The sequence below is a fragment of the Gemmatimonadaceae bacterium genome, assembly GCA_036273715.1.
Classification (GTDB): domain Bacteria; phylum Gemmatimonadota; class Gemmatimonadetes; order Gemmatimonadales; family Gemmatimonadaceae; genus JADGGM01.
This window is the reverse complement of record DASUHB010000034.1, coordinates 56,928-114,598: the sequence shown is the minus strand read 5'-3', so window position 1 is coordinate 114,598 and position 57,671 is coordinate 56,928. Positions and strand designations below refer to the sequence as shown.

The 57,671-nt window shown below is 67.8% G+C and carries 48 protein-coding genes (2 of these 48 cut by a window edge); 29 read left to right on the top strand and 19 right to left on the bottom strand.

The annotated features are described in order from the left end of the window. On the top strand, window positions 1–33 hold the final stretch of the coding sequence (locus VFW04_08165; protein HEX5179287.1) for a hypothetical protein. The gene continues 1,146 nt to the left of window position 1, outside the view; only the last 33 of its 1,179 coding nucleotides appear in the window; its start codon lies beyond the left edge, outside the window; the stop codon is at window positions 31–33. 271 nt (window positions 34–304) lie between these two features. On the opposite strand, the gene VFW04_08160 is transcribed toward VFW04_08165, so the two are convergent. After that, entirely contained in the window at window positions 305–2,413 is a 2,109-nt protein-coding gene (locus VFW04_08160) for a dehydrogenase E1 component subunit alpha/beta (protein HEX5179286.1), read from the bottom strand. A gap of 226 nt (window positions 2,414–2,639) precedes the next feature. On the opposite strand from VFW04_08160, the gene VFW04_08155 reads away from it, so the two are divergent. Together VFW04_08155 and VFW04_08150 are read left to right on the top strand one after the other, a co-directional pair. Then, window positions 2,640–3,236 carry a sigma-70 family RNA polymerase sigma factor gene (locus VFW04_08155; protein ID HEX5179285.1) on the top strand — a complete coding sequence of 199 codons (597 nt, stop codon included), beginning with the start codon at window positions 2,640–2,642 and terminating at the stop codon, window positions 3,234–3,236. Continuing rightward, window positions 3,233–3,838 (top strand): hypothetical protein, encoded by a 606-nt coding sequence (locus VFW04_08150; protein HEX5179284.1) that lies wholly within the window; start codon window positions 3,233–3,235, stop codon window positions 3,836–3,838. The genes VFW04_08155 and VFW04_08150 overlap by 4 nt, the downstream gene beginning before the upstream one ends. A 78-nt stretch (window positions 3,839–3,916) precedes the next feature. Here VFW04_08150 and VFW04_08145 read toward each other — a convergent pair whose 3' ends face one another. Next, complete coding sequence (locus VFW04_08145) at window positions 3,917–6,757, bottom strand: CHAT domain-containing protein (GenBank protein ID HEX5179283.1); 2,841 nt, start codon at window positions 6,755–6,757, stop codon at window positions 3,917–3,919. Window positions 6,758–6,871: 114 nt separating this feature from the next. On the opposite strand from VFW04_08145, the gene VFW04_08140 reads away from it, so the two are divergent. Continuing rightward, the gene (locus VFW04_08140) at window positions 6,872–7,354 is read left to right on the top strand and encodes an HIT family protein (GenBank protein HEX5179282.1); all 483 of its coding nucleotides are present in this window, start codon (window positions 6,872–6,874) and stop codon (window positions 7,352–7,354) included. Between the two features lie 29 nt (window positions 7,355–7,383). Here VFW04_08140 and VFW04_08135 read toward each other — a convergent pair whose 3' ends face one another. Beyond that, on the bottom strand, window positions 7,384–9,507 hold the full coding sequence (locus VFW04_08135; GenBank protein HEX5179281.1) for a methyl-accepting chemotaxis protein: 2,124 nt from the start codon (window positions 9,505–9,507) through the stop codon (window positions 7,384–7,386). Between the two features lie 149 nt (window positions 9,508–9,656). On the opposite strand from VFW04_08135, the gene VFW04_08130 reads away from it, so the two are divergent. Then, on the top strand, window positions 9,657–10,220 hold the full coding sequence (locus tag VFW04_08130) for an HNH endonuclease (GenBank protein HEX5179280.1): 564 nt from the start codon (window positions 9,657–9,659) through the stop codon (window positions 10,218–10,220). A gap of 34 nt (window positions 10,221–10,254) precedes the next feature. On the opposite strand, the gene VFW04_08125 is transcribed toward VFW04_08130, so the two are convergent. Next, on the bottom strand, window positions 10,255–10,632 hold the full coding sequence (locus VFW04_08125) for a response regulator (GenBank protein HEX5179279.1): 378 nt from the start codon (window positions 10,630–10,632) through the stop codon (window positions 10,255–10,257). 302 nt (window positions 10,633–10,934) lie between these two features. On the opposite strand from VFW04_08125, the gene VFW04_08120 reads away from it, so the two are divergent. The 7 genes from VFW04_08120 to VFW04_08090 are packed head-to-tail and all read left to right on the top strand — an operon-like array spanning window position 10,935 to window position 17,791. Continuing rightward, window positions 10,935–12,941 carry a chemotaxis protein CheA gene (locus VFW04_08120; protein HEX5179278.1) on the top strand — a complete coding sequence of 669 codons (2,007 nt, stop codon included), beginning with the start codon at window positions 10,935–10,937 and terminating at the stop codon, window positions 12,939–12,941. Beyond that, window positions 12,938–13,414, top strand: a complete 477-nt coding sequence (locus tag VFW04_08115; GenBank protein ID HEX5179277.1) for a chemotaxis protein CheW — start codon at window positions 12,938–12,940, stop codon at window positions 13,412–13,414. The genes VFW04_08120 and VFW04_08115 overlap by 4 nt, the downstream gene beginning before the upstream one ends. Window positions 13,415–13,439: 25 nt before the next feature. After that, window positions 13,440–15,584: a methyl-accepting chemotaxis protein gene (locus tag VFW04_08110; protein ID HEX5179276.1), complete on the top strand. Its 2,145-nt coding sequence runs from the start codon at window positions 13,440–13,442 to the stop codon at window positions 15,582–15,584. Beyond that, complete coding sequence (locus tag VFW04_08105) at window positions 15,559–16,437, top strand: protein-glutamate O-methyltransferase CheR (GenBank protein ID HEX5179275.1); 879 nt, start codon at window positions 15,559–15,561, stop codon at window positions 16,435–16,437. Before VFW04_08110 ends, VFW04_08105 begins: the two co-directional genes overlap by 26 nt. 1 nt (window position 16,438) lies before the next feature. After that, on the top strand, window positions 16,439–16,939 hold the full coding sequence (locus VFW04_08100) for a chemotaxis protein CheD (protein ID HEX5179274.1): 501 nt from the start codon (window positions 16,439–16,441) through the stop codon (window positions 16,937–16,939). After that, window positions 16,936–17,358 carry a response regulator gene (locus VFW04_08095; GenBank protein ID HEX5179273.1) on the top strand — a complete coding sequence of 141 codons (423 nt, stop codon included), beginning with the start codon at window positions 16,936–16,938 and terminating at the stop codon, window positions 17,356–17,358. Before VFW04_08100 ends, VFW04_08095 begins: the two co-directional genes overlap by 4 nt. Next, the gene (locus VFW04_08090; protein ID HEX5179272.1) at window positions 17,348–17,791 is read left to right on the top strand and encodes a chemotaxis protein CheX; all 444 of its coding nucleotides are present in this window, start codon (window positions 17,348–17,350) and stop codon (window positions 17,789–17,791) included. Before VFW04_08095 ends, VFW04_08090 begins: the two co-directional genes overlap by 11 nt. On the opposite strand, the gene VFW04_08085 is transcribed toward VFW04_08090, so the two are convergent. Then, window positions 17,785–19,626 carry an NAD+ synthase gene (locus tag VFW04_08085; protein ID HEX5179271.1) on the bottom strand — a complete coding sequence of 614 codons (1,842 nt, stop codon included), beginning with the start codon at window positions 19,624–19,626 and terminating at the stop codon, window positions 17,785–17,787. The two genes, VFW04_08090 and VFW04_08085, sit on opposite strands and share 7 nt — an antisense overlap. A 168-nt stretch (window positions 19,627–19,794) precedes the next feature. On the opposite strand from VFW04_08085, the gene VFW04_08080 reads away from it, so the two are divergent. Next, window positions 19,795–21,855 (top strand): PBP1A family penicillin-binding protein, encoded by a 2,061-nt coding sequence (locus VFW04_08080; GenBank protein HEX5179270.1) that lies wholly within the window; start codon window positions 19,795–19,797, stop codon window positions 21,853–21,855. A gap of 12 nt (window positions 21,856–21,867) precedes the next feature. Next, window positions 21,868–22,110 (top strand): twin-arginine translocase TatA/TatE family subunit, encoded by a 243-nt coding sequence (locus tag VFW04_08075; protein HEX5179269.1) that lies wholly within the window; start codon window positions 21,868–21,870, stop codon window positions 22,108–22,110. A gap of 9 nt (window positions 22,111–22,119) precedes the next feature. Here VFW04_08075 and lon read toward each other — a convergent pair whose 3' ends face one another. Beyond that, window positions 22,120–24,681, bottom strand: a complete 2,562-nt coding sequence (gene lon, locus VFW04_08070; protein HEX5179268.1) for an endopeptidase La — start codon at window positions 24,679–24,681, stop codon at window positions 22,120–22,122. 222 nt (window positions 24,682–24,903) lie between these two features. Here lon and VFW04_08065 point away from each other — a divergent pair, with 222 nt between their 5' ends. Beyond that, window positions 24,904–26,862 carry a protein kinase gene (locus tag VFW04_08065; protein ID HEX5179267.1) on the top strand — a complete coding sequence of 653 codons (1,959 nt, stop codon included), beginning with the start codon at window positions 24,904–24,906 and terminating at the stop codon, window positions 26,860–26,862. A gap of 3 nt (window positions 26,863–26,865) precedes the next feature. Then, window positions 26,866–28,800: a protein kinase gene (locus VFW04_08060; GenBank protein HEX5179266.1), complete on the top strand. Its 1,935-nt coding sequence runs from the start codon at window positions 26,866–26,868 to the stop codon at window positions 28,798–28,800. A 45-nt stretch (window positions 28,801–28,845) separates the two neighbouring features. Here VFW04_08060 and VFW04_08055 read toward each other — a convergent pair whose 3' ends face one another. Together VFW04_08055 and VFW04_08050 are read right to left on the bottom strand one after the other, a co-directional pair. Beyond that, on the bottom strand, window positions 28,846–29,667 hold the full coding sequence (locus tag VFW04_08055; GenBank protein ID HEX5179265.1) for an alpha/beta hydrolase: 822 nt from the start codon (window positions 29,665–29,667) through the stop codon (window positions 28,846–28,848). 88 nt (window positions 29,668–29,755) lie between these two features. Then, complete coding sequence (locus VFW04_08050) at window positions 29,756–31,783, bottom strand: aconitase family protein (GenBank protein ID HEX5179264.1); 2,028 nt, start codon at window positions 31,781–31,783, stop codon at window positions 29,756–29,758. Window positions 31,784–32,110: 327 nt separating this feature from the next. Here VFW04_08050 and VFW04_08045 point away from each other — a divergent pair, with 327 nt between their 5' ends. Together VFW04_08045 and VFW04_08040 are read left to right on the top strand one after the other, a co-directional pair. Further along, window positions 32,111–32,239, top strand: coding sequence for a hypothetical protein (locus tag VFW04_08045; GenBank protein ID HEX5179263.1), 129 nt, complete (start codon window positions 32,111–32,113; stop codon window positions 32,237–32,239). Window positions 32,240–32,876: 637 nt separating this feature from the next. Further along, entirely contained in the window at window positions 32,877–33,854 is a 978-nt protein-coding gene (locus tag VFW04_08040; protein HEX5179262.1) for a hypothetical protein, read from the top strand. A gap of 4 nt (window positions 33,855–33,858) precedes the next feature. On the opposite strand, the gene VFW04_08035 is transcribed toward VFW04_08040, so the two are convergent. Beyond that, complete coding sequence (locus VFW04_08035; GenBank protein HEX5179261.1) at window positions 33,859–34,275, bottom strand: GspH/FimT family pseudopilin; 417 nt, start codon at window positions 34,273–34,275, stop codon at window positions 33,859–33,861. Window positions 34,276–34,525: 250 nt separating this feature from the next. On the opposite strand from VFW04_08035, the gene VFW04_08030 reads away from it, so the two are divergent. The 4 genes from VFW04_08030 to VFW04_08015 all read left to right on the top strand — a co-directional run bounded on the left by VFW04_08030 (window position 34,526) and on the right by VFW04_08015 (window position 39,237). After that, on the top strand, window positions 34,526–34,768 hold the full coding sequence (locus tag VFW04_08030) for a SelT/SelW/SelH family (seleno)protein (GenBank protein HEX5179260.1): 243 nt from the start codon (window positions 34,526–34,528) through the stop codon (window positions 34,766–34,768). A gap of 38 nt (window positions 34,769–34,806) precedes the next feature. Then, on the top strand, window positions 34,807–35,886 hold the full coding sequence (locus VFW04_08025; protein HEX5179259.1) for an ATP-dependent 6-phosphofructokinase: 1,080 nt from the start codon (window positions 34,807–34,809) through the stop codon (window positions 35,884–35,886). Window positions 35,887–36,087: 201 nt separating this feature from the next. Beyond that, window positions 36,088–36,579 (top strand): hypothetical protein, encoded by a 492-nt coding sequence (locus VFW04_08020; GenBank protein HEX5179258.1) that lies wholly within the window; start codon window positions 36,088–36,090, stop codon window positions 36,577–36,579. A 42-nt stretch (window positions 36,580–36,621) separates the two neighbouring features. Beyond that, window positions 36,622–39,237 carry a DEAD/DEAH box helicase gene (locus VFW04_08015; protein ID HEX5179257.1) on the top strand — a complete coding sequence of 872 codons (2,616 nt, stop codon included), beginning with the start codon at window positions 36,622–36,624 and terminating at the stop codon, window positions 39,235–39,237. Here VFW04_08015 and VFW04_08010 read toward each other — a convergent pair. Then, window positions 39,234–39,779, bottom strand: a complete 546-nt coding sequence (locus VFW04_08010; GenBank protein HEX5179256.1) for a GNAT family N-acetyltransferase — start codon at window positions 39,777–39,779, stop codon at window positions 39,234–39,236. The genes VFW04_08015 and VFW04_08010 overlap by 4 nt on opposite strands. Before the next feature lie 217 nt (window positions 39,780–39,996). Between VFW04_08010 and VFW04_08005 the strand changes: the two genes are divergently transcribed. Together VFW04_08005 and VFW04_08000 are read left to right on the top strand one after the other, a co-directional pair. Then, the gene (locus VFW04_08005; GenBank protein HEX5179255.1) at window positions 39,997–40,659 is read left to right on the top strand and encodes a TetR/AcrR family transcriptional regulator; all 663 of its coding nucleotides are present in this window, start codon (window positions 39,997–39,999) and stop codon (window positions 40,657–40,659) included. After that, the gene (locus VFW04_08000) at window positions 40,656–41,330 is read left to right on the top strand and encodes a sigma-70 family RNA polymerase sigma factor (GenBank protein ID HEX5179254.1); all 675 of its coding nucleotides are present in this window, start codon (window positions 40,656–40,658) and stop codon (window positions 41,328–41,330) included. Before VFW04_08005 ends, VFW04_08000 begins: the two co-directional genes overlap by 4 nt. Window positions 41,331–41,395: 65 nt before the next feature. On the opposite strand, the gene VFW04_07995 is transcribed toward VFW04_08000, so the two are convergent. The 8 genes from VFW04_07995 to VFW04_07960 form a co-directional block, all read right to left on the bottom strand. Then, the gene (locus VFW04_07995) at window positions 41,396–42,040 is read right to left on the bottom strand and encodes an ABATE domain-containing protein (GenBank protein HEX5179253.1); all 645 of its coding nucleotides are present in this window, start codon (window positions 42,038–42,040) and stop codon (window positions 41,396–41,398) included. A gap of 97 nt (window positions 42,041–42,137) precedes the next feature. Then, a complete protein-coding gene (locus VFW04_07990; GenBank protein HEX5179252.1) occupies window positions 42,138–44,861 on the bottom strand; it encodes a PAS domain S-box protein in 2,724 nt (907 codons plus the stop codon). After that, on the bottom strand, window positions 44,858–45,232 hold the full coding sequence (locus tag VFW04_07985) for a response regulator (protein ID HEX5179251.1): 375 nt from the start codon (window positions 45,230–45,232) through the stop codon (window positions 44,858–44,860). Before VFW04_07985 ends, VFW04_07990 begins: the two co-directional genes overlap by 4 nt. Next, window positions 45,229–45,615: an Hpt domain-containing protein gene (locus VFW04_07980; protein HEX5179250.1), complete on the bottom strand. Its 387-nt coding sequence runs from the start codon at window positions 45,613–45,615 to the stop codon at window positions 45,229–45,231. Before VFW04_07980 ends, VFW04_07985 begins: the two co-directional genes overlap by 4 nt. A 2-nt stretch (window positions 45,616–45,617) precedes the next feature. Next, complete coding sequence (locus VFW04_07975; protein ID HEX5179249.1) at window positions 45,618–47,594, bottom strand: ATPase, T2SS/T4P/T4SS family; 1,977 nt, start codon at window positions 47,592–47,594, stop codon at window positions 45,618–45,620. A gap of 194 nt (window positions 47,595–47,788) precedes the next feature. Continuing rightward, the gene (locus VFW04_07970) at window positions 47,789–48,868 is read right to left on the bottom strand and encodes an MBL fold metallo-hydrolase (GenBank protein HEX5179248.1); all 1,080 of its coding nucleotides are present in this window, start codon (window positions 48,866–48,868) and stop codon (window positions 47,789–47,791) included. Window positions 48,869–48,882: 14 nt separating this feature from the next. Next, window positions 48,883–49,230 carry a thiosulfate oxidation carrier complex protein SoxZ gene (gene soxZ / locus VFW04_07965; protein ID HEX5179247.1) on the bottom strand — a complete coding sequence of 116 codons (348 nt, stop codon included), beginning with the start codon at window positions 49,228–49,230 and terminating at the stop codon, window positions 48,883–48,885. A 1-nt stretch (window position 49,231) separates the two neighbouring features. Beyond that, window positions 49,232–49,723 (bottom strand): thiosulfate oxidation carrier protein SoxY, encoded by a 492-nt coding sequence (locus VFW04_07960; GenBank protein HEX5179246.1) that lies wholly within the window; start codon window positions 49,721–49,723, stop codon window positions 49,232–49,234. A gap of 119 nt (window positions 49,724–49,842) precedes the next feature. Here VFW04_07960 and VFW04_07955 point away from each other — a divergent pair, with 119 nt between their 5' ends. Next, the gene (locus VFW04_07955; protein HEX5179245.1) at window positions 49,843–50,325 is read left to right on the top strand and encodes a thioesterase family protein; all 483 of its coding nucleotides are present in this window, start codon (window positions 49,843–49,845) and stop codon (window positions 50,323–50,325) included. Between the two features lie 4 nt (window positions 50,326–50,329). Here VFW04_07955 and VFW04_07950 read toward each other — a convergent pair whose 3' ends face one another. Further along, the gene (locus VFW04_07950; protein HEX5179244.1) at window positions 50,330–51,445 is read right to left on the bottom strand and encodes an LD-carboxypeptidase; all 1,116 of its coding nucleotides are present in this window, start codon (window positions 51,443–51,445) and stop codon (window positions 50,330–50,332) included. A gap of 90 nt (window positions 51,446–51,535) precedes the next feature. On the opposite strand from VFW04_07950, the gene VFW04_07945 reads away from it, so the two are divergent. The 4 genes from VFW04_07945 to VFW04_07930 form a co-directional block, all read left to right on the top strand. Then, on the top strand, window positions 51,536–54,367 hold the full coding sequence (locus tag VFW04_07945; GenBank protein HEX5179243.1) for a zinc-dependent metalloprotease: 2,832 nt from the start codon (window positions 51,536–51,538) through the stop codon (window positions 54,365–54,367). A gap of 724 nt (window positions 54,368–55,091) precedes the next feature. Then, window positions 55,092–56,312 carry a 4-hydroxy-3-methylbut-2-enyl diphosphate reductase gene (locus tag VFW04_07940; GenBank protein ID HEX5179242.1) on the top strand — a complete coding sequence of 407 codons (1,221 nt, stop codon included), beginning with the start codon at window positions 55,092–55,094 and terminating at the stop codon, window positions 56,310–56,312. Further along, complete coding sequence (locus VFW04_07935; GenBank protein ID HEX5179241.1) at window positions 56,309–57,253, top strand: hypothetical protein; 945 nt, start codon at window positions 56,309–56,311, stop codon at window positions 57,251–57,253. The genes VFW04_07940 and VFW04_07935 overlap by 4 nt, the downstream gene beginning before the upstream one ends. Window positions 57,254–57,259: 6 nt before the next feature. Then, a protein-coding gene (locus tag VFW04_07930) for an XdhC family protein (GenBank protein ID HEX5179240.1) crosses the window boundary here: on the top strand, window positions 57,260–57,671 show its start. 710 nt of this gene lie beyond the right edge of the window; 412 of the gene's 1,122 nt are visible here — the first part of the coding sequence; it begins with the start codon at window positions 57,260–57,262; its stop codon lies off the right edge, out of view.

Sequence of the window (57,671 nt, the reverse complement as noted above, 5' to 3'; positions counted from 1 at the left end):
ACGGCGATGCGCGCAATGCACCTGCCTCAATAGATGCCATCGGCGCCGGTGCCTAACGTCGGCGGATTCGACACTCATTCCCGTCGCGACTGGACGTCTGTGCCTGAGTTTGGCGAAGGCGGCAGAACGCGTGAGGTATTAGCGTCGCAATTCCGAATTCTATGGACAGTTAGGCGCTTTCTATCTGTAGAATCCCGCCGCCCCAGCTCGCCTTTGTGACTTAGGCGATCGCAGCGGCCCGACACAACGAGGCCCGCGTACGACACGCGGGCCTCGTCTTGGCTAACGAAGAACCAGCGGGAGCTCAGAACGCCGCCAGCTCCCGGTAGGCGCGAACGAAATCGTCGGTCTGCGGCAGGATCGCATCCTCGAGCGACGGCGCATAGCCCACGAACGTGTCCGTGGATGCCACGCGCTTCACCGGCGCGTCGAGCCACGCAAAGCACTCGTCCGCGATCGCCGCCGCGATCTCCGCGCCGTAGCCCCACGAGAGCGAATCCTCGTAGGCCACGATCACCCGCGATGTCTTGCGCACCGACGTCATCACGGCGTCGCGATCCCACGGCGAGAGCGTCCGCAAGTCGATCACCTCGACGTCGATGCCGTCCTCCGCCACTTTGTTCGCCGCCACCAGCGCGCGCTGTACCGTCGCGCCGTACGTGACTAACGTGATGCCCGCGCCCTCGCGCAGAATCTTCGCCTTCCCGAACGGAATCATGAAGTTCGGCCCCGGATTGCGGCCCTTGTTGTACGTCTGGCGATAGAGATGCTTGTGCTCGAGGAAGATCACCGGATCATCGCAGCGAATCGCGGTGCGCAACAGTCCGTTCGCATCGAGCGCGGTGGCCGGGCAGACGACGCGCAGCCCGGGACAATGCGTGAACAGCGACGCCCCGGTCTGCGAGTGATAGATCGCGCCGCGGATGTAGCCGCCGTACGTCACGCGCACCACGGCCGGCGCGCTGAATTCGTTGTTCGAGCGCCAGCGCATGGTCGCGAGCTCGTTGCGAATCTGCATGTACGCGGGCCAGATGTAGTCGAAGAACTGAATCTCGACCACCGGCTTGAACCCGCGCACCGCCAAGCCGACCGCGCGGCCGGCGATGTTCGCTTCGGCTAACGGAGAATTGTAGACGCGGTCGCCGCCGAATTCCTTCTGCAAGCCCCACGTCACCTTGAACACGCCGCCCTTGCCTTTCACCTTGCCGAGGTACTGCGAGCGCGATGCGTCGGCCACGTCCTCACCGAACACGAGGATGTTCCCGTCGCGGTGCATTTCGTCTTTCATGCACGCGTTGAGCAGATCGACCATCGTCGTCGGCTCGCCCGAGAACTTGGGATCGTCTTCGGTGTCGAATTGTTCGCTCGTCGGATCGACGTCGGGCGAGTACACGGCGTAGAGCACCGTGTCGGCCGCCGGCTGCGGCTGGGGGAGCGCGTCATCCGTTGCCGCGAGGATCTCCGCGTCGACCTCGGCTTTGAGCGCCTCGAGGTCCTTGTCGCTGATGTGGCCTTCGGCCACGAGCCACTTGGGGAAGGTGACTAACGGATCGCGCGCCGCGTCCGCTTCGCGCTCCTCGGGCGGCCGGTACATCGTTTCCTGGTCGGACAACGAGTGCGAGTACGGCCGGATCACGTGCGCGTGCACCAACGCCGGCCCGCGGCGTGCGCGCGCGTACGCGACGGCCTTGCTCATCGCCGCGTAGCTGGCCACCACATCGCAGCCGTCCACCTCCTCGATGAACAGCCCCGGCATCGCCGCGAGCAGCTTCGAGATGTTGCCGCCCGCCGTGTTCACTTCGACCGGCACCGAGATCGCGTAGCCGTTGTCTTCGATGAGATAAACGACGGGCAGGCCGAGGTTGCAGGAGGTATTCAGCGATTCCCAGAACTCGCCTTCGCTGGTCGTGCCATCGCCCGCCGACACGTACGTGACTTCATCGGACTCGAAGCCTTTGGTGATCGAGAGCAGTGATGCGCGGAGCGACGCCTCGGCGCATCCGGTGGCGTGCAGAAACTGGGTGCCGGTGGGCGACGATGACGATACGATGTTGAGGCGCTTGCTGCCCCAGTGGCTGGGCATCTGCCGGCCGCCGGAACTGGGGTCGCGCGCGGCGCCCACGGCCTCGTACAACATCTCGGCCGGCGTCACACCTAACTGGAGACACAGGGCGCGGTCGCGGTAGTACGGGAAGAACCAGTCGTGCCCGGGCCGCAGCGCCATGCCGGCGGCCGTCAACACCGCTTCGTGACCGGCGCCGGAGATCTGAAAGAAGATCTTGTTTTGTCCCTTGAGCTGGATCTCTTTGTCGTCCAGCCGTCGCGACAGATACATGGTCCGGTACGCCGCAATCAGCTGATCGCGGGTGAGCGCCGCGGCGCCGCGACGCTCGGCACGTGTTTGAGTAGCCATGAGCCCCTGTGTGAGTGAAGCCAGCACCTGAATTTACCATTCACGACGGAGGATGGGCAGCCGAATCGCGACGACGGGCCGCGTCCGAGCCGCCCGTGAGGGCCGCGCCGGCGGCGTGCCGTGCAGCCGGCCTCTTTGCGGGACGCACGAGCCGGGGGAGCGGCACGTTCGCGAGGCGCCGGGTCGGTCTTTTGCGACGAGACGACGGGCTCGCTAGCTTCGCGCCATGGGTGTTCCTCACGTGACCGATCAGATCTCGCCGGCCATCGAGGCGGTATTGATGCGATTCGCCGCAATGGTGCGCCGGATCGGCATCCGTCACGGGTTGTCGGAGAGCGACGTCGACGAAGTGTTTCAGGAAGTGCGCATCCGGTTGTGGCGCGCGAGGGCGGAGGGCTCGAATCGCGGGGCCGACGGTGTATCGTTGGGCCCGGTAGGTGGTGAGCAGATTTCCTCGGTCGGTTCGTCTTACTTGTACCGGACGGCGGTGTCGGCGGCGCTCGACGTGCTGCGGCGCCATCGCCGGCCGCGGGAGGATGCGTTGGAGGACGTTGGGCAGGACCCTGCCGCGCCCTCGCGTCGCGAGCCTGAACGGTCGCTGGAGTCGTCGGAGTTGGCGCAGCAGGTGGCGCGTGCGATCGACACGATCACGCCGTCGCGCCGGCCGGTGGTTCGCATGTATCTGGCCGGCTACACCCGTGAAGAGATCGCCGGGCTATTGGGCTGGTCGGAGGCCAAGACGCGCAATCTGCTGTATCGCGGGCTCGCCGATCTTCGCGAGCGCCTAACGCAGCAAGGGATCGGACCGGAGGCGGAAAGATGACAGACGCACGGCTGCAGGAGCTGTATCGGGAGGCGTTGGCGGCGCGCGACGCGTCGCCCGGCACATCGTGCCCGCAGCCGGAGGCGCTGCAGGCGCTCGTCAACCGGGACGGCACCGAGCAGGAGCGCTTGGCGACGCTCGATCATGCGTTCGCGTGCGCGTCGTGCAGTCAGGAGCTCGAGCTGCTCCGGGCGCTGCGCGCAGCGGCGCCGACGGTGCGCCCTTCCCGTCTGGCGACTCCCTGGGTCATTGCTGCATCCGCGATCATCGCGGTGGCGGCGGCGGCCATCGCGCTCCGGTCGACATCGACGGGCAGGACCGAGATGCGCGGGCCGGCCGCACGCGGAGTCGTGCTGGCTCCGACGATCGCGCACGCTTCGGTGCTCCGCTGGCACGCCGTGCCGCGCGCGGTGTCCTACCTGGTCGAAGTGATGGACGGGCAGGGTGCGGTGCTCGCCGCCGGAACCACGGCCGACACGTCGTTCGCCCTCCCGACGCGTTTGCGGGGGTCGCCGGTGCCGAACGAGCAGTGGTGGGTGCGCGCGCGATTGTCGGACGGCAGCGAAGTGCGCTCGGCGATCGTGCCCGTGGGGCCGCGGTAGCGGCCTAACGCAACGCCGGGGCCGCCACGTCGTTAGGCTGCCGGCGGCGCTCGCCCGCGCGCTGGTCGGTGTTCGACGCTAGCGCCACCACGGCCAGCCGAAGAGGCCGCGCGCCTGACGGAGCGGCACGCGCACGGTCGGGTTGCCGACGAGCCGGAACGCGGCCCATTCGCGCGGCGGCGCGCCATTCTTCATCGCGTCGAGCGCCGCCTCCCGCAGCGCATCCGCTACGGTTCGGCCGTCCGCGAGCGCGGAATAGAACGCGACGATCATCGGCACCGTGCGTTCGTCGTCCACCGGCCATTCGGTGGCCAGCACCGAGCGCGCGCCGGCCTGGAGCAGCGGCGCCGTGAGTCCGCGCACACCCTCGCCGCCTAACACAGCGCCGCCGGCCGTGTGACATGCCGACAGCACCACGAGGTCGGCGTTCAGCTGCAGCGCCGCGAGGTCGCCGTCGCTCACGAAGCCATCGCTGCCGCTGCCGGGCGCGAGCGCCAAGCCGGCGTGCGAGATGCCGTTGTCGTCGGTCACCGCGTGCGTCGCGAAGTGGATCACGCGATACGACGCGAGAGGCGTCCGCTCGAGAAACGCCGCGCTCGCATCGCCGCGCAGACGAATCACCGCGTCCGAGGCAAAGCGCGCCACCGCGCGCACCTCGCGCGCCGTCCCTGGCAGACGCGGCAGCGATGCATCGTGCGCCGTCGCCGCGCGCAGGGCGATCGGGCCCGCGCCACCATCGTCCTCGCCGGCGAACTGCGGATCGCCGAACGCGAGAAGCCGCGCCGGCCCGGACGGGGCCGGCCGCTGCCACAACATCACGGACACGGCGGCCGACGGCACCGTAGCGATAGCGTAGCGCTCGATCGCCCAGCGGCCATCATCGAGGACGAGAGCCTGCATCGGCACCGACCACAGCGCCTCGTCGGGCACGACGACCAGATTGGTTACTCCGGACGGCAGATCGCGAAGCGCAGGCTCGAGCATCGCTTTGCCTAACTGCCTCGCCAGCTCGCGCACGTGTCCGCCGCTCTCGATCAGCGCCTCGAATCGCGCGGCGGCGTCGCGCACCGAATCGAGCGGCGTCAGCACGTGTACGCGCACGCGATGCCGCGTGAGCACGAACACGGTGGTCGGCTGACCCGCGCGACCGGCAACGTATTCGAGCACGGCCGTCCGGTCGTCGGGAAGCGCGCGCTGCACGTCGGCCGCCGTGACCGGCGCCGTCGCCCCGGGGACGTCGGCGTTGTCGCCGGCGGCAAGCCGCAAGCCGGCGGCGCGCGACAAGCGGTCGCGCAGCTCGCGGGCGCGGCGGCGTTCGGCGAGCGCGAACGCCTGCTCCACGCGGCCCGCCTGCGCGATGCCCGCGATGAGCATCGCGATCGCCGGCGGCCGCCCGCCGAACGCATCGCGTACCTGAAACGCCAGCTGCTTGAGCTGTTGATCGCCGAGCGTATTGCGCCACGCGTCGAGCTGCGCGCTGGCTTCGCCTAACCGTTGCTCGGCGGCGATCGTGTCGCCCCGGCGCAGGAAGGCTTCGGCGGTCAGCGCTTGCGACAGGTAGCGCCTAACGTGCTGCGAGCTGTCGAGCGTCGCCAGGTCGGCGCGAAACCGGCGCGCCGCTTCGCTCCACTTGCCCTGGCGCAGCGCGAGCACGCCGTAGAAAAAGTCTTGTCCCGAGGCCCAGCCGGTGGCGCCTCCTCGCTGGAACGCGACGCGCTGCGCGTCGAGCTCGCGCCGCGCCACCGGCCAGTCGCGCTCGCGCACCGCGAGGTCGGCCAGCGCCAGATGCGCGCCCGCGATGCCTAACGCATTGCGGTCCCGTCGGGCCAGGCCCAACGCCACCGTGTACTGGCGGCGCGCCGCCGCCGTGTCGCCGATGTCCAACGCGACCTGCCCGCGCAGCCCGATCGCCGTTGCCAGTCCCCATTGGTCTTTCGTCGCGCGGAACGACGACTCGGCGCGGGCCGCGCGATCCTCGGCCGACGGCAGGTCGTTCATCGAGAGCGAGATCTGACTCAGGTTCACCAACGACCACGCCAGCGATGAGAGATTGCCCGAGGCCTCCGCCTCGCGCACCGCGTGCTGCAAGAGCTGCTGGGCGCGACCGTAGTTGGCGATTGAGACTTCCATGAACCCGTGCCACTGCAGCATCGACGACAGCCCCGAGCGCTCGTGCGCATTCTCGAGCATCGCCTCGGCGCGCGTGAGCAGAACGGCCACGGTGTGCATGTCGCCTTGCCGCACGTAGTCCTGTGCCAGAATCCACGTGCATCGCGCCTCGAGACGTGTATCCCCCGCGCGCCGCGCGAGCGCGATGCCCTGGGTGGCCAGCGCCGCCGCGGTGCGCTCGCCCGTGCGCGCCGCCAGCGCCGCGCGCTCGCAGCGCCACGCGGCGTCGAGCGCGGGGTCGCGCGGTACGTTGCGGCCGAGGCTGTCGAGCATCGCTGCCTCGACTTCGCCGCCTAACGTTCGACCGCGCGCCATCGCGACGCCGAGCGTTGCATCGAATTCGGCCGGCCGATCGCGCGCCGCGCGCGCGATCGCCGCCGCGTCCACGAACATGGATTCGGCCTGGGTCAGCAGCCCCCGGCTGAACAATCCTTTGCCGCGCTCGAGCGCACCGTACGCCGCGAAGCTGTCGGGCGGAGTGCCGGCGCTCACCAGCCGGCCGAAATACTGCGTCGCCCTGGGAAAGTCGTAGACCCGCTCGGCGAGGAGTTCGAGTGCGAGCAGCGACCCGCGGTCGTTCGGGTCCTGGCTCAGCCGGACCAACCACATCTCGCGCGCTTCGGCCGCACTGTCATGCTCCACCGCCCGTGTCACCGATGCAACGATCTGTGTCGGCGACCCCGCGTTCACGGGGGAGGGGGCCGACTGAAAGAGAGCGGCAACGGCCAGTGCGGCGCGGATGAGAATCATCTGGCTACTAATACAGATCGGCTGGCTTGCGCAGCAAGAGTAGCGCTGCATCGTCGGGCTGCGTCGATGGCACCAGCCGTGCGTAACAACGCAGTCTCAACGGAGGGAGGCTCCATGAATCGCCCCGGCACCAACCACTGCATCTTCTGCGACATCATCCAAGGCGCCGCAGAAGTCTCGATGTGCTATGAAGATCGTGATGCCCTCGCATTCATGGACATTCAGCCGGTGAACCACGGACACGTGCTCGTGGTCCCGCGCCAGCACTACGAGTCGCTGCTCGATCTTCCGTCAGACCTCGGCATGCACTTGTTCTCGGTCGCCATGGAGCTCGGACCGGTGGTCAGACGGGTGAGCGGAACCGAGGGAATGAATCTGGTGGTCTCGAGTGGCGAGTCGGCGGGCCAGGACGTGTACCACTTCCACATCCATCTGATACCGAGACGCGTCGGCGATGGATTCGACGTCCCCTTGCCATTCCCGGGCTCATCCATGCCGGACCGCACGCAGCTCGACGCGACGGCGGCCCGCATCATTGCGAGCTTGCGCGATCCGATGAAGAAGGGACGCGGGGTGCCGCAGCTCAGCGCTATCTGAGCGCCGCACGCCTGCTCGACAGGAGAGGCTTAGTCCGCCTTTCTCACAGCCGCCACCGCGCCCGCCAGTTCGTGCGCGGTGATGCTCAGTTGCGTCGCGGCATCGTTGAGCGCTTCGATTGCGCTTTCCTGCTGGGTGCTGGCGCCGGCGACGACGTCGGTCTCCATCGCCGCGTGCGATGCGTCCTGCTGAGCGCCTGCGAGCGCCAAGGCCATGATGTCGGAACGCTGCGCGTTTTCGCGCGCCGCATCGACGATGCGATACCCGGCTGATGCCACCGTCTCCGACGCCGCCACGATGCGGTCGAGCTCATCGACCCAACCGCTGCTCGCTTGGGCGACGCCCAAGACTTCTTCTCTCGTGCGCTGCATGAGCGTCACAGCCCGATCGAGTGCCGCGCGAATCTCACGCACCGCGCGGTCCATTGCTTCCGCTTCCGCGGCGCTGCGGTCGGCGAGCGCACGGATCTCCTGCGCGACCACCGCGAATCCACGTCCGTGCGTCCCGGCACGCGCCGCTTCGACGGCGGCGTTCAAGGCCAGCAACCCGGTTTGGTCGGCGAGCGACGTGATCGTCTGACCGAACTTCTGCACGGCGCTCGAGACGTCTTGAAGCCGCGACACTTCCTGCGCGCCTTCCTGTACGATCGCGGCCGCGGCGGTGAGCTGCGCGGAGGCCTGCTCCGTGGCGCCGCGCACCATGCGCGAATCCTTCAGCATCTGCTCGCCCTTTATCTGCGTGCCGCGTCCCTCGGACACCGTGCTCTCGGCCACTTCCTGCGCCGCACGCGCTTCGTCCGCGCCCTTGGACAGCGTGTCGGACAGCGCGCGCACCGTCGAGGCGAGCATGCGCGCGGTATTGGCGCTTTCCTGGGAGGATGCGTGCAGCTGCTGCGTGGTGGCGGTGATCGCCTCCACGTGCTGCGTCATGTGCTCGGACGCATCGAGCACCGGCTGGATGAGCGAGTCGAGCGACAACGACAGCGCGAGCTGCGGCGCGACGCCGTCGAGCAGCTGCGCGTCGTAGTCGCGATACATGTCGGTGCGCGAATGCCTAACGATCCACAGGCCCACGAGCCGGTCGCCGTACTTGAGCGGCACCGCGATCTCGGAGCCCGCGTGCCGCGTGACCTCGTTGAGATCGGCGCCGGCATCGCGGCGCGTCACTGCGCGGCCGCGCTGGAGGGCGAGCGCGGGCATGCCCTGGTCGGCCGGGAATCGCAGGCCGGGCAGATGCGTGTTCCCGCTGTCCGTGAGCACCACGAATTGGCGCGCCGCCTCGTCGAACCGCGCGATGCCCATCTCCTCCCAGGGCACGAGCGTGCGCGTCAGCGCCTCGATGTCGCTCATCGCGCGGTGCAGCTCCGGCCTCGCGCTCATGACGCGCGAGAGTTGCTGCACCATCTGCAGACTTTCGCCTAACGCACCCTTCTTGACCAGCCAATGGGTGAGCGCGGCCACGCCGATCAGAATGCCGCCTTCCACGAAATACCACCGCGAGTCGGCCCGGCTGTACGCGAGCCGCATGGCCGTCAGAGCCAGCAGCGTCGCGAGCACCGAGACCGTGCTCTCCCAGCGCGCCGTCAGCCGGGCGTCCACCCACGCGATGGCCGGCGACAATCGCAATTGCAGGTAGAACGTCGCGTTCAGAATGCCGATGAACAGGCAGATGAGCAGCGCCAGCCGCCACGAGTTGGACGAGACGAACATGCTCGCGCCCAACTGGCCGTTGGCCACCCAGTAGTACGCCATCCCGCTCAGGCTGCACGCCGTGCAGAAATGCGCCGCGTTGCCCACCGCATTGCGCAGCGGCAGCCGTCGCACGGCGACGTCGCCGATCAGAATGCCGATCCCCGCGGCCAGCGCGCCCGCCGCCCATCCGAGCGCGACCACGGCCGCGATGCCGGCGCCGACCGCAAAACTGGCGAATCCCTTTCCGGGAAGCGGAATCCCGAACGCTCGAGTCGCAATCGCGACCACGAGCAGCAGCGCCGCCCCGAGCCACGGAAACGGACGCGCATACTGGTGAAACGCGAAGCCCACCGGAATGGCGAACGCGGCAAATACGACAACCGACCGGCGGACAGTCTCGTCTGTCAGCCAGGCAGGGCGGTTCGGCAGCAGAATGGCGGGTTCGGCGGTGGTCGACGTCATCGCTCGCCCAACGGCGACCGCGTCGAGCGACGCGGAGGTGGGGGTAGGTCGTTACGGAGCGGACAACCGCGTCGGTCTTGCGCGGATGGCACTTGGAGTGCAATGCTGTGACGCACGGCTCACTTGTAGCGTCACGCTTTCCGAGGATCATGAGCACTCACGGTCCGCGACGAAGGACATCAACGGATCGATCACGCGTCGAGCGCGATGCACGATCGAATGAACGTGCCTCCGCGGCTCGTTTTTCCAGCGACGCCCAGCTCGGGAGATCCCCGATGCTGGGCGTCGCTGCTTTTCGGCGAGGTGCAATGTCACGGCATGCTCTTCACCGCATCGTCCCTCCACTCCCGCGCTGCACACGCGGGCTTCACCGTAAACCTCTGCATCCCCGTCGCTGTGAGGAAAAACGCGCGCTCAAGCGCGCGATGATGCGCGACTGTTGCCGCCGCTGCGTGTACTGCGGCGCTCCGTTGGATCTTGCGATCGCCACCATCGACCACGTCTATCCCCTCGCACACGGCGGCGCGCACGTTCCCGGCAACCTCGTCGTGGCGTGCGCACCCTGCAATCGAATGAAGGGCGACATGCTGCCCCATGAGTTTTTCATTCGCTATCCCGTGGCCGGTCTCAATTTTCTGACGTACGCGCGCGTGGTTCACCGCGCGCTCAAACGCGGCGCGCGCCGGGCGATCAGCCTGGCCTACGCGGCGTAGCGACGCAGCCGCCGGCGGCGAGCCTCGCCGCCGGTCAGGCCCAGATTTTGTCGAGGAGCGCGTGCAGCTCGCGCGGCGCGAACGGCTTTTGTAGGTAGGCCACGACGCCCATCGTGTCGCCGATCTTGTCGCGCATCGCGTACGCTCGCGTGCTCGAGAACATCACCGGGATGTCGAGCGACGGATAGTCGCGACGCAAACGCTCGAGGAATGCCGGGCCGTCCATCACGGGCATGTTCACGTCGAGCACGATGAGATCGATCGCGGGTCGCTGCTCCACCTGCGCGATGGCCTCTTCGCCGTTCGAGGCGTAAAGCACCTCGAGCGAATCGCCCGGATAAGAGGCGAGGGCCGCCGTGTACGCCTTCTGAAACAGAGCCGAGTCCTCGACCACAAGCACCGTTTTCGACATCACGGCTCCAGAATAGAGGACGGTTCGCGCACCTCAGCGACGAACCTGCGCCAAACCTCGCAACGCCGGGATCGTTGCGTCCTTAGGTCGCGCGCGTCGATGACATGCATCAGAGGCGCCGCCCGCGCCGGCCGCGCCGCCTCTCGTGCCTCGCCACCACACTCGCGTTCCCGCTCCGCGTGTCATCATCATCACGTCGCGTTCCTCGCGCCCTTCTCACGCGCTTCGACGAACTGAGCGCCGCTCTCGGGCGGCTCGGTGTTTCGGATCTCGAAACCCGTGGCGCACTCCGTGGCGACGTGATGCGACTCATCGAGCAGGTGCCCGTCCGCGAATCGCGCGCCTGCGTGTCGCTCCGATTGGTTGCCGAGGCCTTGCGACCGGACCGCGATCGCGGCGAGCGGCAGGCGGCACTCCACCGGGCGGCGCAGGTGCTGCTCGATGCGGTGCGCACCTACCTCGCCTCACCCAAAGCGCCGGACCGGCTGTCGATGGTGGAAGGTCCCGAGCGCTCGATCATCGCCATCATGCGCAACCTGACAGAAGCGTCGCCTGCGCTCAAGCCCCGCACGTCGGATCTCATCGGGATGTCGGACCGCAAACCGCACGCGTTGCTCGCCCGTGCCGACGGCCTCCTTCCGCTATCCGTGCCCGACGACACCGACAGCGCGCTGCTCGGCGATTTCTGCGACGAGGCGCGTGAATACATCGAGAGCGCGGAAGCCGCGATGCTCGTGCTGGAGCGCGAGCCCGACGACATCGAGGCCGCGCAAACGGTGATGCGCGCGTTCCACTCGATCAAGGGCACGGCCGGCTTCCTCAAGCTCGATGGACTCGTCGCCCTCGCGCACCACGGCGAGTCGCTGTTAGGCGAGCGTCGCCAGCGCGACGGGTTTGCGGGGCGCATCGCGGCTCTGTCGCTGCGCGCGCTCGATGCGCTTCGCGACACCGTCCAATCGCTCGATGCGTCGCGCGACGGCCTTCCACTCGCGTATCCCCCCGATTTCGTCGACGTGCTGCGCGAGCTCGAGAACGCGGACGCCGTGCCGGCCGTGCCGGGCGCAATACCGGCGGCACCGCGCGGCGCGACGGCGGCGGTCGCGCGCGACAGCGGCGCCACGCACACGGCGCGGGTGCGACTCGACCGGCTGGATGCGTTGGTCGATCTCGTCGGCGAGTTGGTCGTGGCGCACTGGATGATCGCCCAGGACCCGGCCGCGGGACACGACCATCCCGAGCTGTCGCGAAAAGTCGCGCACGCGGGCAAGCTCGTGCGCGACCTGCACGACATGAGCATGGGCCTGCGCATGGTGCCGCTCCGGGGAACCTGCAACAAGCTGGTGCGCATCGCGCGCGATCTCGCTCAACGCGCGGGCAAAGAGGTCGAGTGCCGGGTCGAGGGGGAGATGACCGAGCTTGACCGCAACATGGTGGAGCTCGTGGCCGATCCACTCATGCACATGGTCCGCAACGCGATCGACCACGGGATCGAATCGCCGGCCGAGCGTCAGGCCCTCGGCAAGCCGGCCACCGGATGCCTAACGCTGCGCGCCACACAGATGAGTGGGCACGTGGTGATCGCCCTGAGCGACGACGGTCGCGGATTGCAGCGCGGACGGATACTCGAACGCGCGCAGGTGCGCGGTCTCGTCCGACCGGGCGAGCAGCCCAGCGAGGAAGACGTGCTCGATCTCATCTTCGCGCCCGGCCTGTCGACGGCCGATCGCCTCACGGACGTATCGGGGCGCGGGGTGGGGATGGACGTCGTGCGCCGCAACATCCAGGCGCTCCACGGCCGGGTGGATGTCCAGTCCGAGCCGGGCCGTGGAACGACGTTCACGATCCGCGTCCCGCTGACGCTGGCCATTACCGACGGGATGCTCGTCCGCGTGGGCGCCGAACGATACATCGTGCCCACGACGAACGTCATCGTGAGCTTCCGCCCCGACCGCAGCGCGCTGTTCAGCGTGGGCGGCCGCGGCGAGATGGTGCGCCTGCGGCAGGACGTGCTTCCGTTAGTCCGCTTGCACGCGCTGTTGGGCGTCGACGGGGCGTGCGAAGATCCGACGGCGGCGCTGCTCATGGTCGTCGGCGCCGGCGAGCGCCGTTCGGCGCTGCTCGTCGACGCGATTCTCGGCCAGCAGCAAGTCGTCGCCAAAGCCGTCAACGCGGGGATCGGCGACATCCCCGGCATCGCCGGCGCCGCGATCCTTGGCGACGGCCGCGTCGGCCTCATCCTCGACGTGCCGCAGGTGCTCGAGCTCGCGCGGCGCGCCCAACCGTTCACCGGCACGCAGGCGGTCGCATGAGCGCGGCGGCAGGGAAATACGTTACGTTCTTTCTCGGCGCCGAGGAGTACGGCATGGAAATCCTCGCCGTGCACGAGATCATCGGTGTGCTTCCGATGACGCGCGTGCCGCGCACCCCGCCGTTCGTCCGCGGCGTGATCAACCTCCGCGGCCGCGTCATCTCGATCATCGATCTGCGCCGGAAGTTCGACTTGCCGCCGTGCGAGCCCGGACCGACGAGCTGCATCATCGTGGTGGCCGCGCACGCGGCGCACGTGGGCCTGCTCGTCGATCGCGTCTCCGAAGTGGCCGACATCGGCGCCGCCGACATTGCCCCGCCGCCTCCGTTAGGCGCCGGCGCGCGCACGGAGTACCTGGTCGGCGTCGCCAAGTCCGGCGCCCGCGTCCGACTGCTCCTCGACATCTCGCGCGTCATCGACGCCGGCGACCTCGCGGCCGCCGGTGCGCCGAGCGGCGCGCCGACCGCTGCCTAACCAAAGCCTCCTCGAGCCGGGATCGATGGCCATGACCATGAATTGGTTCTACAACCTGCGCATGCGCTGGAAACTGACGGTCGCCTTCGCGGCGGTGTTCGCGATGGTGCTCGCTCAGGGCATCTACGTGCACCGCGCCATCACCACGGGCGCGGCGGATCGGGCCGCCACGCAGCACGTCATCGACGTGATCGACGGCGCACAGGATGCGCTGTCCGGACTCCTGACCATGGATGCCGGCTTCCGCGGCGCGATGCTCGGCGAAGGCGATGGGGCCGCGCGCGACGCCGACCAGGGGTGGTCGACGTTTCGCCGCCAGGTCGACTCGCTCGAGCGCCTGTCCACCGACGACCCCGCGCAGCACGCACGGTGGCAACAGCTCGATGCGTCAGGCACGTCGCTCCACGACGACATCATCGCGCCGGCGCTTCACGCCCGGCGTGCAGCCACGGGAACCGTTTCTGCCGGAGCGGTCGGCGAACAGCAGCAGCTCGACGACATGCGGCGGCTCATCCTCGCCGGCATCGCACAGGAGCAGAGCGTCCAGGCCGCCGTCCGCGCGGCAGGCGCCGAGCGAGATGCCAACGTGCGGCGCGCGCTCGAATGGGGCTCCATCGTCACGATGGTCGTGACGCTGATCGCGGCGTTCGTTCTCGAGCGCGGCATCAATTGGCCGGTGTCCGAGCTGTCGACCAAGATGGACCTGATCGCACAGGGACAGGTCGACGTCGACGTCTGGGTTACGTCGCACGACGAGATGGGCGATCTGGCGCAGGGACTCCGGCGCATCATCGATGCCCAACGGGAATTTGCCGCGGTCGCGCGCCACCTCGGCGAAGGCGACATCGGCGTGGCCGTCACGCCGCGCGGGCCCAACGACGTGCTCAGCCACTCGTTCCAGGAAATGGTCGAGGCGCTCGCCGGCCTAACGCGAGAGGTGCGCGCGCTCATCGACGCCGCCAAGCAGGGCGAGCTCGCCACGCGCGGCAACGCGACCCGCTTTCGCGGAACCTTCCACGACCTCGTCGCCGGCTTCAACGAGACGCTGGACGCCGTCATCGCGCCCGTGCACGAAGCGGCCGAAGTGCTCGACCGCGTGGCCGCACGCGACCTGCGCGCCCGCGTGCGCGGCGAATACCGTGGCGAACACGCGCGCATCAAGCAAGCGCTGAACAAAGCGCTCGGCCAACTCGACGAAGCGCTCGCCGAAGTCGCCATGGCCGCCGAGCAGGTCGCGGCCGGCGCCGGCCAGGTGAGCGCGGGCAGCCAGCTCCTCGCGCAGGGCGCGGCAGAACAGGCGAGCTCCCTCGAGGAAGTGTCGAGCAGCCTGCAGGAGATGGGCGCGATGACGCGCCAGAACGCGCTCAGCGCCCGCGATGCGCGGCAGCTCAGCGAAGCGGCGCGCGAAAGCGCCACGCGCGGCGCGCATAGCATGAAGCGGCTCGCCGATGCCACCGATCGCATCACCGGCGCAGCGGCCGCCACCGCGCGCATCGTGAAAACGATCGACGAAATCGCCTTCCAAACCAACCTTCTCGCCCTCAACGCCGCGGTCGAAGCGGCGCGCGCCGGCGATGCGGGCCGCGGCTTCGCGGTGGTCGCCGAAGAAGTACGCAACCTTGCCATGCGCAGCGCCGAAGCCGCGAAGAACACGGCATCGTTGATCGAGGAGTCCGTGAAGAACGCCGAGAGCGGAGCGGTGATCAATCGCGAAGTCATGGCGAGCTTCGGCGACATCACCGAGCACGTCAACAAGGTCGGCGCGGCGATGGCGGAGATCGCGGCCGGCTCCGAGCAGCAGAGCCAGGGCATCGAACAGATCGCGGCCGGCGTCGAGCAGATGAACGGCGTGACGCAGCAAACCGCCGCCAACGCCGAGGAATCTGCGAGCGCGGCCGAGGAGTTGTCGGGACAGGCAGAAAAAATGGAGACGCTGGTCGGGCACTTCCAGCTGGCGACCGCGCCCGCGACGCCGCGCCGCGAAACCACCGCGCGCGCGAACCGCCGCACGCCGCATCGAGGCGTGCCCGCCGGCCCGTCGCCGATTCGTCCGATCGCGCCGCGCGGCACGGTGGGCCGCCACGCGTTCGGCACGCCGCCGTCGCCTGCGCCTAACGCAACGCCGCACCCGTTCGACCTGGGCGATGATGACGTTCTCGAGGAGTTCTGACGCGCCGGCCGCCGACCGTCAGGCGGCCGTGTGGTCGCTCATTCCTCCGCTCCGGCCGCACGAGTTCCACCGGCTCCGCCAACTCTTGTACGAGACTTGTGGAATTCGGCTGCGCGCGGGCAAGGAAGAGCTCGTGCGCTCGAGACTCGGGCGCCGTGTCGTCGATATCGGCGCGCCGACGTTCTCGGCGTATCTCGACCGCGTCGAAAACGGTGCGATGCGCCGGGAATTCGCGGAGCTGGGCGAGCTCGTCGACGCACTGACCACCAACCAGACGGCATTCTTCCGCGAACCGGCGCACTTCGACTTTTTCACCGCCACCGTGCTCCCTGCGATGGCGCGCGGCAGCGCGCCGCTTCGCGTCTGGAGCGCCGGATGCGCGTCTGGCGAAGAACCGTTCACCATCGCGGTGCTCATGCGCGAACATCTGCCGCCGGAACGGTTCGCTTCGGCCCGCATCCTCGCCACTGACGTGTCGTCGCGCGCCCTCGCCCGTGCGCGCGCGGCCACGTACGGCGCCCGTGCGGTGGCCGCAATCCCGGCGACGTTGCGCCGGCGCATGGTCGATGTCACGTCCAGCGGCGATCGCTTCGTCGTGCGGGATGAGCTGCGCGCCATCGTTCGCTTCGCGCGGTTGAATCTCGTTCGCGACTGGCCCCTGCGCGGACCGTTCGACGCGATCTTCTGCCGCAACGTCATGATTTATTTCGATGCCCGGGTCCGACAGCGGCTGGTCGAGCGGTTCTGGCAGATGCTGGCGCCGGGCGGGCACCTGTTCGTCGGGCATTCCGAGAGTCTGGGCACCGTGACACACGGCCTGCGCTACGTGCAGCCGGCCGTGTACGTGCGTTAGGATGCGGGCGACGCGGGCGAATGGGGAGCGCATCGTGGGCGTGGGCGCGATGTGCGTGTCGAACACGGGCGAGCGGCTCGTGGCCCATGCGTTAGGCAGCTGCCTCGGCGTGGCGGTGTACGATCCGGTGGCGCGCGTGGGCGGCTTGCTGCACGTTCCGCTCCCCGCGTCCACCGACGACCGTGAGCGATCGCGCGACCGCCCGCTCGAGTACGTGGACACCGGCGTGGCGGCGCTCTTTCGCGACTGCTATCGGTTGGGCGCGAGCAAGGCCCGGCTGCGGGTCGCGGTGGCCGGTGGCGCGTCGGCCGGCGACGCCACGGCTGATGGTTTCCAGATCGGCAAGCGCAATCTGATCATGCTGCGAAAGCTGCTATGGAAGAATGGCATCCTGATCCACGCGCACGACGTGGGCGGCACCCGCGTGTGGCGCACTCTGTCGCTGGACCTTGCCACGGGCCGCGTCTGGCTCAAAACGCCGGACCGGGAGGGCGAACTATGATCGATCGAAGCGATGCCGCGGCGACCGCACAGGCGCCGTTGACCGTGCTCGTGGCGGACGACAGCCGCGTGATGCGGGCCATGATCATCCGTACGCTCCGGCTCACGGGGCTTCCGTTAGGCACGGTGCACGAAGCGGCCGACGGCGAAGCCGGCCTCGGTATCCTCGCGTCCGAGCCCGTCACCCTCGCGCTGGTCGACATCAACATGCCGCGCCTGAGCGGCCTGGACATGCTGGCGCGCCTCGGCCGGCCGACGGCGCGCGGGCCGCGGGTCATCGTCGTGTCGTCCGATGGCAGCGATGCGCGCGCGGCGCAGGTGATGGCGATGGGCCACGGCTTTCTTCACAAGCCGTTCGCGCCGGAAGATCTGCGCGACGCGGTGCTGCGCGCCCTTGGTGCACCCGACCATGACCGATAATTCGATCGCCCTCCGAGTGGCCGCCACCCTCGCCTTCGAGGAGCTCGGCCTGCTCTCCGTCGGCGCGGCCGTGGAAACGCCGAGCGGGCTCGACGCGCTGCCGGCCGCCGTGAGCGTCGCGTTCGACGGCGCGCACGCCGGGTGCCTCACGCTGCGGGTCTCGGACGACGTGTTCCGCGCCATCGCCGAAAACATGCTCGGCCTGGATGGCGAAGAGGCGGAGCCGTGGCGGTGGGATGCCCTGGGCGAGATGGCCAACGTGATCTGCGGCAACGCGCTGCCCTACATTCTGGGGCCGAGCGCGTGCCTAACGCTCGCGCCGCCGGCGCGCGGCGCGCCGGCCGAGACCGGAGGCGCGTCGCACATCGAGCTCGAAGTGGAAGCGGGTCGCGCCCGCGTCCTCCTCGAGCTGGCCGAACGGCGTCGTCAGTAGTCGACGGGCCTCAGCCAGCTTTCGCCGATGGCCGTGGAGCTCATGATCGCGACGCTGGGCAGCCGGCGCTTCCAGTGCGTGCGTTCGACGCGCCGGCGCACCAGCTCGACCTCGTCGCGCGCGAAGCCCCGCGCCTCGAGCTCCACCGGCGCGTAGCCGTGCAGCAGCCATTGCAGGATCAGGTCGGCCCGGGCGTACGAGATGCCCAGGTCGCCCTCGTCGGTCTGGCCGCTCACGAGGTCGGCGGTGGGCGGCTTGTCGATGATCGCGCCGGGCACGCCCAGGTGGCGCGCCAGCGCCCAGACCTGCGTCTTGTACAGGTCGCCTAACGGATTGAGCGGCGGCGAATCGTCGGCGTGCCAGGTGAAGTAGCCCAACAGCCGCTCGGTCTTGTTGCCAGTGCCTAACGGAATGGCCGAGTAGCGCGCCGACAGATCGAACAAGGCGATCATCCGCGCGCGCGCCATCACGTTGCCGCGGCGCGTCGCATCGGCCTCGGGCTCGTTGGCCAGGTAGCCGTCGACCGCGGCGCTGATGTCCACCGTCCGTCCCTCGATGCCCAACGCATCGATCACCAGCTGCGCGTGCGACAGGCTTTCGGGACTCGAGGCCCGGTACGGCAGCCGCACGCCGACCACGTTGTCCGCGCCTAACGCTCGCGCCGCCAGATACGCGGTCACCGACGAGTCGACCCCGCCCGACAAGGCCACGATGCCCTTGCCGAACCCGCGGCCCGCGATCTCGTCGCGCAGAAACGCGGCCAGCCATTCTTCGGTGAGCGCCGGATCGATCTCCAGCGGCGGCGGCGCGCCGGCCGCGGCCATCCCGCCATCCACGACGTCCATCGACCTCGCTCGCGCCGTGCTCGCCGTCGCCGGCGGAATCGTCCGCGCCTCGCAGCCGTCGCTGTCGTACTGCAGGGCATCCCCATGGCCGTTCTGGATCCGCGCCAGCGTCCCGACCAGGTGGGGTATCGCGGTGCGAAGGTCGGCCAGAAGCGGCATGTCGGCCCGGGCACGCGTCAAATCGCCCAGGTCCATCGCGATGGGCAGAATCGCCTCCGTCCACATCGGACCACGGATGCGCACGTCGCCTTTGGGTCCCGCGACCAACGCGCCACCCGGAAACGATTTGCCGGCCTCGCTCGATGCGAGGTTGGAGAACGACACGAACACCCCGTGCTCTTCGGCGATGTCGCGCACGAGCCGCTCCCATCGGGCCACGCTTGCCGGACCAGGAATTCCGTCCTCCCGCGGCCACGGACCTCGCGCCGGAGCGGCCGAGCAAACGAAAATGGCGCGGGCGCCATCGAGTGCAAGCAGCGTCCCCGTCAGGCTGTGCCAGGCGTCCTCACAGATGAGCACGGCGCAGCGACCCCACGGTGTGTCGAACGCCCGGAACGACTGACCGCGCTCGACGAACCGTTCCTCGTCGAACAGTCCGTACGTCGGCAGGAAGTTCTTCCGGTGGACGTGCCTGACCAGCGGCGCAGCGCCGCCGACCCGCACCCACATCGCGCTGTTGTAGAGGATGTTGTTCCAGACCTCGTAAAAGCCGAGTACGATCTCGAGCGTCCGGTCGGCTGCCTGCGGGACGGCGTTGCGGTACACGCGCTGCAGATCGGCCGCTTGTGCGCCGGCCGTGAGCGCGAATTCGCGAACGCCGCCCTCGAGGAAATATCCCGTGAGTGCGGTCTCGGGCAGATGAAGGACCTGCGGCCGGGGCGCGAGGCCGTCGAGTTGGGCAAACAACTCGCCCAGGCGCGCGAGGTTCGCCTCGTATTCGCCTTTGCGAGGCGCGAACTGGACGGTTGCGACGTCGATGACGGAAGGCATGACAAAAAGGTGGTGCGACAGGCTCAGTGGAGCAATGTCACAGAATTCGGGGAGGGGCGGGTTATCTTGCCGCCCGCGGATCGTGTGTCATTCGGAACGCTGTCGGGTATCACACTGGGAACGTCCGGCGCGCGGTGCGCCGGGTTGGCTGGAGCTTTGGTGAACGATATGAACGTTGCAGTGGCCGTGCACGCGCGCCCGCGCTCGAAGCGGGTGATGCTCGCGGCGATAGTGGTTGTGCTCGCCTCGCCGCCGGTCGCAGCACGCGCGCAGAGCGGCGGCACCACTGGGGATGCCTGGCAGATCGTGCAGCCGGCGCAGTCATCGCTGGTGTTCGCGCGCGACGGCACGTCCCTCATCGGTGAAATCGGCCGCGAGATTCGCACGAGCGTGTCGATCCGCTCGCTGCCGAAATACGTCGGCGAGGCGTTCATTTCCGTCGAAGACCAGCGCTTTTACCAGCACGACGGCGTGGACGTCGTCGGCGTCGCGGCCGCGCTCAAAGACGCGCTGCGCGGGCACGCGCGGGGCGCGAGCACGATCACGCAGCAGCTCGTCGGCAACATGCATCCCGACGTGATCAATCGCAGCGACCGGAGCATCGCGCGCAAGCTGCGCGAACAGGCGGCGGCGCGCGAGATGGAGCGGCACTACAGCAAAGAACAGATCCTGGAAGCGTACCTCAACGACATCGACTTCGGGCACGGGTGGTACGGCATCGAAGCGGCGGCGCGGCATTACTTCGGCATCGAGGCCGCGCGCCTAACGCTGGAACAGGCCGCCACGCTCGCCGCGCTTCCCAAAGGACCGGCGCTGTACGATCCGATCAAGCATCCGGACCGGTCGCGCGAGCGGCGGAATCTCGTACTCTCGCTGATGGCGGACCAGGGCTACATCACCCGCGCCGAGGCCGATCAGGCGGAGCAGCAACCGTTAGTCACTGCGCCCGACGCCGGCATGCCGGCAGCGGCGCCGTACGTCGTCGACCTCGTGCGCGAGGAAGCGGAGCAGGCGGGGGTGCCGGTGATGAACGGCGGCTACCGGATCGTGACGACCATCGACCCCGACCTCGAGCGCGATGCGACGATGGCGCTCGATTCCGGTCTCGCCCGTGTGGAGGCGCGTCCGGGATACCACCACGAGACGTTCGCGCACCGCGCGAAGGGCAGTACGGACTTTCTCGAGGGGATGGTGGTGGCCATCGACCCGCAGACGGGCGACGTGCTGGCCATGGTCGGCGGCCGGGATTATGCCGCGTCGCCGTTCAACCGCGCGGTCAACGCGCTGCGCCAACCCGGGTCGGCGTTCAAGCCGATCGTGTACGCGAGCGCGCTGCGCGACAGCATTCCGCCCAACGCACTCATCTCGGACACGGCGCTCGCCATCCCGATGCCTAACGGGACGACGTATCGCCCGGGCAACGCCGACGGCCTGTTCCTGGGGCCGATCACGGTGCGGGAAGCGCTCGTGAAGTCGCGCAATCCGGTGGCCGTGCAGCTGGGCATGCGCGTCGGCATGGACAGCGTCATCGCGCTCGCCAAACGGCTCGGCATCGAGACGCCGATCGCGCCGTATCCTTCGAGCGCGATCGGTGCGAGCGCCGTGCGGCCCGTGGATCTCGTCTCGGCCTACACCGTGTTCGACAACCTCGGCGCCGTCGTCGCGCCGCGCTACATCGTGCGCGTCGACGACCGCGCCGGCCACCAGGTGTGGGCGCCGCCCGCGCAGGCGCCGCGCTTCGCGCTCGATCCGCGCATCGCCTTCATCGTGCGCGACATGATGCGCGACGTGGTCGCGCGCGGCACCGCGACGTCGGTGCGCAAATGGGTGCCCGATGCCATTCCAGTCGCGGGGAAAACCGGCACGACCAACGACAACACCGACGTGTGGTTCGTCGGCATGACGCCCGACGTCGTGGCCGGCGTGTGGTTGGGCTTCGACACGCCGCAGCCGATCGTGGCGGGCGCGGCCGGTGGCACCCTGGCCGCTCCGATCTGGGGCGACATGATCGCGCACTACTATCAGGGGAATCAACCGGCCGGCACCTGGGACGACGTGCCGGCAGGCATCGCGACCGCCGAGCTCGACCGTTTAGGCGGAGCGCCGGCAACGGACAGCACTCCCCCCGACCAGCGTTACACTGAATACTTCATGGATGGGACGCAGCCCGGCGCGCCGGCATCGGCGGCCTGGGCGTTGTGGGCCTGGGGACCCATCGGCCAGCAGTAGCCTGGAGGTCACGTGTTCGGCGACATCGGCATCGATAAACTGCTGTTGATTCTGGGAATCGTGCTCGTGTTCTTCGGCCCGCGCCGTCTGCCCGAGCTGGGGGCGACGTTAGGCAAAGGCATTCGAGACTTCAAGCGGAGTCTGGGCGGTTTGGACGTCGATGTGCCGGGCGTGCTGCCCCCGGCCGGCACCCGGCCGGTTCACGACGACGCGGCCGGCGCCGCGCCGGCCGAGCCCAAGCGCCTCATCCAGTAAGGCGGCGCGTCAGCGCGCGCCCGCGGGCTCTTCTTCTTCCACGGGCGGATGCGCGTTCGCGCCGGCGCCGTTAGGCGCCAGCGCGATCGCGAATACTTCATCCAGCGTGGTCACCGGGTGGAAGGACAGCACCCGACGCACTTCCTCCGGGATGTCTTCCAGATCGGCCTCGTTCTCCTTGGGCAGAATGATGGTCGTGATGCCGGCACGGTGTGCGCCGAGCACCTTTTCCTTCAAGCCGCCGATCGGCAGAACGCGGCCCCGCAGCGTGATCTCTCCCGTCATCGCCACGTCGCGGCGCACCGGCACGCCCGACAACGCCGACACGAGCGCCGTCGCCATCGTCACACCGGCCGATGGACCATCCTTCGGGATCGCCCCCGCCGGCACGTGGATGTGGGCCTCGATGCTGCCGAGCCCATCCTCGGCGATCTTGAGACGCCGCGCATGCGTGGCCGCATACGTGAGCGCCGCCCGCGCCGACTCCTTCATCACATCGCCCAACTGGCCGGTGAGAATGAGCGACACGGTGCCTAACGGACCGCTTTCCGTGATGCTGCCCGGCGACGCCGCACCGTACAACCGCCGCACGGCCGCCTCGACGAACATGATGTCGCCGCCCGCCGGCGTGTAATACATGCCGGTGGCCACACCCACCTCGTTCTCCTCCGCCGCGTGCTCCGGGTGCACCTTCGGCCGCCCCAGCAGCTCGCGCACATCGCCCGGCGTCAGCTCGTGCGGCACCTCCTCGCCCGACGCGATCCGCCGCGCCACCTTGCGCGCCACCGCCCCGATCTGACGTTCCAACTGCCGCACGCCGCTCTCGCGCGTGTAGCTGCTCACCACCCGCATTACCGCATCGTCGTCGAACGTGACCCCCTTGCCGCCCAACCCCGATTCCTCGAGCTGCCGCGGAATCAAATACTTCTTCGCGATCTCGGCCTTCTCGCGCTCGGTGTAGCCCGAGAACTCCACCACTTCCATGCGGTCCAGCAACGGCGCGGGAATGTTCTGGATGAAGTTGGCCGTCGCGATGAACAACACTTCGCTCAAGTCGAAGGGCACGTTCAGATAGTGATCGGTGAACGTGTCGTTCTGCGCCGGATCCAGCACCTCCAGCAGCGCGCTCGCCGGATCGCCCTGGAACGAAACCCCGAGCTTGTCGACCTCGTCGAGCAGGAACACGGGGTTCTTGGTGCCCGCCTGCTTCATCCCTTGCACGATGCGGCCGGGCATCGCGCCGACGTAGGTCCGGCGATGGCCGCGGATGTCCGCTTCGTCGCGCGCGCCGCCCAACGAGGCGCGCACGTACTCTCTGCCTAACGCACGGGCGATCGACTTCGCGATGCTGGTCTTGCCCACCCCCGGCGGGCCGACGAACAACAGGATCGGACCCTTCGCCATCGCGCGCGCCTTCGCCTCGCGCTTGTCGGTGATCGTCCGGCCGTCGTCGGTCGGCGTGAGCGACGGCGTCGCCTCGTCGCGCCGCGGACGGATTTTCGCCGCGGGGAATTCGCCCGTCTTCTCGACCTCCGCAGCCAACTCCTGCGCGCGCAACTGGCGCACCGCCAGGAACTCCAGAACGCGGTCCTTCACGTCCGGAAGACCGTAGTGATCTTCGTCCAACACTTCGGCCGCGTGCTTGAGGTCCAGATTGTCGTCCGACCGCGTATTCCACGGCAGCTCGGCGATCCACTCGAGGTACGTGCGAATCACCTGCGCTTCCATCGACTCCCGGCCCGAGCGCTCGAGTCTGCCCAACTCGCGCTCGACTTCCTGCCGCGCCGTCTTCGGCAGCTCGAGCTTCGACAATTTTTCTCTCAGCTCCTCGATCTCGCGGCTCTGGTCGTCGTCGCCCAGCTCTTTCTGAATCGCCTTCATCTGCTCGCGCAGATACATCTCGCGCTGGCGCTGGCCCAACTCCTCCTGCACCTGCGATTTGATTTCTTCCTGCGCCTCGAGCAGGCCGATCTGCCGCTGCACGTGCACGAGCACGCGGCGCAACCGCTCTTCGACGCTCAACGTTTCGAGCAGACCCTGCTTCTCGGGCACCGATAAATCGATGTAGCCCGCGACGAGGTCGGCGAACTTGCCCGACTCCGTCACCGAGTCCAGCACCTGGTGCACGACTTCTTCGGGCAGCCCACGCTTCTCGCCGAGCTCGGCCGCGCGCTCACGCGCCTCCTTGTGCAGCGCCTCGAACGCCGGGTCGTGCTCGTCCAGTGGATTCATTTCCTCCACCGGCACGACGACCGCCGCGAGATAGTTGTCGGTTGTGGTGTATTGAAGTGACGTTGCACGCTGCTCGCCTTGCAGAAGCAGTTGCACGCCGCCCAATCCGCGTTGCACCTGCCCGATGCGGGCGATCACACCCATCGAATAGAGAATGTCGGGTGACGGCTCGTCGGTATTGTCACGCTGCGCTACCGCGAACACCAGGCGGTCCGCCTTGAGCGCCGCTTCGATGGCGCGCAAAGTGCCCGGCCGCCCAGCCGCGATCGGCTGCGTGAGGCCCGGGAATATCACCGTTCCCCGAAGCGGTAGAACTGGTAGTGTTTGTCGTTGTGCCATGTCGGATGATCTCTTGGAGTACTGTCCAACAGCGTGAATCGACGCGCCGAGGCACAGGTTCCGCGCCTCGTGCACCGGCATGAGGTACGCCTCGCGGGCAGGATTTGCAACTTCTTCCCGTCGCTTTGACGTAATGCAACTGCCACGACGACCGGGTCGTCTTTTCAGACGCTGCCGGGCATGGTACACTAAGCATCTTGTATTCCCTTACAGACCCATTTAGTGCTCGATCCGACCGCGACTTCCTCCGATGCCGAACTGAACGCGCTCGTCGAGCGCGCGCTGGCGGCTAACTACGAGCTCGATCGTGAGCTGGGCCGCGGCGGGATGGGCATCGTCTATCGAGCAAAAGACCGCCGGCTCAAACGGATGGTAGCAATCAAAGTGCTGCCGCCGGAGCTCGGCTTTCGCGGCGAGATCAAGTCGCGATTCCTGCGCGAAGCGGAGACGGCGGCGCAGCTCAGCCACCCCGACATCGTTCCGATTTACAGCGTCGACGAACGCGAGGGGCTCGTGTTCTTCGTCATGGCCTGTGTCGATGGCGACACGCTGGCCAAGCGATTGGTGGAGCGCGGACCGCTGCCGGTCGATGAAGCTCGGCGCATCTTGCGGGAGGTTGCCGACGCGCTCGCGTACGCTCACGCGCGCGGCGTGATCCATCGCGACATCAAGCCCGACAACATTCTGTTGGGCGAGGACGGTCGCGCGATGGTGACCGACTTCGGGATCGCGCGCGCGATCCAGGAGGGCGCCGACTCGCGTCTGACGGCGACGGGCGTCGCGATCGGCACGCCGGCGTACATGTCGCCCGAGCAGGCGGCCGGCGACCGCGAGATCGACGGCCGCAGCGATCTATATTCGTTAGGCATCGTGGGTTACCAGATGCTGGCCGGACAGCTGCCGTTCCAGGCATCGAGCACGGCCGCGATGCTCATGAAGCACATCTCGGAGCGGCCGGCGCCGCTCGACCAGGTGCGTCCCGATGTGCCCCCGGACCTCTCGGCCGCCATCATGGCGCTGCTGGAGAAGGAGCCGTCCAACCGGTTTCCGAGCGCCGCCGCGTTCGAGGCCGTGATGTCGGGCGACACGAGCCAGATGCCGGCGCGCTCGTCGCAGACGACCGCGCCCCAAACCGCGTGGGGATCCTCGCCGACGATGTCGCAGGCGACGTGGGGCCCGCCGGCGACGTCGCCGCTGCCGGTCGCGCCCTACCCGGCGCCCGCCGGCCTCGTGCCTAACCAAGCGCGTCACGGCGCGCCGACGCCGGACGACATCGCGCGCTGGTCGGCGCCCGAGGTGTCGCACTTCCGGTCGCAGTTCCTCAAGTACTTCTCGGTCAACCTCGTCATCGTGCTCGCGTCGGTGTTCTGGAGCTCCGGGCTCCTCTTCGTCACCGTCATCTGGAGCATGATCATGGCGGCCCGGTATTCCCGGCTCTGGTCGGCGGGATACGACTGGCGCGACGTGTTTCATCAGCCGCGCGACCGCCGGCTGATCGATGTGGCATCCGAGACCGTCGAGCAGGCGCAATCGGTGTTCGACAAGAAAAAGCGCGAAGAGCTGCGCCTGCGCGAACAAGCGGCGCGTGCCGCGCTGCCGTCGCCCACCACGCCGGGCGGAACGCCGTCGGCGGATTTCGGACGGTACACGGACGCCGTGCGCCGAGCGGAAGTGGATCGCGGCGAGATTCTTCGGTTAGTCATGTCGCTGCCTGCGTCCGACCAGAATCTGGTCAACGGCGTCGTGCCGGCCGCGGAAGGGCTGTACCATCGGGTGCAGTCGCTGGCGCTGTCGTTGGTCGACCTGGATCGCACGTCGCATCCCGATGATGCGGATCGGATCGAGCGTGAGATCACGACGCTCGAAGCGCAGGCCAACCCGTTGGACTACGCCGCGAGCGAGGACCGCGTGCGGCGGCTGGCGCGCCTCAAACGCGACCGTCGCGCGGTCGCGGACGCAATCAAGCGCCGCGCCGACACCTGGGCCAAGCTCGAGAGCTGCGCGCTCGCGCTGCAAGGCATGCGCGTCGACGTGCTGCGCTTGCGCGCCGGCGGCGTGGCCAGCGTGAGTCAGCACATCACCTTGCTCACCGAGCGCGCGCGGAATCTGGCCGACGAGGTGGACGCGGCCGTTGGCGGAGTCGACGAAGCGCGGCGAGCCGCGGCGCGCGGAGCGCGGTAGCGTGTGACGGATCCCATGCGCGATCGCGTGACCGCGGCGGTCGGCGATGCGTATCAGGTGAACGCCGAAGTTGGACGCGGCGGGATGGCGGTGGTGTACCGCGCGATGGATCTGCGGCTCAAACGCCCCGTCGCCATCAAGGTGCTCCCTCCCGAGCTGGCGTTTCGCGAGGACGTGAAGCGCCGGTTCCTGCGCGAGGCGCAGACGGCCGCGCAGCTGAGCCATCCGAACATCGTGCCCATTTTTTCGGTGGACGAGCGCGATGGCATCGTGTTCTTCGTGATGGGGTTGGTCGACGGCGAGAGTTTGGCCGCGCGCATTGCCCGTGGTCCGCTCTCGATCGCCGATGCGCGCCGGATCCTCGGCGACGTCGCGGGCGCGCTCGCCTACGCGCACGCGCACGGCGTCGTGCACCGCGACGTCAAGCCCGACAACATTCTGATCGAGCGCGAAGGCGGCCGGCCGATGGTCACCGACTTCGGCATCGCGCGCGCGGTGGAGGCCGACTCGCGCCTCACGGTCACCGGGATCGCCGTCGGCACGCCGGCCTACATGTCGCCCGAGCAAGCGTTAGGCGAGCGGGACGTCGATGGCCGCAGCGACATCTATTCGTTGGGCGTGGTAGCCTATCAGGCGCTGAGCGGCGTGCTGCCGTTCCATGCCAGCAACACGCCGGCCATGATGATGAAGCACATCAGTGAGACGCCCCGGCCGCTGCGCTCGCTGCGGCCCGACATCCCGGCGCCGCTCGAGGGCGCGATCGCGCGCGCGCTGGTGAAGCGTCCCGAAGATCGGTGGCCGACCGCGACGGCGTTCCGCGACGCGCTGCTGCGCGACGAAGCGCCGCGCGTGCCGTGGCAGCACACGCCGGCCTCGGCGCCGCCGCGCATCGCGCCGCCGGCCGGTGCCTGGCCGCCGCCCGCGGACAACACGCGCGTCGCGCCGGCGAATGCGGCGCCGGCGAATCCGGCGCCGACGCGCCCGCCGCCGATCATCGCGCCGCAACCGTTAGGCGCGTCGGCCGTCGTTCCACCGCTGCACTATGCCGCCCAGGCGCTGTCGGCGCGCGACCTGCGGCGGATGTCCCGGTCCGAACGGTTCTTGTCGCGGCCGATCGAAGAGCGCATCACGGTCTTCCGGCGGAATCTGGCCAGCACCGGGATCGTCGTCGTCATGCTGGCCGGCATCAACGTGCTCACGTCGCCCGAGTTTCCGTGGTTCCTCTTCGTTGCGTTAGCCATGGGCGCGTCGGTGATGAAACAATGGAGCGCGCTGTGGGCCGAGGGCATCACCTGGAAGCGCATCTTCAAGAAGCCCGATCCGGATGCCGTGCGCACCGTTGGGCCGGGTGTCGCCGCGCCGGCGCTGCCCGGCCCGTCGCAAGCCGAAGTCGATGCGGCCAGGCTCGCGCCTCCGGATGTGCTCGCCGGACCTCACGGTGACGCCGTCCGTCGAGCGGCCGCCGATCGCGCCACGATCCTCGCCATCATCGCATCGCTCGGCAAAGCCGATCGCGATCTCATTCCCGATGTCGAACCGACCGTGGATGGATTGGCGCAGCGCACCGCATCGATCGCGCAGATGCTGCATCACCTCGATCGCGATCTGTCGCCGTCGGCGATGGGCGAGCTCGAGCAGCGGATCGCCACTGTGAAGCGCGAGCCCGATGCGACCACCGAACACGAGCGCCGCCTGTCGCTGCTCGAGCGGCAGCACGCATCGCTGCTGCAGCTCACGTCGCGCCGCGAGCGGCTCGTTGGGCAGTTGGAGAGCGTCGGGATCGCGCTCGGGAACCTCAAGCTCGATCTGCTCAAGCTGCGCGCCTCCGGCGTCCAGTCGGCGATCGGAGAAGTCAACAGCGCGACGGTGGAAGCGCGCGCTCTCTCACGGGACATCGGCCACGTGCTCGAGGCAGCGGACGAAGTGCGCAAAATCTAGATTGGCGCGTCGAGGCCATCGCCGCCCCGAGCGCGAATCGATCGCCTAACGCTGCAACCAGGCCGAGAGAATGGTGCTGATCGTCTCGGGGGCTTCTTCGGGTGTGAAGTGCCGCACGTCCGAGATGATGTCGAGCGACGAGCCGGGTATGGTGGCCTGCAGGCGCTTCGCCAACGCCGGCGGCAGAAATGGGTCGTGCGCGCCCGACACGATCGCCGTCGGCGCGACGATGTCCTTGAGCCGCTGCTGCAAGGCGATCGTTTCTTCGGCATCGAGCGCCTCGAGGTGCGACACGAGCACGTCGCGTCCCGATGGGTGGCAGAACGGTCGAACGTAGATATCGATCGACCGGGCGCCGTTGTCTTCGTGCGCGTAGCCCCGTTCGAGCTCCGAACGCAGCATCGATAGAATCCACGTTGCCGGCAGGAAGCGCGTCAGCGGCAGCGTGGTGCGGGCGAGCTTGAGCTGCCGCGTTGGCCAGTCGTCGAATGCCACCGAGTCGATGAGCGCCAGCCGGGCCACGCGGGTCGGATGCCGCACGGCCAGGTACTGCGCGATCCCACCACCCAGGTCGTGTCCGACGATCGACGCGTACGAGATGCGCAGCGCGTCCAGCAGTCCGATGACGCGCTCGGCGTGGCCCTTGATGCTCAGATCGCGTCCGTTAGGCGGATCGCTCCGGCCGTAGCCGAGCAGGTCGATCACCACCACGCGGTGGCCCTCGGGGATCAGCGGCGCCACGTCGCGCCACAAATGCGACGAGGTCGGGAAGCCATGAATGAGTACGACCGGCTCGCCCGCGCCCCGCGTGCCCGTGGCGTAGTAATAGATGCGCGCGCCCCCTACGTCGACGAACTCACCCCGCATGCGCGATCACGAGTGCAGCGCCGTTCGGTGAACGCCGGACATGAACACACCGCTGGCAACGGTCGCGACGCGTTCGGCCGCGACCCCGTCAGGCGTGGACCAATTCATCGGTGCGTGCGGCGTCGCGCTCGTCGTGTCCCGACGTCCATTCGACGATGCGACCCGCAATCGCCGAAGCGGCCACCGTGTACGGCGACGCCAGATACAACTGTCCCGGACCGGAGCGACCGGGGAAGTTGCGGTTGATGGCAGAGATCGTGACCTCCTCCTTCGTGCGCGACACGCCGGGACCCGCATTGATGCACGCGCCGCACGAGGGCTCGACGAACGTTGCGCCGACGTCCGCGAAGACTCGGTCATAGCCGCGCTCCTGGCAGTACTCGAACACCTCGCGCGACCCGCACTGGATGAAGCAACGGACGTGCTGCGCGACACGCTCGCCCCGCTCCAGCGCCTCCGCGAACACGCGGGCATACATGTCCATGTCTTCCTTCTTGCCCGCCGTGCACGAGCCCGCGTAGGCAATGTCGATCCGAACTTCACCGGGCAGCTCGTCCACGTAGAGGCCGTTGCCCGGGTCGCCGGGCAGCGCGAGCATGGGACGCAGAGTGGATGCGTCGATCTCGATCACCTTCACGTAGGACGCATCCGGATCCGACCTGAGACCGTCGCACAAGGCGCGCGCCGACTCGGCGCTCATGCCGCGTTGGGCAACCAGATATTCGACCGTGCGCTCGTCGGGCGCGATGATGCCGGTGAAGGCGCCGACCTCAGCGGCCATGTTCGTCATGGTCGCGCGCTCATCGACCGACAACGCCTCGACCGCCTCGCCCGCGTACTCGATGATCTGCCCGATTGCCTCGCCGCTCTTGATGTACGGATGGCGCAGAATCTCGAGCATGAAGTCCTTGGCCGTGATGTTAGGCGGCTTGCGGCCGCGCACGACCACCTTGAAGGACTTCGGCACCTCGACCCGCACGTCGTTCGTGATCCAGGAATTGAAGATCGCCGTCGTGCCGACGCCGAACGCGATGCAGCCCACGGCGCCCGCGTGCGGTGTGTGCGAGTCCGAGCCGATGATCACCTGACCCGGTTGGGCGTGCGCCTCGAGAATCTTCGAGTGGCAGATCGCCTCGGAGCCCGCCGCGGCGAGCGCGCCGTGCAGGTTCAGGCGATGGTCGAGCTGGCCGTACAGCTTGATGCCCTTCGCGGCAGCAAATTCGCGCTGCTTGCTCTCGAGCTGGTTGGCCACGTCGAGAAGCCCCATCTGCACGTGCTCCGGCCGCATGACCTGGTCCAGGAACGTGAGATGGTCGCGGAAGAAGAACACCGACGACGGATCATTCACCGGTTCGTCCGGTCCGACCAACTGGTCGAAGAAGATCGCGGCCATCGGCGTCACGTACTCGTGGCTGAAGCGGATGTCCGTCCGGACGAACCCCTGATCTCCCGGCTTGACCGCCGGTACCCCGATCGCCCCGCTCGACGGGTCCGCCACCCAATGCTTCGCAAAGATCTTCTCGGCGATCGTCATTGGGCGCCGCGGCGTGGTGACCGTGGGGACGGCGACCTTTCCTTGCAGCCTGGCGAGGTTGTAGTTGAACAGGCCGCCGTATTCAATGATGCCCCGCGATATCCCGCCTTCGTCCTTGGTGAATTCGGAGAGGGGAATGTCCTCGCCGCGGCGCACGCGCTCGATCAACCCGAAATCGGTGGACGTGAACACACCGAGGTTCTGACAGTTCTCCCGATAGATGCGCTCGATGTTCTCGGCGATGACGAGCTTGATACCCGCAACCAGCTCTGCGTAAGGCGACTGCTCCCGCGACGAGCCCTTGCCCCGTCGCTTGCCGGACACGGACGCGACGAAGTGCCCCGCGCGGACCGAGCCGCGCACGATGGGAAATTCGTCGCCGCACTTGAGGCCGAGGTACGGGAAGTCTCCCAGCGTCTCGTCGAAGTAGTAGCAGATGTACGCTGGTGTGATCTCGTCGGTCGAGATGTTGTCGCGCAGCTTCGGGTGCAGCGGCGTTCCGGCCGGCGCGCGAGGATCGAACGGCAGATCCTCGCCCGCTAGCTGGCGCTTGACCAACTCTGGAGACTCGGTAAGGAACAAGACTCGCCCGTCAAAGCGGACGCGGTCGGATACCTTGTGAACCGGTCGTGTAAGCAGGCTCTCGATCATGCTCCGGCGCTGAGAGGGTCTTGCCGTCAAGATGACCGTTCGAGAACCCGTCCACAAGCCAACTTCGTACCGGCAGGGACATATCTCCTCGGCGGCGACAACCCTTGGCGCGAGCGACTGCGGCCGACCCGAGGCCGGCCGCAGCAAAATGCCTCACTGACGAGCTCGCACGTCCCGCCGGCGATCGCGTTTATCGGCTCTCAGGTCACGTGCGTTGCTACGCCGGTCAAGCCGATTCCGTCGGAGCGCGCGGTGGTCGTGCCGGCTTCGCCGGACGTCGTGCCGGAAGTGCCGGCGGTCCGCATGCAGCCGGGCGCGATTTCCTTGCCGGCGATCGTGACGGATGGCTCGCCGATCGCGCACCAACCGGTGACCGTCGGCTCGTAAGCTGCGGCGATCGTGGCGCACGTTTCTGGTGTCGGCGCGAATGTCGCGACGGTCCGAACGAATGTCGCGCGTGTCGTGACGGATGTCTTGCCGCGCCGGCGGACTCGCCGTCTGCGCTGAGGTAGTGGCTGCTGCAAGAGCGACTGCCATCGCGGCGCCAAACGCCGCTAGTCGTAGCCTCAACATATTGCCTCCCGTCCAGGTCTAACGCGTGCAAACGCACGCTCATGGTGATTCGCGATGGTGGACGTACTCGCGAGCTCGGCGTTAAGAGGGCGGGCACTTACGACACGGTCACAGGTTTGACACCGTGAAGCCCAGCAACGACTTATGAACAGATGACGTCCGCCGCTGCCGCCGTCGAGCCCTCTGGCGCCCGGACAAAAACCTGATATCGTTAGGCCCGGAGGCCGGGCGCCTTGGGTGTTGCCCGTTATTGCGTTGTCCTCCAACGACTTACCGCGATGGCGAGGGCGCTGTGACCGTTCCGACGATGCCGGGCGTACCAGCGCCTGTCCCACAATCTCCCGCAGAACCGGTAGTCTTCCCGCTGTCCTGGATATTCAGTTCGGCGATAGCTCCCATACAGTATCGCGCCAGCATCGAGGTCGCTCGCTTGAGCGGCCTGCCCGTTTCTATGGCTTCGCTTCCGTACTCGTATGAGCCCGCGCTGTCGCTTGCTCTGTCGCAGCGCGTTGACGGGACGTGGAACGGCGCCATGCTGACGATGCCCGGCGTTCGTGGCGGTGACTTCGAGGGCATCGGGACGATGCCGGCCGTTAGGCGGATGCTGGAATACGGATGGGATCGCGAATCGCCTCCGTTGATTCGAGCCAGGCGTGCGCTCTTTCGCTTGTTGGCCGAGGATGATGATGCCGGCTTGATGTACGAGCTCGCTCCGCGCGGGCCCAATGCCGGCGACGTGGAGCTCGTGCGGCACGGCCGAGGCATCTTGCGCGAGGCGGCAGCGGCGACGCTTGCGCAAGCGGGATACGAAGGAGATCCGCGTCTTCGGGGTGCGGCGAGGCGGATTGTCGACCGCGTGTCTGCCTACCTGCGGTCGCCGCTGGCCGAGAAGCCGTTCGTGCGCGCAGGTAATCAGCATGTGTTGGCGCCGGAGGCGTCGCCGCCGTCGATTTACGCTCTGATCATGCTCGCGCACATGCCGAGGTTCCGGAGCGAGAACTATATCATCATGGAGCATGTGTACGGGTGTCTTGCGCAGCCGGCTCCGCGCGCTACGCCGGCTCGTGTGATTGGGAAACGTGTCGTTCCGGAGTCGCACCTGGTGTTAGGCGATCCCTTGCCGCATCGCAGCACCGTAGAAAGCGATTTGGCCGGCGCATTGTTCTGGCTCGAAATTTTGGCGCGTTTGGGGCTGTTGCGGCGCAACGAGAACTGGTCGCGGTTGTTCGAGCACGTACTGGGCGAGCGCGACGAGCGCGGCGCGTGGCGTGTGGAGAAGCGTCCACCGTCGCTTCGCTCGAGCGTACCGTTTTCGTGGGCGAACTTTCCATTGGAGCCGCGCCCGACCCCCGAGACCTTGGCCGCCGAGGTCACGTTTCGAATCGGGATGATTGCGAGGCTTGCCGGGAGAGCAATCGAGTTGGCCTGAGGCGTCATCGCACTCTCCCAACGCGCGAAACCGTAATCGTTTCAGCCGCGAACCCGGATCGAATGACGAGCGTGGTATTCGACGCGCCGAAGGCTCGACCCGTTGGCCCAAATCGAATGCTGTCTCGACTCGCGGAAAGTCGAGCGCGCAGATCGCCGGTGAGCGAATGTCGGAGGACGGTGTCTCGATTGACGATTATCGAGACCGTGGCGACCGACGCGTCGATGACGACGAGCGCAGCCGCTGCGCTCGAGAGTGCTGCATCGCGAGCGGATGCCAGTGTGGCGCGCATGGTGGTAGCGGCGGCGCGCGCCGCCGCGCGGTCGCGGGCCCGGATGGCAGCCGGCGCTCCCATGGCCGCCAACGTTGCCATGATGGTAAGCGCGGCGACCAGCTCCCACAGACTATGACCTGAGCGCATCCTTCCTCCGGGAAGTCGACGCGCATGAGATAGCAGTGGCGGGACAGCTTTGTGTGAGCAAATTCGTGGAGGGCGGTCCGAATCATTGCGGCTGCCGGGAGCGGTACCGTCCGTGCCGTTCTATGAGATCTGTCTTGACGGATCCCTCGGCGAGCTTGGTGCACGGCTGCCGCTGGCATTGCTCTGCGTTGGAAGCGTATGGTTCGCAGTGGCGCGGCGGACGCGCCGATGGCGCTACCTGTGAGGACGCATGACGATTACGATCGAATACTGTACGCTTTGAAACTACGAGCCGAGGGCCACCAGGTTGGCGGCCGAGCTCAAGGCACACTACCCGGATGCGTCGATCGCGATGCAGCCGTCGCGCGGAGGACGGTTCGAGGTGTCGCTCGACGGGAGGCCGATCTTCGAAAAATCGAAGCTCGGGCGTCACGCCAAGGAAGGCGAGGTGCTCGGTTTGATCGAGCGCGCGCGAGCGGAGCGTGCCGGCTGATGGGCGCACCGCGCGGCGATCGTTAGACGCGGCGTCGGATGCGCATCGCGATTTCGACCGGCGGCGGTGATGCGCCCGGCTTGAACGCCGTCATCCGCGCCGCGGTGCTATCCGCGATCGGACGCGGATGGGAAGTCCTGGGCGTCAAGCGGGGCTACGCCGGTCTGTTAGGCGAAGACGAAGTGGTGCCGCTGACGCGCGAATCGGTGCGCGGCATTGCCCACCTGGGCGGCACCATTCTGCGCACGACCAATCGCGGCGACCCGTTCCACTATCCGGCCATCGCCGCCGACGGCACCTACTGCGAGCTCGACCGCTCGGCGGAGCTCGTCGAACGAGCGCGCAACCTCGGCATCGACGCGTTGATCACGATCGGCGGCGACGGCTCGCTCCGCATCGCCCAACGATTGTTCGAGCGGGGAATGAAAGTGGTCGGCGTCCCGAAGACGATCGACAACGACGTGAGCGGGACGATCACGACCTTCGGATTCGACACCGCCGTGAACACGGCGCTCGAGGCGATCGACAAGCTGCACACGACTGCCGAGAGTCACGATCGCGTGATCGTGATGGAAGTGATGGGGCGCGACGCCGGGTTCATCGCCCTGCACAGCGGGCTGGCGGGCACGGCCGATGTGATTCTCATTCCGGAAATTCCCTACGACATCGAAAAAGTTTGCGACAAAATCCGATCGCGCGATCGTGCCGGTCGCTACTTTTCGATCGTCGTCGTTGCCGAGGGTGCGCGGCCGCTCGGCGGCCCCGTCTCGGTGCTGGGCCCGTCGTTGCCGGGCGAGGAGCTTCGGTTAGGCGGGATGGCCGACAAGCTGGCGCGTGAGATCCAGGCGCGAACGGGCAAGGAATGTCGGTCGCTGGTGCTTGGCCATCTGCAGCGCGGCGGCATGCCTACCGGGTACGACAGGTTGCTCGCGACGCGCTTCGGTGGGGCAGCGGTCCGCGCCATTGCGGCCGGATGCTTCGGGCAGATGGTGGCGTTGCAGTCGCCGCACATAGTCTGTATTCCCATCGCCGAGGCGTTAGCCGTGCCCAAACGAGTCGACCCGATGCACGACGTGGTCATGACGGCGCGGGCGACGGGCGTCTCGTTCGGCGACTGAAACCGGCGCGGTCGCGGCGAAGGTCAGTCCAGCCGGTCGGACGGACATGTCCGGACATGTGGACACCATCTCGCGGACCCCGCTGCTGCCAATTCGTAAGCTGTTATGTCGCTTAGCGTTACATTAGATTAGAATCGCGGGAATCATGGCATTGCCCCTGCAGGCCTGAGGGGCCGTGAGACCCGCATGTTCGGAGATGCAATGACCCGCTTCGCTCTGACCCTCCTCCTCGCCCTGACTGTGCCGCTTGCCGCGCAGACGGCGGAGCATGGGAAAAGCGGCGACCAGAGCGTGATCGCGCACCGGCCGCCGCCGGGAATGTGCCGCATCTGGATCGACGGCGTTCCCGCGGAGCGGCAGCCTGCGCCGACGGATTGCGCGACGGCGATTCGCCGGCGCCCGTCCAACGCGCGGGTCATTTTTGGCGAGGAGCTGCGCCCGCCTCGCGGTCAGGTGCAGGCGCCGCGACTCGTGGAGCAGCCGCCGAAACCGGTCGAGCCGGCTCCTAACGCGACGCAGGGCAACGAGCCCAAGCCGAACGATCCAAAAGCGGGCGAGCCGCGCACGGTCGATCCGAACACGAATCAACCGCGTCCGCGTGTGCAGCGGCCGCCGCCGCGCATGCCGCCTCGGCAAGTGCCGAAGCCGCACAAGCCGAGCGGTCCGCCGATGTCGCACATTCGGATTCACTAGGCGCGGCTTCCCTCTGCTTCGCGCTTGCCACAAGCTTCGCACGTGGCAAGTGATTCACCGCAATTCCGCCGGCCGCAGGACCATGGCCTACCGCCCGATCACGATGCGTTCGTCGCGGCCGAGCCGGCGACGGGCCGCGTGATCGTGATCGCTCCCACACGTGCCGCGTGCGAGACGATCGAGATCGCGATCGGACTGCATCTCGAGACGCTGCTCGAGCGCGAGCACGGCGCCGAAATCCGGGACCTGGCGGGCGCGGGCAAGGGATTCGGCATCATCGCCGGGACGGGCACCGGAAAGACGCTCGCGATCCGCACGATGGCCGAGACTATTTTGGGCACGGCCTTGCGCGTCGGCGTGGTGAATCGAGAGCGAGAGGCCACGCCCGAAACGCCCACCTGGAACGTCGTCATCGTTACTACCGGCATCGCTCGGCGCTGGTTTCAGGACGGCGACATTCTGGAGCGCGATACGCTCATCGTCGATGAAATCCACCAGACATCGGCGGAGCTCGAGCTCTGCCTTGCGTTAGGCAAGCGGGTGGGGTGCCGCAGCATCTGGCTGTCAGCGACGGTGGATCCGGCGTTTTACGCGAACTATCTCGACTCGGCAGCCGTCCTCGAGGTGCAGGCGTTCGATCCCGAGAAGGCGGCGAAGGTCGTCGTGATGAACCGGCATCCACTCGAGTTTCTCGACGAGCGGTTCTTGACCCGCGTGCAGCGCGAGCGGCGCGGTGTGGGCGTGTTTCTGCCGACGCGGGCTGCCGTCGAGGATGTCGCGGACATGGTGCACCGGAGGTCGTCGCGCATCGAGAGCGCATTCTATCACGGCGGAGAGCCGATCCGAGTCATTCGGCCGTTTCTGGATGGCGAGGTGCGGAAGCCGTACGTGCTCGCCATGACTGCCGCCGGACAGAGCGCGCTCAACGTGCGCGGGCTGGACACCGTCGTGATCGACGACACGCGATTCGCGAATCTCATCGAACACGGGCGCAACGTGCTCACGCGCGTACATCTGGGTGCGAACGAGATTCTGCAGATGGCGGGGCGCGTGCACGGACGCGTCGCAGGCGGGCGCGTGTTCATTCTCAGCGACCGCGACATCGAGTTTCGGTCGCTGCGGCCGACGGCGCCGGAGTTTCAGCTCGCCGGCGATTCGGAGCGTGTGGCGCTGACGTGCGCCGATCTGGGCGTGCGCGCGGACGAGCTCGAGCTGCCGGTTCCGTTAGACCGAGCGGCGTATCGCGCCGCGGTCGCCCGGCTGGAGCGGCGCGGCATCATCGAGAACGGACGCCTCACGTCATACGGCAAATCGGTCGAGGCGCTGCCGGTGGAGCGGCCCTGGGCGGAGCTGCTCGTCCACGCGGACGACGATTTGATTTCCTACATCGCCGTGGCCGCGTCGATCGAGTCGCTGCATCGTATGACGCGCGACGAGCGCGATCTCGAGGGCGTGATCGTGCCGGGCAGCGATCACCTCACCGCGTACAACCTGTATGCCGAGGCGTACCGGCGTCATGGTTCCGTGGGCGAAGTGTACGGGCTCCCCCGGCATCTGTTCAGCGAGGGGATCGACGACTGGGCCGAGCGGCGCGGGGCGCTGGTCAAGGCCATCGAGGATGCAGCGTTAGGCATGGCGAGCATCTACCGCGCGATCGGAGTGCCGCTGCCGTCGCGCATGATGCCGGCCACCGATGCGGTGTACGGGCGCTTCGCCGATCTGGTCGCGCGCATCATGCCGTTCGATCTCGTGATCGGCGAGCAGACCGCCGAGGGCGAAGAGGCGCGTGTCTCGAAGGGCAGCGTGTGCGGCAGCTGGGGCGCGGTGGCGGGCTCGCTTCGCTACTTCGCGGATCGCTCGGGCACCGCGCGCGCGGCTATTGAGGGCACGCAGATCTCGCTCGACCTCATTCGCCGGTACGCGTCGTTAGGCGAATCCGAAGTGGTGTACGACCCCGAGCGCAAGCGCGCCGCGCTCGCCGTCTCGCGGCGTACACAGTACCACGGTTTCGAGTTGGGGCGCGAGCGCGAGCCGCTGGACACGTTTCCCGATGCGCTGGCCGCGCAGGCCAGGCACGTCCTGGCCGGCGCTCTGGCTCGCGGCGAGGCGCGCCACCACGCCGTGCGGCAGAACCGGAGCGCCATCGACGAGCTGCGGGAGGTCCATCGGCGCTCGGGCGGCATCACTCCCCGGTTAGGCCTGCAGGAGCTCACCGCGTTCTACGAGTCCAGGCTCGCCGGCGTGCATTCGATGGAGGAGTTTCGCGCCGCGGATCTGCGCCTCGATCCCGAGGCCTTCGTGTCGGCCGAGGAGCGCGCCCGCTGGATGGCCCTCCCGTCGTCGACCACGATTCGCGGACACGAGGTGCCCGTCGAGTACGAGGTCGAGGAGGACGGGACCGGCGTCGTTCGGCTTCGGCTTCCCGAGAAAATGGCGCGCACGCTGGCGGCGTCGGAGCTGCCCGACTTCGATCGGCCCGTGCGCTTCGTGGTTACCCGCGGACAACGCGGAGCGGTTCGCGCCGCGAGCCTCGATGAGCTGCAGCACCTGCTCGAGCTGCCGTGGTCGCCCGGAGAGCGCGCCGGCGATGGGCGGGAGCGATACCGCGGTGTGCCGCGAAACCGGCATCACGATCGCCGCGGCCGGCGCCGCCGTTAGCCGGCGCGCCTTGCGTTAGGCTCTGGCGGCGGGTCGTCGACCTCGGCCGCGTAGCGCTCTTCGCGGAACGGCACGAAGCCACGCGCCCGGTAGTTAGGCAGCGCGTGCGGACTGTCCAGCGTGCAGGTGTGCAGCCACACCCGGCGCGCGCCGTCCGACCAGGCCTGTCGCACCGCGCCGGTGAGCAGCTGCTTCCCCCAGCCCTGTCCCGTCCGCTCCGGGATCAACCCGAAGTAGACGATCTCGGTGTCGCCGGACTCGGCGCGACGCAGCTCGAAGTATCCGGCCGGAGCGCCGCCCAGCCATGCCACCCACAAGCTGATGGTCGGCGCCGCCAGATACGTGACGATCTGCGCATCGGTCCAGCCCAACCGATCTCGCCAGTAGTGGTTCCGCCCAACTTCGGCGTAGAGATAACGGAAAAAGGAGGGCGGACACGATTCCACGCGCACGATCTGCAACCGTGGATCGGTATCTGCGGCCCGCAACTGCCCCGGCTCGGTGAGCTCAAGGTACGTGCGCGTGACGGTAGTAGTAGCCATCGGGATCTCTGGGCAAAGCCGGGGTGGCGATCAAGATAACGCCCCCGGCCGGTCCCCGCGGGTGTGGACCGAGCGGTCCACAACTGACCGTCAGAGAACAGTCAGCGACCGGTAGTGGATTTGATAACTATAATCTAATGCGTTGTCATATAGATCGTTACAAAGCTGGTAGCGCAGCCATTGCTTTTAGGACCGATCGGTCTTATCATACGTCGCCATGAAGGATCGCCGAACACAGATCGTGGAAGCCGCGACAGCCGTGATGGGTCGCCAGGGATTCCAGCAGACGTCCGTCGAGGACGTCATTCACGAAGCTGGGCTCTGCGGGAAAGGTCATTTCTATCACTACTTCAAGTCGAAAGAAGAACTCGGCTACGCGGTGTTGCTGCACCAGTTTGAAGTGTTCGCCGAGACCGGTCTCGCGGTGCTGCGAGACCCCATGCTGCCGCCGCTCGCTCGGTTAGACGAATTCATCGACTGGATCGTGGAGAGCCAGGCCGAGCGCGGGTGCTGCGAGGGCGTGAGCCCGTGCGGTGCGCTCGCCACCGAAATGGCCGAGCAGCACGAGGGATTCCGCAAGCACGTGGACGCGCTGTTCGAGCGATGGACTGGGCAGCTGCAAGCGCTGTTCTGGGAAGCACGGCCGCAGATGATAGACGATGTCGATACGGAGGCACTAGCGCGATTTATCGTCGCCACACTCGAAGGAGCGCTGTTCATGTCGCGCGTGAAACGCGATGTCGCCGTTCTCGAGGATGTGGCAACCGGTCTGAGACGTTTCGTGATGTCCCATGTTCGAGCGGATGAGCGGCACGCCGGCGCCGTCCGAGATCTGGTGGGGGGCACGGACCAATCGGTGGGGAAGGAGAGTGGCCGATGATGACAAAAGAGAGAAACCAATCGCACGAGGACCTGGCTCCTCTGCGCGCTCGGCCTGCCGAGGCCGCGGCACCGGCGGTCGAAATAGAGAATGCCCCGACCGATCCGCGCGAGCGACGCGCAATGTTCGAGGCGGAAGTTCTCACGCAGCTGGATGCGCTCTTCAGTTTCGCGCTCAAGTTGTCGCATGCGCGCGACGAGGCTGAAGATCTGGTCTCGGAGACTGTGTTGCGCGCGCTCGAGCGTTGGGAGCAATACCGGCTCGGGACGAATGCCCGCGCGTGGCTGTTCACGATTCTCTATCACGTCTTCGTGAGTCGCCGCAGGCGCGTTACGTCGCGCGAGCTTCCGTTGCCCGAGGAAATCGACGGCTGGTCGGGCAACGAAGTCGTCGGCGAGGCGGACCCCGAGGGGCAATTCTACAATTCGTTCGTGGACGACGAAGTGACGCGCGCCATCGATGCGTTACCCGAGGAGTATCGAACGGCCGTCGTGCTCAGCGATGTGCACGGATTGCGCTACGCGGAAATCGCGGAAATACTCGGCGTCCCGGAGGGAACGGTGAAGTCGCGACTCTTCCGCGGGCGGCACATTCTGCAGAAGAAACTGGTCGACTACGCAACCGAGATGGGCTACATCAAAGGTCGCGGGCCGCAGACCGTGAGCGTGTAGCCAAGAGCGAACACTCGATGGGAGCCGGCGTTGCGCTTCGCGCATGACGCCGGCTCTCGTCGTTTCTAACGGCTGACGACCAACCGATCTTCGGTGAGTTTGCGGCGGTGCCGCGCGGCTTTGGCGCGATTTCCGCACGACGACATGTCACACCATCGGCGTCGTCCGTTCTTGGTTCCGTCGAAGAACACGCGCGGGCAGCGTTGGTCGGCGCAGCGTCGCACGCGTACCAGCTCGCCCAACACGAGTGCATCGGCCGCCGATTCCACGATTGGAATCATCAAACCTGCGAACGCATCACCCACCGGCACGAAGCTGCGGACGAATTCGCCGTCGCCACGGCTTTCGAGGCGTCGCACGCCCGCGCTGCGGCCCAACACACGATTGATCTCGCGCACCGCGGTTTGTCGAACGTCGTTGCCGTGAAGGCCGCGTTCGGCCAGTGAGCGCAACACGGATCGCACGCGCCGTGCATCAGCGAGCGCCGCGGTCGCGCCGGCCGGCTGCTGCTGAGCGCGCCGGCGGATGCCGGACGCACGTTCGGCGTCGAGCACGGACGCGGCTTCGAGCCAGCCTAAGAGCGCGTCGAAATCGCGCAGCGCATCGGTGCGAACGCCTCGGTGAAGATCATCCGTGTTGACGAAGTCCAGCCACAGCCGCTCACCGAGAAAGACGAAATGGTGAGCAATGTGCGGGGCAGGTTTGGGCATGGCGGGAATGGCGAGCGCGGGGGCCTCTAGTCTATCCGCGCCGCTAGCGCGTTGCAAGACGCGCCGTTTTCTCATCCGCGCAAGTCCCTAAATGCGACTAGACGAGTGCCGTATTGGCCGACGAGCTAAGCGCGGGTAACGACGCTGCTGGAGTTTTCGCGCTCAACGGTTTCACCATCACAATGCTGAACGTGGACCCGGAGCCGGGCTCGCTGCGCAGATCGAGCGAGTAGCCCATCAATTGACAGAGTGCGCGCGAGATCGCGAGGCCGAGTCCCGTTCCGCCGTATCGGCGGGCGGTGCCGACGTCGGCTTGCTCGAACGCCTCGAAGATTTTTTCCTGTCGGTCGGCCGGAATGCCGATGCCCGTGTCGATCACATCGATGCGCGTCACGCGCGAGCTGACGGGATCCGCGCGGACGTGCACGCTCACGCTGCCCTGCGCGGTGAACTTGAGCGCGTTCCCGACGAGGTTGATGAGCACCTGCCGAAGCCGTTGGGCATCCGTCTCGAGCGGCAGTACGCCCGACGGCACGTGTGCGATGAGCTCGACGTCGCGTCCCTGCGTCTGGGCGTCGAATTGCGCCAGCGTGCTCGCGACGAGCGCTCCCGGGTCCACCGTCGACAGGGTGAGGGTCCCGCGGCCGGCCTCGATCTTGGAGAGGTCGAGCAGGTCGTTGATGAGGCCGAGCAGGTGCGTTCCGTTAGACGAAATGCGCTCGACGTACTCGCGGTCCTGCGCATTGAGGTTCGAGCGTTTCGACTTGATGAGCACATTCGAAAAGCCGATCACGGAGTTGAGCGGCGTGCGCAGCTCGTGACTCATGCGGGCGAGGAAGTCGCTCTTGGCGCGGTTGGCTGCTTCGGCCGAGTCCTTGGCGACGCGCAGCGCATCCTCGATGCGCGAGCGCTCGGCGATTTCGGATTGGAGATCGGTGACGGCGCGTGAGAGCTCGTTCGTGCGGACCGCGACCAGCACTTCGAGCTGCTCGCGCACTTGCCGCAGCGCGTTTTCGGCGCGTTTGCGGTCGTCGATGTCGGTACAGGTTCCGATCCACTTGACGATGCGGCCGGCGTCGTCACGCACGGGCACGGCGCGGCCCAAGTGCCAACGATAGACGTCGTCGCTGGCGCGGCGGAAGCGGTATTCCACTTCGTAGCCGGTGCCGTCGTTGCAGCTCTTCGTCCATCGTTCCGTCACGCGATCGACGTCGTCGGGATGGACGGCGGCGTGCCACGCCCAGCCGAGGCTCTGTTGCTGCGTTAGGCCGGTGTACGCATACCAGTTCTGGTTGAAGTAGTCGGTGCATCCATCGGGGCGCGCGGTGAACACGATCTGCGGCAGCGCTTCGGCCACGGTGCGGTAGCGCTGTTCGTTGGCCTCGAGCAGCGTCCGTGTCGACTGCTCCTCGAGCCGGGCCATACGCTCCTGCTCCGCGCGCTTGCGCTCGGTGATACGCTCGGTGGTGACGATGATGCCGCCTACCGCGCCGTCCTGCTCCAGCCACGGGCGCACTTCCCAGCGGAACCAGTCTTCGGCGCCGTCGCTGCGAACGACGCGCTCTTCTTCGCGGCGGACGATGGTGCCGCCCAGGGCGCGGCGATGCACGGCTTTCGCCTCGGCGCTCACATCCTGGACGAGATCGTAGTGACAGCGGCCCTCGATCTCGATCTTGTGCAAGCTGTGCTTGATACGCCACTGGCGGCTGGCGAAGAGATAGCGCATCTCGCGGTCGAACATCGCGACGGCCACCGGCATGTCTTCGATCACCTGCCGCATGCGTTCATCGTCGCGGCGCTGGCGCTCCTCGACCTGCATGCGCGCGGTGATGTCGCTGAGGGTGCCGCCCATGCTGAGCAGACGTCCATTCGCATCCTGATGGGCGCGTGCGTGCATCTGCACCCAGCGCACACTCCCGTCGCGCGCGAGCAGACGGAACGGCTGCGCGATGGTCTGTTCGGCGCGGCTGAGCAGATCTCCGAGGCTGCGCAGCAACGTCCCGGCGTCGGCCGGATGGACGTGCTCGATGGCGTGGCGGCCGAGGCATTCGCTCACCGTTAGGCCGGTGATGCGCGTCCAGGATGGGTTGAGGAGCACCCAGCGGCCGTCGGCATCGGTCTGGAAGATCACGTCCTGCACGTCGGCGACGAGCGATCGATATCGGTCCTCGCTCTCGGCCAGCGCGGCGAGCGCCGCGCGGTGCTGGCGGTTCTCGCGCAGGAGGCTCGTGCCGGCGGTGCCGACCGCGACACACCCCGTGAGCGTGAGCGCCACGAGCACCAGCAGCGCGACGTTCACGGAGCGCCGGCTGCTCGCGACGCGCACCACGAGCAACGAATCTTCTTCGGCGCGCATCGCCGTCGTGATGTCGTTGATCGAGTCGAGCAACGGTGTATCGGCGGCGGTGAGCGCGCGGTTCGGCGTGCCGCGCGCGACGGCAGCACGCACCACGGTATCCAGTTGGGCGTGGCGTGCGCGGATCAGGCGGCCCAGGCGGATGATGCGCACCTGCTGTGACGGGTTGTCGGCGGTGATCTCGCGGAGGCTGCGGAGAATGTTGCCGATCTTGATCACCTGCGGCGCGCGGCGCTCGGGCATCGTATCGCGCGCCGAGAACGCCCGGCGTGCGTGATCCATTTCGAGGACGCCCATCTGCACGATGAGCGCGTTGATCATGGATTTGACCTGGTACGAGTGCGCGATCCAGCGTTCCTGCGTCGCCACCTCGCGCGTGTGGCGGGCGGCCAGGCCGCCGGCGACCCCGAGGATGACGACGCACGCGGCGAGCGTGCCGACGAGCCCGGCGCGGGGACGCGTCACGCGGCGCTCTTGCCTAACTGGCGATCGATCGCATCGAAGAGCACCGTTTCATCGACGATGGGCTTGGTGACGTACTCGTCGAATCCGGCGCGCAGATAGTTCTCTCGGTCGCCGGCCATGGCGTGCGCGGTGAGGGCGACGACCGGAAGCCGTGCCGTGCGCGCATCATTGCGCAGGCGCGCGAGCACCTCGACGCCGTCCATGCCGGGCAGCGAGATGTCGAGCAGCACGACTTCGGCGCCGGCGTCGGGCAGGCCCGCGACAGCATCGGCGCCGGTCTCGAACTCGACGATGCGGAAGCGCTCGTCGAGCAGCGCGCGCAGCAACAGCCGGTTGTCGGCGTTGTCTTCGACGACCGCGATGGTCTTCATGATGCTGGGCCGGCGTGCGGCCGGGCGGAGACGAGGAGCGGTTGCACGATGGCGAACTCGCGCTCGAGCGCCTCGAGGAGGCCGGCGAGCGCGTCCGGATTCGTCGCCACGGCCTGTTCGGCCTCGGCGCTCAGGCGCCGCATCTGCTCGGCGCCTAACTGTGCACAGCTCGAGACCAACGAATGCACGGCGAGACGGACGGGCGCGAGGTCGTTCGCCGCGAGCGCGTCGCGCGAGGCCGCGATGCGCTTGGGCGCGTGCTCGAGAAACAGGTCGATCATGTCGCGCAGCAGCGCATCGCCGCCGAAGCGGCGCAGGCGCTCGAGCGCGCGGTCGAGCTCGACCGCCGAGGCATCGGCGGCGGTACCGGTGGGTGTCGGCATCGTTAGGCGGCGGCCCGGCGTAATACGGCGCGGATGCGGGCGAGGAACCGGGGTGGGTCGGCGGGCTTCGACAGGTAGTCGTCGGCGCCGGCGTCGATGATCTCGACTTCGGTGCGCGAGTCGCCCGACCCGGTGAGCACGATCACCGGGAGCGTGGCCAGCGCCGGCGTCCGGCGAATGTGGGCCAGCACCGAGCGGCCGTCCACGCGCGGCATGTGCAGGTCGAGCACCACCGCGGCGAAACGGCGCTCGGAAGTGAGCATCTCGATCGCGACGGCGCCGTCGCACGCCTGGTGCGGCTCGAATCCCTGTTGGGCGAGCAGCGTGCACGCGAGGTGACGCTCGATCTCGTCATCGTCGGCGACGAGGACGCGGCGCGGCTCGGCCGGCTTCCCGGCGGCGCCGGGGTGCGGCGCCACGCCTAACACACGCTCGGCTTCGCCGGCGGTGGTGTGGCCGGCGGCAATGCGCGCGGCCGCGCTTTCCTCGATCGAGCGCGAACCCGCAGCCCCGATGCTGCGATGCAGCGCCGACGGCGGGGCGCCATCGGCGATGAGCTCGCGCAGCGGCGGCGTCGTCGCGACGATCTCGAATATCGGCACGCGCCCGCGCAATCCGCTGCCTCCACAGGAGGCGCACGCCTGGCCGACGGCGCTCCCGCCGCACGCGGTGCAGGCGCGGCGGAGCAGCTGCTGCGCCACGATGCCGTGCAACGCGGCGGCGATGCGCGTGCGGCCAAGACCCAGCTCGCCTAACCGATCGATCGCGCCGAGCGCGCTCGATGCCTGCAGGACGGCGATGACGAGATGCCCGGTCGTGGCTGCCTGCACGGCGAGGTCGGCGGTTTCGCGGTCGCGCAGCTCACCCACCAGAATCGCAGCGCCGTCCGCGGCCATCGCTTCGCGCGCGAGCGCGGCCGCCGTGAGACCGGTGCGGATGTCGACCTGCATCTGCGAGACGCCCGGCACGCAGCTGTCGATCGGATCCTCGATGCTCGTGACCGGCGTGCCGCGGCCGACCACCTCGCGCGCCAACGCGTACGCGGTGGTCGTACGACCGGAGCCGGGAGCGCCGCACACGAGCACGAGGCCGGCGCGCGCCGCGCACAGCTCGCGCAACCGCGCGAGATCGTCGGGCATCGCATCGAGATCGGCGAGCGTGCGCGCGTCTCCGGCCGTCGGAATGCGTACGGTCGCGCGCTCGCCATCGCGCGTCGGGATCGTCGCCACGCGCAACTCGATTCCGGCGGCGGCGCCGGTCGCCACCTTGATCTTGCCTTCCTGCGGACGCGTCCGCACGGCGGTCGCGAGGCGCGCCAGCGCCTTCACCCGCGCCACGAGGCGCTCGAACTCCGCCGTCTCGAGTTCGGCGTACGGCCTAACCACGCCGTCGATGCGAAACCGCACCATGCCGCCGGTCTTCGCCGGCTCGAACTGCACGTCGCTGGCGCCGGCTGCAATCGCGTCGGCCATCAGCCGATCCGCCACCTGCGCAACGCCCGCAGCGTCGAGCACAGCACCCGTCGCGCTGACCGGTTTCGTGCCGTTGATCGGCGTCGAGGTCGAGGGCGCGATCGGTTGACCGGGCACCGCCAGCGCAGCGTGCAACATCGCAGGACTCGCGATCTCGAACATCACCCGACGACCCGAGGCGAACGCGATGGCTTGCTCGGCTTCGACGTTGGATGGATCGCTCGTCGCGACCACGATGTGCTTGTCGGTCTCGCGCAGAGGCACCACGTTCCACCGGCGCGCGATGCGATCCGGCACCAAGCGGCGCGCCGGGGGATGCGCATCCGCGAACTTCGCAACCTCGAGTCCGGTCGCGGCGGCAACGGCGCGCACGAGTACGTCTTCGCCCAACCCGCAATGCTGTTCGACGCCGGCCCACGCCATCGGCGTGGACATGTCGGCGGCAATATCGAGCGTCTCGGCGCGCGGCAAGTTCGCGCGCTGGGCGATCTGGACTAGCCAGTGCATGTCGAAAGCGACCTGTCTCGCGGAGGACAATTGGGCGCGGCAGCCTGCCGAACCGGGCCAAGTGGTTGCTACGGCCGCCGATGTGCTTCGCGGTCACCCTGGAGTATCGGATCGGTACGGCGACCCTTGAGAACCTCGAGCGCAACCCGGCAACGCTGTCCGGGGGCGGCTAAATCGAGGAGCAGCGGTGCGACCTATCGAACGTTCGAGCCCGACTGCGGGCAGGCGGAGAGCTGCCTCGCCTCCGCTGCCAGGGCCGCTTTGGACGGAGAGGAGCCAAGGAGCGATTGCTCCATCTCGCTGTACACGCGTACCGCGTTCCGGCGCAGGCGCGAGTGCAGCGACACCGGCCGGTCGCGGTCGGCCTGAGGGAGCTGGTCGAGCGCGAGGCCCATGCGGACGCCGTCGGCGACCGCGCGCCGCATCGTGTCGCGGAGCGCGAGCACGTAGCATCTCGTGGTCGCAACGAGGGTTGCCGGGTGCGTCGCGAGGCGGCCGTGTCCGGGCACGGCCACGCGCGGATCGAGTGCGTCAATGCGCGACAGCGCCCCGAGCATCGCGGCGGAGCTGCCGTCGACCATCATCGAGACGCCGTCTTCGACGAGAACATCTCCGGCGAACAACACCCGCTCGTTAGGCAGCCACACCATGAGATCGCCCGCGGTGTGCGCCGGACCGGGGCGCACGATCTCGATGCGGCGTCCGCCGACGACGAGCATCGTGTCGCGCCGCACCGGGATGTCCGGCGTATCGGCGTAGGCGAAGCTGCGCATCTGCTCGAGACCCATGACGCCGGTCCAGTCGCTGGCGAGCCGGTCGTCGCCATCGATGTTGGCCAGCGTGCGCCGATCGGGGTGCGCGATCACGCGCGCGCCTGCGCGCTTGAACACGATGGCGCCGAAGGTGTGGTCCGGATGGTGATGCGTGAGGACCAGATAGCGCACCGGCGCCCGGGTCACCGTGCGGATGGTGCGCATCAGCACGCGGCCTTCGCCCGGGCTGGCGAGCGCATCGATGACGACGACGCCGGCTGGCGTGACGACGAAGCCTGCGTTAGGCCTCCCCTCCACGCCCCGGCCCGTGTCGCCGAGGACCGCGTAGACGCCCGGCGCGAGCTCGCGCAGCGGGAAGGCGGGCAACGTATCCGAGCGGTCGCGCGGATACCGGCTGGCGATCGCCGCGCGTGTGGCCGAATCCGCGCTCAGGGTCCGCGGGACGATCGTCTGTTGGGCATGCGCGCCGCGCGCTGCGAGCAGCGCGATGGCGGCGGCCATCGCTCGTCGCAGCGTCAACCGCCGAAGGCGATGGCGGCAGTCTGCGTATAGACCCGGCCCTTGGTGTCGGTCCATGCGATGTGCAGCGGGCCTTCGTGCGTCGCGCGCAACGGGAAGGCGACGTACGGATCCCGGCTGATACCCGACGTCCAGGCGAAGCGCGCGACGCGGCGCCCGCCGTACGTGATCTCGACCGTCTTGATGTAGTACTCGGGGATGAGCGCGCCCTTTTCGTCGCGCGAGAACCCCGTGTACATCGGATGCGCGACGAGCGCGCGCACGTAGATCACGCTGTCTTTCTGGATGCCGGGCGGCAGCAGAATGCGCGCATCGCCGGTGAGGGGGCCCGCGACGGAGGTCACGTCACACGCATCCGTTGAGCGTGGTGTAGACGAGCTTGTGCGCCCACCACAGCTCGCCGCGACTGGTTTCGACGATGGCGCGCACCTGGGAGCTGCGCCGCATCTTGATGCGCGTGTCGATGGACGCCTTGCCTAACGCAGGCGTGAGCTCGAAGCCGGCGACGTAGATGTCGGGGTTGTGATCGACCACGAGATGGATGGCCTTCACATAGTGGTCGGGATCCATCGGGAGATCGGTCTCGATGAAGATCGGGACTTCGCGGCTGTCGGGTGCGACTTCGGGGAGATCGAGGCTCACGTGCCCATCTTTGATGGAACGCGCGCCGAAATGCTCGCGCAGCACTTTCTTCGCGGCATCGGGCATATCGTCGCCGGGGCCATCGTGAGCGCCTTGCGCGGCGAGCAGATCGCGTCCGCTCAGCGCCAACGCCGTGGCGCCGAGGAGGGCGGCGCGGAGAAAAGAACGTCGGCCGGTGGACTCGTGATTCTCCATGGGTTCTCCACGCGAGCGCGCATTGGACGCGTCGTGCTCGCATCGGAATAACTAACGTGCGCGTGGGGTGGGGGCCAGTCTCGCGTGACACGAGCGCCGGCGCGCCCTACATTCATCGCATGCCCAAGACGCCGTTCGTGGTGGCCGAATACGTTCGCTGGGGCGACATCGATCTCGCCGGCATCATCTGCTACGGCGCGTACATCCGCTTCTACGAGCTCGCGGAGACGGAGATCTTTCGCGCGTGCGGGCTGCCGTTCCGCGAGATGTTCGAGCGCTACGACATCTGGTTGCCGCGCAAGGTCATGCACACCGAGTTCTACCGGCCCGCGCGCCTGGACGACCGTCTCGAGGTGGCGACGTATTTCAGCCGCGTCGGCGAGTCGTCGCTGACGATCAATTTCGATGTGCTCGATGCGGACGGCGCATCGCTGCACGCGGCGGCGTATCAGGTGCTGGTATGCGTGTCGCGGCAGAGCTTCGCGAAGGTGCCGCTGCCGGCCGCCGTGGTGGAGGCCGTCGGGCGGTACATGATGGACAGCGAGACGGCGCGCGCGGCGGTTAGGGGTCTGGATCCGGTGCGCGCCCGGTCTTCGAGTTAGGCTGTCAGCGGGCGGTCGCCGCCGGCTCCCGCGCCGGCTCGGCGGACTCGCCGTTGGGCGGGCTCGCGTTCGGCGATGCTGCGTTGGGCAAGCTCGCGTTCGGCGAGGTCGTGTTGGGCGGCGGCGCGCTCGGCGGCGCCGCGGCGTCCTTGGCGGCGGGCGCCTCGCGCGGCGCCTCCTCGAGCGCATCCTCGCGGTAGGCGATCCAGCCTCCGGCGTCCTCGGCCACCAGCTCGACCTCGGTGCCTAACGGAACGGTGAGGTTCGGCACCTCGTGTCCGGCCGGGAAGTCGGCGAGCACCGGCACGTTGAGGTCCGAGACCAGGTCGAGCAGGAAGTCCTCGAACTCATCTTCCTCCGAGCGGTCGATCGAGAGCTGGCCGAACACGATGCCCTTCACCGCGCGCAGCAGGCCCGCGGCGCGGAGGTGCACGAGCCGCTCGTCGAGCACGCTCATCGGATCGCGCGTTTCCTCGAGGAAGAGGATCGCGTCGCGCGTATCGACTTCGTACGGCGTGCCGATCGTCTGCTGGACTAACGACAGGTTGCCGCCGATGAGACGGCCCGTCGCGCGCCCGGGCCGCAGCACGCGCGCCATGCCCTTGCCCAGCTTCGCCGGCGGTTTGGGGATCATGAGCGCGTTGAGCAGCGAGGCCATCGTCGGGTCGCGCGCGCTCGGAATCAGATCGTCCACCGTGGGCCCGTGAAAAACGCGGAGGCCTGCTCGGCGCATGAGCCAGAGATGGAGCGCCGTGATGTCCGAGTAGCCGACGAACGGTTTTGGGTTGCGGCGGAAAATCTCCGGCTCGAGATAGGGCAGCATACGCACCGCGCCATAGCCGCCTGTGCCGCCGACCACGGCTTTGACCTTCGGATCCAGCCACACGCCCATGAAATTCTCGGCGCGCCGCTCATCTTCGGCGCGCTTGAATCGCCGGCCCTTCGAGATCTCGGGGTCGAGCACGACGCTGAAGCCGACGTGCTCCAACGCCTTCACGCCGCGCACGAGCCACCCGGGACGCGGCGCGTACGACGGCGCGACGACTCCGATTGCGTCGCCTTTGACGAGCGCGGGCGGCTTGATGAGGGGCGCGGGTTTGTCGCCGCCGTCAGAAATCATGGGGTGACCAGTGAGTCGAACGAGGTCTGCGGCCGCTGACGGGCCTATAGCCAATGCTACACCGCTCGAAGGGCGCGTCGCCAGACGAAAATGCCCTTGCAAATTGATGGACGCACACTCTGGCGAATGTGTGAAACCGCGATGAATAATGCTTCAGCGAATCGGCCCCGTCGTGCGTCGTTAGCTTGTCGCCTCCCTTGTCCATCTCGACCTGCCGCTGGTCGAGTCGGGCGCTCTACTCATCTCCGGCGGTCCACCTCTGTGATGAATCGAAAACTTCTTCCCGCCCTGGCACTGGCGGCCGCATCCGCGGCTGCCTGCGCCCACAAACCTAGTCAGCAGGCGCCTGAGCCCGTACGGCAGCCCGCAACAGCAATGATCTCGGAGCAGCGCCCGGCGCGCGGAGCGGTATGCGGAGCCGGAGGAGGAGGTGGTGGCGGTGGCGCACCCGGCGCACCCGGCGGAGCGGCACCCGCTGCGGCAGCGGCCGCAGCCGCGCGAGACACCGGTGCCGCCCGTCAGGTTGCGACCGGCGCACCGCGCCCGCGGCCCTACGATCGCGTCATCACGCGCGCCGCGAAGACCTATCGCGGCATGTTCATCGTCCACGTCCAGTGCGACCGTCTCTATTTCGAGATCCCGCAGAAACAGCTCGGCGTCGACATGCTCCTCGTCGGCCGGTACGATCGGGCGGCTGCAGCAGAGCCCGATCAGCCGCGAGGCGGCTTCGGCGAGTATGGGGGCGATGAGTTCGGCGAACGCACGCTCGTGTGGCAGCGCGATGGCGATCGCATCATTCTCCGGTCACCGACCTTCTCGATCACCGCCGATTCGTCGCTCGCGGTCTACCGGTCGGTCGAGGCGTCCAACTATGCGCCCATCGTTGCGATCTTCAACGTGGAGGCGTACGGTCCCGACAGCGCGGCCGTCATCGATGTGACGCGCCTCTATACGAGCGAAGTGCCTGAGTTCGCGGCGATTCGGGGTCGGATCGATGAGCGCCGCTCGTACATCGAGAGCGCGGCGGCGTTCCCGGAGAACGTTGAGATTCAGGCCGCGCAGACCGGCATTCCGGCGCCGGAAGGCGGGCGTTTTGGTGCTCCGCAGCCGGCGCAACCGCAAGCCAACGCGGAAGCGATCAGTGTGCTTGCGCACTGGAGCCTGGTGCGGCTGCCCGATCATCCGATGATGCCGCGCCGGTTCGACGAGCGGGTGGGGTACTTCTCCATCGATCAGGTCGACTTCGGTCTCGAGCAGCGCGCGGCCCGGCGTCAATACATCTCGCGGTATCGTCTCGAATGTTCGGACCAGCGGGTCGGCGACCTCTGCATTCCGAAAAAGCAAATCGTGTACTATGTCGATCCTGGGACGCCCGATGAATGGAAGCCGTGGATTCGGAAGGCGATTACGGATTGGCAGGTGGCGTTCGAGGCAGCGGGCTTCAAGGACGCGATCATCGCCAAAGATCCGCCGGCCAATGATTCGACGTGGTCGCCGGAAGACATCAGACATACGATGATACGATGGCTGCCGTCGACAATTGAAAACGCGGTTGGCCCGCACGTCAGCGACCCGCGCACCGGAGAAATCCTCAACGGATCGGTGCGCATCTTCCAGAACGTGCTCAACCTGCAGCGTGACTGGTACTTCACGCAGGCCTCGCAGCTCGATCCGCGCGCACGGTCGTTCCCGATGCCCGACTCGCTCATGGGCCGGCTGCTCGAGTTCGTGGTCGCCCACGAAATCGGCCACACGCTGGGCCTCCGGCACGATCAGTTAGGCAGCTCGACGTATCCGGCCGACAGCGTCCGCAGTGCGACCTGGGTCCACAAGATGGGCCACAGCCCGAGCATCATGGACTACTCGCGGTTCAATTACGTGGCCCAACCGGAAGACCACATCGCGCTCGAGGACATCGTCCCGCGGATCGGTCCGTACGACAAGTTCGCGATCATGTGGGGCTACACGCCGATCCCCGACGCCAAGACGCCGGACGAAGAGCGCCCAACGCTGGACAAGTGGGCCATGCAGCAGGACTCGATTCCCTGGTATCGCTTCTCCGAGAGCAATGACTTCGGCGACTTCGGCACACTCACCGAAGCCGTTGGCGACGCCGATCCGGTGTGGTCCACCACCTATGGATTCAAGAACATCGCGCGCGTGATGGGATACATCGCCGGCGCGACCACGAAAGCGGCCCAGGACAACAGCGACATGAAGGAGATTTACGATCGCACGGTCGGCCAATGGGCCACCGAGGCGACGCACGTCGTGACCGTCATCGCCGGCGCGGAGGTGCAGTACAAGTCGGGCAGCCAGCCGGGTCCCGTGTACAAGCCGCTGCCGCGAGCCCGTGAAGTGGCAGCCATGAAATTCCTCAACGACAACGTGTTCCGCACACCGTCGTATCTGATCCGTCCCGAGCTCAGCCGTCGGATCGAGGCGGAGGGCATGATCAATCGCGTCGTCGCCGCGCAATCCCGTGTGCTCGCGTCTGTCCTCAACGACAACCGCATGAACCGGTTGATCGAAGAGGAAGCAGTGGCGACCGACAAGAGCACGGTCTATCCGCTCCCCAACATGCTGAGCGATCTGCAGAACGGCATCTGGTCGGAGCTGTCGGCGGGACGTGTCTCGATCGATGCGTATCGACGCGAGCTGCAGATGGTGTATCTGACGCAACTGAACAGCAAATTGAATCCGCCTGACGAGTCGGCACGGCCGGCCGGACCGCCGCGCAATCCGTTTGGCCGTCGGAACATTCCGCTCTCGGAGGACGTGAAGTCGGAACTGCGCGGCGAGCTGCTCGCCCTGCGCGCGGACATCCGTCGTGCGATTCCGAAAGCCGCCAACGAAGAGACGCGCTTTCATCTCGAAGCCGCCGACCACCGTATCGGCGACATCCTGGAGCCGAAGAAGTAGTCAAAAAAGCTGCAGTAGCATCAGGGCTTCACAGAACCGAGCTAAGGACAACCGAACCGATCGTTGTGCGTCGAAAAGTGCGTTGCCTAACGGCCAATTAAAGTGCGTTGTCGTTCGCGACGACACGTGCTTGCGCCCGCCACGGGCAACCGCGCTTTCCCTCGACGCAGAACGATCGTTTCGTATTCCCTAACGCGTCACTCTCGTTCTCGGTTGAACTGTCGCTGCTTTTCGGAACTCTTCCGCGGGTTTCGTAGAGATGAGGTCTGCGGCATACTCAAGGGTGAGCAGCCGTCCCGCGTCGACCGTTCACGGTTCGCGGCGCCAGGCGCGGGCCCGTCGTTTCATGATCGAAGGGAAGGAGAACCTGAAGCGAGAACGAAAGCCATCGTGCTCGGCACGGCGAGGGCGTTGCCTAACGGATAGTCAAGGCGCTTTTGACACCAAGAGCGACCTCCACCGTCGATGCTGCCCCCGAGCCACCGCCCTCACGCCTCGAACCCAATAGATCGACCTCTCCTGTGAAAAAACACGCCGCCCGCGCGACCTCCCGCTAGGCCGTTGGTCTCCTGCAGCCGAGCGATCCGGGCCTTGTCCGACGTGTCGCGCCGTGTCCGCCCTTAGCAGTCCGTCCTTTGTCCGACGTGTCCGCGCCGTGTCCGCCTTTAGCAGTGCGTCCGCCCGTCCGCCTGTATTCCTGTCGCGATTCACTAGATTCCACTCCATGCCCGACCCCGCGGACTCGACCTACTTCCGAAAGGGTTTTGGCCTCAAAGCCGAGGTCGCAGCAACACTCGACTCGGACTACTCCGGTCGGCTCGTGGACCTCCTGCGCGAGCGTGAGTTCGTGCTCACCGCCGGCGACACCACGGTGCACCTGGCGCGCGAATTCGGCTTCTGCTACGGCGTCGAACGCGCGGTGGAGTACGCGTATCAAACGCGCGCCAAATTCCCCGACCACCGCGTCGTCCTGGTGGGCGAGATCATCCACAACCCGCACGTCAACGCGAAGCTGCGCGCAATGGGCGTCGAGATTCTGCTGCCGGAACCGGGCGGCGCCGGCTTCGACTACTCGCGCGTCACGCCGGACGACGTCGTGATCATTCCGGCGTTCGGGGTCACCATGCGGGACTTCGCGACGCTGCGCGACATCGGCTGCGTCGTGGTCGACACTACCTGCGGCTCGGTGCTGAACGTGTGGAAGCGCGTCGAGACCTACGCGCGCGATGGATTCACGGCGGTGATTCACGGCAAGCATTACCACGAGGAGACGCGCGCCACGGCGTCGCAGGTGCGGCGGCACGAGGGCGGCGCCTTTCTCATCGTGCGCGACATGGCGGAGGCACGCCAGGTATGCGACTACATCGAGGGCCGCGCCGCCCGCGACGCGTTCCTGGCGCGGTTCGCGCATGCGGCGTCGCCGGGCTTCGATCCGGACGTGCACCTGGCGCGTATCGGCGTGGCCAACCAGACCACGATGCTGGCCGGCGACTCGCTGGCCATCGCTGCTGCGTTAGGCGACGCGCTCGAGCGCGCGCACGGCGCGGCCTACCGCGCGGCCAACTTCCGATCGTTCGACACGATCTGCAGCGCGACGCAGGACCGCCAGGACGCGGTTGCGGCGCTGCTCGAGCAGCCGTTGGACGCGATGGTCGTCGTCGGCGGGTACAACTCGAGCAACACCCTCTCGCTGGCGGCGCTCTGCGCGCCGCGCGTGCCGACGTATCACGTGGAAGATGCGACGTGTCTGGACGCCGCATCGGGCACGATCCGGCACCGGCCGATCGGCGCCGGCCGCGACGTCGAGACGAGCGATTGGCTGGCGATGGCGGGCGCGGTGCACGTCGGCATCACGGCCGGCGCGAGCACGCCGAACAACAAAATCGGTGACGCGGTCGCGCGCATCTTCGCCACGCGCGGCATCGATCCCCGCGGCATCGCGTGAGCACCGCCACGGTTCCGTCCAGCGATTTCGGTTTCGCCGAGCTCAAGGCGGGCGGGACGCGCGTGGTCGTCGTGCCCGCGCTCGGCGGCAAGATCGTGTCGCTCGAGATCGGCGGCCGCGAGTGGCTGTGGCGCAGCCGGGCGCGCGCGTCGCGCCCCGCCGACGGCGCGTCGTACGAATCGGTGGGCGACACCGGCGGCATCGACGAATGCTTCCCGACCGTGGCGCCGTGCGTGCTGCCGTCGGCGGTCGCGCGCTACGGCGGACTCGCGCTCCCCGATCACGGTGAGCTGTGGTCGCAACCGAGCACGTTCGCGCTCGAGACGCGCGACGACGGCATGTACGCGTCGTGCGCGTGGGAGGGACGGCGCATGGCGTACCGGTTCGTGCGCGGGATCAGCGTGCGCGCGGCGGCGCCGGTGGAGCTGCGGTACCAACTGACCAACGACGGACGGGTGCCGCTGCCGTTCGTGTGGGCGTCGCGCGCGGTGTTTCCGTTAGACAAGGACACGCGGATCGTGCTCGCCGATGGGACGCGGGCCCGCGTCTGGTCGGCCCGGGGGATCGAGCTTGGGATCGGCGCGGAGATGCGGTGGCCGCGCGCGGTGGCGCGGGGACGCATGATCGATCTGTCGTCGCCAGACGCGGCCGGCCGCGCGTACTCGTGCACGGCGTACGTCGACGCATCGCGTGCGTCCGTCGAGCAGGGTGGCACTCGTCTCGAAGCGGTCCTGGATGGCGCCGTGCAGCCGTCGATGAGCGTGGCGATCGAGAAGCCGGGATGGTCGGCGTTCCGGCGCGCGGCCCCCCGGGTGGCGATCGCGCCGTCCATCGGCGCACCGGCGTCGCTCGCGGAGGCGCTGGGCTCGTGGCACGGCGCGGCGTGGGTGGACGCCGGCGCGACGCTCGAGTGGACCGTGACCTGGCGCGCCGTTGCCTAACGACCGATGACGCGGGCCGTGCCGGACGACGAGACCTTTGCCCAGCTCGATGCGCTCCAGCGGGGCGAGCGGCGGGTGGCGATGGCCACGCTCGTGTCGACGACGGGCACGACGCCGAAAAAAGAAGGCGCCAAGATGTGGGTGGGCGAAGACGGGCGCATTCGCGGATCGGTCACCATCGGCGGCTGCGTCGATGCGCAGGTGGTCGGCGTCTCGGACGACGTCTTGCGCTCGGCGACGCCGGCGCTGCTGTCGCTCTCGTTAGGCGACGAGGAGGCCTGGGACCTGGGCCTGACGTGCGGCGGGACGGTGGAGGTGCTCGTCGAGCCGGTGCAGCTCGACAACGATGCCGATCCGGTGGTCCTGGCCTACGGCGCCCTCCGCGGCGAAGCCGCAGCGGGCCGCCGCGCGGTGGCGG

What these genes read in the sequence shown, in the direction of transcription:
- VFW04_08160 (HEX5179286.1), bottom strand. Translation starts at nt 2,413, where the DNA reads ATGGCTACTCAAACACGTGCCGAGCGTCGCGGCGCCGCGGCGCTCACC.
- VFW04_08155 (HEX5179285.1), top strand. Translation starts at nt 2,640, where the DNA reads ATGGGTGTTCCTCACGTGACCGATCAGATCTCGCCGGCCATCGAGGCG.
- VFW04_08150 (HEX5179284.1), top strand. Translation starts at nt 3,233, where the DNA reads ATGACAGACGCACGGCTGCAGGAGCTGTATCGGGAGGCGTTGGCGGCG.
- VFW04_08145 (HEX5179283.1), bottom strand. Translation starts at nt 6,757, where the DNA reads ATGATTCTCATCCGCGCCGCACTGGCCGTTGCCGCTCTCTTTCAGTCG.
- VFW04_08140 (HEX5179282.1), top strand. Translation starts at nt 6,872, where the DNA reads ATGAATCGCCCCGGCACCAACCACTGCATCTTCTGCGACATCATCCAA.
- VFW04_08135 (HEX5179281.1), bottom strand. Translation starts at nt 9,507, where the DNA reads ATGACGTCGACCACCGCCGAACCCGCCATTCTGCTGCCGAACCGCCCT.
- VFW04_08130 (HEX5179280.1), top strand. Translation starts at nt 9,657, where the DNA reads ATGAGCACTCACGGTCCGCGACGAAGGACATCAACGGATCGATCACGC.
- VFW04_08125 (HEX5179279.1), bottom strand. Translation starts at nt 10,632, where the DNA reads ATGTCGAAAACGGTGCTTGTGGTCGAGGACTCGGCTCTGTTTCAGAAG.
- VFW04_08120 (HEX5179278.1), top strand. Translation starts at nt 10,935, where the DNA reads ATGCGACTCATCGAGCAGGTGCCCGTCCGCGAATCGCGCGCCTGCGTG.
- VFW04_08115 (HEX5179277.1), top strand. Translation starts at nt 12,938, where the DNA reads ATGAGCGCGGCGGCAGGGAAATACGTTACGTTCTTTCTCGGCGCCGAG.
- VFW04_08110 (HEX5179276.1), top strand. Translation starts at nt 13,440, where the DNA reads ATGGCCATGACCATGAATTGGTTCTACAACCTGCGCATGCGCTGGAAA.
- VFW04_08105 (HEX5179275.1), top strand. Translation starts at nt 15,559, where the DNA reads ATGATGACGTTCTCGAGGAGTTCTGACGCGCCGGCCGCCGACCGTCAG.
- VFW04_08100 (HEX5179274.1), top strand. Translation starts at nt 16,439, where the DNA reads ATGCGGGCGACGCGGGCGAATGGGGAGCGCATCGTGGGCGTGGGCGCG.
- VFW04_08095 (HEX5179273.1), top strand. Translation starts at nt 16,936, where the DNA reads ATGATCGATCGAAGCGATGCCGCGGCGACCGCACAGGCGCCGTTGACC.
- VFW04_08090 (HEX5179272.1), top strand. Translation starts at nt 17,348, where the DNA reads ATGACCGATAATTCGATCGCCCTCCGAGTGGCCGCCACCCTCGCCTTC.
- VFW04_08085 (HEX5179271.1), bottom strand. Translation starts at nt 19,626, where the DNA reads ATGCCTTCCGTCATCGACGTCGCAACCGTCCAGTTCGCGCCTCGCAAA.
- VFW04_08080 (HEX5179270.1), top strand. Translation starts at nt 19,795, where the DNA reads ATGAACGTTGCAGTGGCCGTGCACGCGCGCCCGCGCTCGAAGCGGGTG.
- lon (HEX5179268.1), bottom strand. Translation starts at nt 24,681, where the DNA reads ATGGCACAACGACAAACACTACCAGTTCTACCGCTTCGGGGAACGGTG.
- VFW04_08055 (HEX5179265.1), bottom strand. Translation starts at nt 29,667, where the DNA reads ATGCGGGGTGAGTTCGTCGACGTAGGGGGCGCGCGCATCTATTACTAC.
- VFW04_08040 (HEX5179262.1), top strand. Translation starts at nt 32,877, where the DNA reads ATGGCTTCGCTTCCGTACTCGTATGAGCCCGCGCTGTCGCTTGCTCTG.
- VFW04_08035 (HEX5179261.1), bottom strand. Translation starts at nt 34,275, where the DNA reads ATGCGCTCAGGTCATAGTCTGTGGGAGCTGGTCGCCGCGCTTACCATC.
- VFW04_08025 (HEX5179259.1), top strand. Translation starts at nt 34,807, where the DNA reads ATGCGCATCGCGATTTCGACCGGCGGCGGTGATGCGCCCGGCTTGAAC.
- VFW04_08020 (HEX5179258.1), top strand. Translation starts at nt 36,088, where the DNA reads ATGACCCGCTTCGCTCTGACCCTCCTCCTCGCCCTGACTGTGCCGCTT.
- VFW04_08010 (HEX5179256.1), bottom strand. Translation starts at nt 39,779, where the DNA reads ATGGCTACTACTACCGTCACGCGCACGTACCTTGAGCTCACCGAGCCG.
- VFW04_08005 (HEX5179255.1), top strand. Translation starts at nt 39,997, where the DNA reads ATGAAGGATCGCCGAACACAGATCGTGGAAGCCGCGACAGCCGTGATG.
- VFW04_08000 (HEX5179254.1), top strand. Translation starts at nt 40,656, where the DNA reads ATGATGACAAAAGAGAGAAACCAATCGCACGAGGACCTGGCTCCTCTG.
- VFW04_07995 (HEX5179253.1), bottom strand. Translation starts at nt 42,040, where the DNA reads ATGCCCAAACCTGCCCCGCACATTGCTCACCATTTCGTCTTTCTCGGT.
- VFW04_07985 (HEX5179251.1), bottom strand. Translation starts at nt 45,232, where the DNA reads ATGAAGACCATCGCGGTCGTCGAAGACAACGCCGACAACCGGCTGTTG.
- VFW04_07980 (HEX5179250.1), bottom strand. Translation starts at nt 45,615, where the DNA reads ATGCCGACACCCACCGGTACCGCCGCCGATGCCTCGGCGGTCGAGCTC.
- VFW04_07975 (HEX5179249.1), bottom strand. Translation starts at nt 47,594, where the DNA reads ATGCACTGGCTAGTCCAGATCGCCCAGCGCGCGAACTTGCCGCGCGCC.
- VFW04_07970 (HEX5179248.1), bottom strand. Translation starts at nt 48,868, where the DNA reads ATGGCCGCCGCCATCGCGCTGCTCGCAGCGCGCGGCGCGCATGCCCAA.
- VFW04_07960 (HEX5179246.1), bottom strand. Translation starts at nt 49,723, where the DNA reads ATGGAGAATCACGAGTCCACCGGCCGACGTTCTTTTCTCCGCGCCGCC.
- VFW04_07955 (HEX5179245.1), top strand. Translation starts at nt 49,843, where the DNA reads ATGCCCAAGACGCCGTTCGTGGTGGCCGAATACGTTCGCTGGGGCGAC.
- VFW04_07950 (HEX5179244.1), bottom strand. Translation starts at nt 51,445, where the DNA reads ATGATTTCTGACGGCGGCGACAAACCCGCGCCCCTCATCAAGCCGCCC.
- VFW04_07945 (HEX5179243.1), top strand. Translation starts at nt 51,536, where the DNA reads ATGCCCTTGCAAATTGATGGACGCACACTCTGGCGAATGTGTGAAACC.
- VFW04_07940 (HEX5179242.1), top strand. Translation starts at nt 55,092, where the DNA reads ATGCCCGACCCCGCGGACTCGACCTACTTCCGAAAGGGTTTTGGCCTC.